The following is a 54,263-nucleotide window of genomic DNA, read 5'->3' as shown; positions in this document are numbered from 1 at the left end:
AGCCGGGCCGAGGCGTCGTTGAGCGGCTTGGGCAGGCGCATGAACTCGCCCGGCGACATACCGAGGAATTCCTGCGCGTCGCGATTGAAGTGCGAGTGGTCGTAATAGCTGCTTTCGATGCGCGAGGCCCAGGTGCTGGCGCTCGCGCCGCGCAGCGCCATCAGCGAGCGCAGGAAGCGGGCCCGACGGACCAGCAGCTTCGGACCGAAGCCGAACGCAGCGCGGGCGACCCGATTCAGGGTGCGGTGCGACAGGCCGAGCCTGGCCGCCATCTCGGCGACGCCGCCCTGGCCGGGGTCCATCAGATAGCGATGGACCTGCGCCACCCGCGCTTCATCCGAGCGGGGCTGGTCCAGCAGCCGCAGGAAGATCGTATCGAAACGCGCCTTGATGTCCTCACGCGGCGCGGCGGCGGCCGTGGCGAGCGGCGCGGCTTCGCTTCCGATCAGCTCCGCCAGCGGCGCGATCCGATCGGCGAAGCCGACCGCATCGCCGCGGTTCAGCCGGTACCAGCCGAGCGGCGTGATGCCCGCGCCGACGACAATGCCGCTCGCGCCTTCGCTGTAGCCGGCTTTGCTGGTCGGACCGAACAGGGCAGTGCGCGGCACGTCGAAGCTGTCGTCGCCGAGCCTGACGCGCCAATGTTCGCCGGCGACGTGGAAGCGCATATTCGCCCAGCCGGGGAAGAACACGTCCCGGTGTCGTTCGCCGGCGGCCGGCTCGATCGCATAGCGGTGATAGCCCGAAACCAGGCCGTCGAGGCGCGGATCGGGCAGCCAGTAATCGACGTCGAACGCGAGTTTCGGCGGCATCACGTCAAGTAAACGGCGCGTGGGCGGACGGGTTGCGCATCATTCGAGGCCAAGGTCCGCCGGGCCGAAGGCATGGGGCAGCAGCTCCGACAGGCGGTAGGTCTCGACCGCCTCGCCCTCGGCCGCCGCGCAGTGGACGACCAGGTCGCGGCCGCTAAGCTGTGCCGATTCGTTCAGCACCTGCCGGCAGCGGCCGCACGGGCTGACCGGCGCGCGTCCGCCCAGCCCACTATCGCCAAGCGTGCCGCCGACCACCGCGACTTCCACCACGTCGCGCAGCCGGCCCTCGCTGTTCGCCTTGGCGAGTGCGACGGTCTCGGCGCAGAGCGAGAGGCCGTAGCTCGCATTCTCGAAATTGCAGCCGGTCACGACGGAACCGTCGTGCATCAGCAAGGCGGCGCCCACGCCACAGCGCGAATAGGGCGCGTGGGCGTTGCGTGCCGCGTCGCGTGCGGCAGCAATCAGTTGGTGTTTCGTCATTTCATCCCTTGATATGCAGCACGCAGATGAGCGTGAACAGGCGGCGCGCGGTGTCGAAATCGACCTCGATCTTGCCGGCCAGCCTTTCCTTCAGCAAGTCGGCGGCGTCGTTGTGGATGCTGCGCCTGGCCATGTCGATCGTCTCGATTTGTTGCGGGGAGGCATGGCGGATCGCCTGATAGTAGCTGTCGCAGATCGCGAAATAATCCTTGATCGGGCGCCGAAAGCGGCCGAGCCCGAGCACCAGCGTCTCGAGATGCGACCCGTCCTCGCGGAACATGTCGATCGCGAGCCGCCCTTCCTCGACGCGCAGCTTGATCCGGTAAGGGCCGGCATAGCCGTCCGGATGCTCGCGCTGCGGCGCGAACTGGTTGCCTTCGAGCAAATCGAAGATCGCGATCCGCCGCTCCTGCTCGACATCCGCCGACCGCCACAGGATCGTGTGCTCGTCCAGGTCGATGGCAATGATCCGCGGATCGGACATGTGGTTCGTCTAGCCGTGTCGATGCCCTTCGTCATCCCGCGCTTGACCCGGGGCCCACCTGTCCTTGCAAGAAGGCGGGTCCGGCTCGGGCTGGCATGACGGGGAATTTTCGTCCTCGTTATCCACAGTTTGAACAGCTTGAGCCGGACTCCGAAACAGCGGACAATGGGCGCATCATGGCCGACCCCATCCGACTCGTCCCGCCCGTGGAGGGCGCTGCTCAGACTCTGCCCTGCAACATCGAGGCGGAGGCGGCGCTGCTGGGCGCGCTAATGATCGACAACCGGCTGGTCGAGGATGTCCAGCTGAAGCTGAAGCCTGAGCATTTCTTCGAGAGCATCCACGGCCGCATCTACGACGCGATCCTGAAGCTCGCCGACCGCAACATGGTCGCGAACCCGGTGACGCTGAAGCCGATGTTCGAGGCCGACGAGGCGATGAAGGAGCTGGGTGGCCCGGCCTATCTGGCCCAGCTGACGGGAAGCGGCGCGGCGCTGATCGGCGCGCGTGACTTTGCCGAGCAGGTCTATGACCTGGCGCTGTTGCGCGAGTTGGTCGGTGTCGGCCGCGACATGGTCGAAAAGGCGCTCGACACGTCGGAGGAGATCAACCCCAAAGGGCTGGTCGAGGAAGCCGAGGTAGCGCTCTACCGCGTCGCCGAGCAGGGCGGCGAGACCGGCGGCACCAAGACCTTCCGCCAGGCGACGCTGCTGGCCGTGCAGCAGGCGGAAAAGGCGCAGAATTCGGGCGGCCACATCTCCGGCGTCACGACGGGCCTGACCGATGTGAACCACCGCACCGGCGGCCTGCAGCGGTCCGACCTGCTGATCCTCGCCGGGCGGCCGGGCATGGGTAAGACGTCGCTGGCCACCAACATCGCGTTCAACGCGGCGCAGCGTTACCAGCGCGATATGGACGACGGCATCGATCCGGCCAAGACGCTGGGGGCGCCGGTTGCTTTTTTCAGCCTCGAAATGTCCTCCGACCAGCTGGCGACGCGCATCCTGGCCGAGCAATCCGGCGTGGTCGGGTCGAAAATCCGCTCCGGCTCGCTGAGCCGGGAGGAGTTCAACCATTTCGCGCGCGCCGCGGCCGAGCTTGAGAATCTGCCGCTCTACATCGACGACACGCCTGGGCTGACGATCGCGGCGCTGCGCACCCGCGCGCGGCGGATGAAGCGCAAGCACGGCATCGGCTTGATCATCGTCGATTATCTGCAGCTGCTGACCGGTGGGGGCAAGAACAGCGGCGATAACCGCGTGCAGGAAATCTCCGAGATCAGCCGCGGCCTGAAGACGCTTGCCAAGGAGCTGAACGTGCCGGTGATGGCGCTGTCGCAGCTCAGCCGCGCGGTCGAGCAGCGCGAGGATAAGAAGCCCCAGCTGTCGGACCTGCGCGAATCTGGCTCGATCGAGCAGGACGCGGACATCGTCCTGTTCGTCTATCGCGAGGAATATTACGTCGCCGCCAAGGAGCCGAAGGGCGACAGCGCCGACCCCAAGGCGGATGAAGCCTATCGTCAGTGGCAGCTGGAAATGCAGGAGGCGTTCCAGAAGGCCGAATTGATCATCGCCAAGCAGCGCCACGGCGCCACCGGCAAGGTGCGGCTGAAGTTCGAGAGCAACATCACCAAGTTCAGCGACTTCGTCGACGACGCCTATCTGCCCCAGCGGATGAGCTGAGGCCGCCGCTCGCTCGCGAAGGCGAGGAGCGCGCCGAGGATCAGCGCGGCGAACAGCCAGGCCGCGTGGGAGAGGCCGCTGTCGATCAGCCGGCCCACCGGATTGTCCACGCCCAGGCTTCGTTCCAGGATCCAGGCTGTCGCGGCGATCCCAGCGAAAGCGGCGCCGCCGGTGCGGACGGCGGGATACCAGCGGGTTCGCGCCAGCATGACCAGCGGCGGCATCACCGCGGCGACGACCATCAGCTGCACCAGCTCGATGCCCAGGTTGAAGCCGAGGATCGACTTCGCCTTCTGCATCGGGTCGAGGCCGAAACGCCCGATCAACGTCGCGAAGGCAAGGCCGTGGATCAGCCCGAAGCCGGCGGCGACGAAGGCCTCGCGCCCGGGGAAGAGCGGGCGCCAGCCATGAATGGCGGAGACCAGGATCGAGACCGCAATGCCGACCTCGACCGGCTGCACCGGCAGCTGCCAGCCGAAGAAGGCGCCGCCGATCAGCGTCACCGAATGGCCGACGGTGAAGGCGCTGACCACGGCCACCAGCGTGCGCATCGTATGGCGCCAGCCGCCATAGCCGTTCCAGAACCGCCCCGCCGCGAGCACCGGCGCCGGCAGCAGCAGCGCGATCAGGAACAGCAAATGGTCGTGCCCTTCCGCGATATGATGCATGCCGAGCCGGATCGCGGAGACGAAGCCGCGCCAGTCGCTGCCCGCCCCGCGGTCGACGCGCAGCACCGTCGCGCCGGGCTGGAGGCCGCCCAGCATCTGCGCCCGTTCCGACAAGTGGCCGCCGGCGAAATCATTGCGCGCGACGACCAGCACGATGTGATTGGGTACGCGGTCGATCACCGCGCTGTAGTGGAGGTCGAAGCGGCGCGGGGTCGTTCCCGATGGCGGGATCAGCATGTAGCGCGCGCGCAGATCGGGCGGACCGGCTTCGTGCACGACCTCGAAAGCGAGCGGCCGCACCTGCCAGCCGGGAACGCCGAGGCGAGTCGCCAGATAGCGGCGCGCCTCCGCATCGCGAACCGGACCGACGACATCCGGGATTTGGCGATGCAGCGCGAAGCTGAGCTCGGAAAGAGGGACGATTGCCTCGGCCTCGACCCGGCGCTCCCCGAAGTCGAGCCGGATTTCGGAGTTGGGCGTCAGGTGCGCGGTCACGGGCGCTGCCGCCAGCAACAGCGCCAGCCAGGCGAGCAGCCGGATCAATGGCCGTACCACAGGAGCGTCGCGTTCGGATCGAGCGCGTGCGGATTGAGACCAAGCGCCCTGTCCTGCTCGGCGTCGGCGGCCTCGCTTTGGCCGAGCAACCCATGCGCCCGCGCCGCGACCAGATGCTGTTCGGCCGATTGCCAGCTGGAGCGGTTGACCGCGTCGATCACCCGCAGCGCCTCTGCCGGCCGATTGTTCGCGATCAGCGCCCAGCCGAGCGCGATCGCGGTCGCCCCGTGCGGACGATTGGCGAAATCCTGCCGCGCCAGGGCCAGCGCGCGCGCAGGCGTGCCGAATGCCAGCTCGTGCTCCACAGCGTGACCCAGCGCCGCTTCGGGCAGCAGGCGCAGCCGTTCGTCCCAGCCGCGCGCAGCACGCTCGGCCCAGAGCTCGGTGCGGGCATAGTCCCCGCGCGCCCTGTAGATGCCGGCAATGGCGTCACGAAGCGCCGGATCGTCGTTGCGCTGGGCCAGCGCCTCGAATGCGCGTGTCGCTTCGGGCAAGCGGCCGCGCAAGGCGAGCATCTGCGCCTGGTAGGCGGCGGTGAGCCACCAGCCGGGGAAGCGGCGCGCTGCGTCGGCAAAGGCGGCGTCGGCCGCATCCCAATCGCCGCGCCGCAGCTCGATGGTGCCACGCAACAGCGCGAGCTGCGCCAGTGCCTGGCCTGGCGTCAGGCCGGCCCGCTCGACGCGCCGGAGCGCTGCCAATGCGTCGTCAGGGCGCCCTGTGACCGACCAGAAGATCGCCAGCCGCTGGTCGGGCCGATCGCCGATCTTCGACAGAGCCAGATAGGCCTGCTCTGCCGCCGCGTAGCGGCCCCGATAAAGCGCGATGTCGCCGCGCATCGCATCGGCGCCCGCGCGCACTTCCGCCTCCGCCGGCACGGCATAATGGTCGACGGCATCAAGCATCCGCTCGGCGAGGGCGAGCCGATGCAGACTGAGCGCGAGCGCGGCCTGGGTGAGGTGGGGGCCGGCGCCTGGTGTGGCCATGGCGAAGCCCCGGTCCAGCGTCGCCTGCGCATCGGCATAGTCGCGGAACGAGCCGGTCAGCCGCGCGCGCTGCATCAGCTGGTGCGCGATCCGCTCCTGCATCAGCCAGTCATCAGTCCGTGCATCGGCGAGCGGCCTCAAGCCGGTCAGCTTGCGGTCAATGTCACGGACCGCGGCGGCGTAGCTCGGCGGCCCTGCGCTGCTCTGCCGGATCGGCCGTTCCGGAATCGCGCGCGGCTCCAGCCACCGCGCGAGCGCGAACACCGCCAGCGCCGCGACCAGCAGCCCGGCGAGCGCCCGCACCGGCAGCGGGCGCGCGGCGAGGGTCAAATGGGCGTCGCGCACATGTTGAGGCTCAGCCGCTGGAAATCGTCGGCCAGTTGTTCGGTGAGGTGGGTCAGTGTCGTGCCGAGCTCGACCACGAATTTGCCGGAGGCGTCGTCCGTCGGGTTCGCATCATTATAGGCGTTCTTCATCGAGCTGGACACGAGCGCCGTCGCCACGGCCGGCATGCCCATGCGGTCGACCCGCACATACGCGGAGGGTGGATCGGTCCTGAAGTTGAAGTTGGTGCCGCCGGCCGGAGGCAGCGGCGGGTTGCCGTTGGCCGGCGCGAGATACGGGAAATCGGGCAAGGTCTTCACTTCGTTCCCCGGCGGATCGAGCGGCAGACTCGCCAGCAGATTGGCCGGATGTTTCGTCAGGTCGAGGAAGATAACGGCCAGAGTCAGGTCAACGACGGGATCGTTCAGCCCGCGCCCGTTCGGGAAACCGTTCGGCTTCGTCACGTCGAGCTTGACCGTGTCCGGTATCACCAGATTTGCCACGCTGACGCCGGGCGCGACCTGCTGGTTCAGGCATCGCGTCACGTCGAATGCGGTCCCGGTCGCGGTCGGCGACGGCGTGGGCGTCGGCGTGGGTGTCGAGCCGATCGGGCCGGGCCGCGGAGCCGCGGTGCTGCTGTCGCTGCTGCAGGCATTGAGCGCGGGCAATGTCAGGGCGAGGGCGAGGAGCGGAAGCGCGCGCATCACAGATTCCCTCCGAAACGGGCGGTATCCGCCCAGACGTCCAATGGATTGGTGCCGTTCAGCACCGCAGAGCGCGGAATCTCGATCACGACCGATGTGTCGTTCTGCCCGTCGAAGAAATCGCGCGTGTTGCGGATCGCGAGCGTGCCCGTCGAGCGCGTCTCCCTGAAGCCGAGCAGGTCGAAGAAGAAGGGATCGTCGAACACGCCGGCGATGGCCTTCACGCCGCCCTGTTGCAGAACCGTCTGCACCGGGCCCTGAAGCGGTCCGGTCGTGCCGGGTATGCCGGTGAACTGGACGCCCGGCGACTGGCCGTCGAAGCCGAAGCGGAAGCGGATCTGGATTTCCGGATCGGTGCGTGCGCCTGCGTTCGAGATGTTGATCGTGTAGAGCACGTCACGGTCGTAGAACGGCGGCATGTTGCCCGGCTGCGGACCGGCAAAGGTCAGGGCAACGACGATGGAGGTGGGCGTGTACCAGGCGAACACATCGGCGATATCGGCCGGCACGTCAGGCGTCGGATCGAAATCCTTGTCGGTTCGGGCCGGTGGATCGAGGTGGTCGGCGGCTCTGGTCGCGTAATCGGCCGATACGAGTGCCAGAGGCAAGGCAAGCGCCGTCGCCCCCAGCGTCATCCACGTGCGTGAGATGCGCATGTCACCCTCCCTGTTCTGCGGCCAAGCCTCTGCCTCTCCGGGCAGATCGTAAAGCCACTCGTCGACGAAAATGACGCCCCGATTGACCAAGATACGGCCTGTGATCATAGCGGATGCATGACGGACATCGCGCCAACACATGTTACCGATTTGTCGTTCGAGGACGCGCTGAAGCGACTGGAGGCGATCGTGTCGCGACTGGAAAGCGGCGAGGCTTCGCTGGACGAGTCGATCTTGCTCTACGCCGAGGGTGACAAGCTGCGCGGCCAGTGCGAAGCGCGGCTGGCCGACGCCCAGGCGCGGATCGAGAAGATCACTCTGGGCCAGGACGGTCGGCCGACGGGCGTGCAGCCGTTCGACGGCGGCTGATCCGATGACCAGGGGGGGCACGGGGCTGGGGCATGCGATGGCGCAGGTTGCGCGCGACATCGATCACGCCTTCGACCTGCTGCTCGCGATTCCCGACGATCCGCGCCGCCGGTTGTACGAGGCGATGCGCTATGCCGCGATTGGCGGGGGCAAGCGGCTGCGGCCGCTGCTGGTCTGCGCATCATGCGAGCTTTATGCCGTCGATCGCGCCGCCGCCCTGCGCGTCGCCACAGCGATCGAATGCATCCATGTCTATTCGCTGGTCCATGACGACCTGCCGGCAATGGACGACGACGACGTCCGGCGCGGCAAGCCGACCGTCCACCGCGCGTTCGACGAAGCGGCCGCGGTGCTGGCGGGCGACGCGCTCCACGCGCTCGCCTTCGAAGTGCTCGCCGATCCCGCCACTCATGCCGATCCGTTCGTCCGCGCCGAGCTGTGCCTTGAGCTCGCGCGCGCCGCCGGGCCGAGCGGCATGGCGGGCGGGCAGATGATGGACCTGGCGGCAAGTGCCGTGGTGATGGATCTTGCGACCGTCACCCGGCTCCAGCAGCTGAAGACGGGCGCGCTGTTCGGCTTTTGCCTCGAGGCCGGCGCCATCATGGGGCGCATCCCGCCCGAGGGCCGAACGCACCTACGCGGCTATGCCCGCAACGTCGGCCTCGCCTTCCAGATCGTCGACGACCTGATCGACGTCGAAGGAAGCGCGGAAACCGCGGGCAAGGCGGTCGGCAAGGACGCGGCGGCGGGCAAGGCGACGTTCGTGTCGCACCTGGGTGTCGACCGCGCGCGTGAGCAGGCGCGGCTGCTGGTCGCGCAGGCGATCGAGCATTTGAGCGACCATGGCAGCGAGGCCGACCTGCTGCGCGCGATCGCAAGCTACATCATCGATCGGGACAGGTAAGATGAGGACAGGCGTTTATCCGGGCACGTTTGACCCGATCACCCTGGGGCATATGGACATCATCCGGCGCGGCGCCAAGCTGGTCGACAGGCTGGTGATCGGCGTCACCACCAATCCGTCCAAATCTCCGATGTTCTCGGTCGAGGAGCGGATCGAGATGGTCCGCCGCGAGGTCGACGGCGAAGCCGGCCATATCGACGTGGTGCCGTTCGATTCGCTGCTGATGACCTTCGCCGAGCGGCAGGGCGCGTCGGTGATCGTGCGCGGGCTGCGCGCCGTCGCCGACTTCGAATACGAATATCAGATGGCCGGCATGAACCAGCAGCTCAACGACCGGATCGAGACCGTCTTCCTGATGGCCGATGTGTCGCTGCAGCCGATCGCGTCGCGGCTGGTCAAGGAAATCGCGATCTATGGCGGCGATATCGGCAAGTTCGTCACGCCCGCCGTCGCCCAGGATGTCGTCGCCCGCGTCGAAAGGCTTGGCCGGAAGGGCGATTAGCCCTATTCAGCCGCCGCTAAGCCGCGTTCGACTAGCGGCCCGAGTTTCCCGGAGACGGAGTTTCGAATGCGCCTGATTGCCGCCATCCTTGCCTTGTTCGGCGCGATCTTTGCGACGGCGGCGATCGCGAAGAAGGCGCCGAAGCCGGAACCGACGCCGACCCCTGCGGCCGCGCCGGTCACGCCGCCGGTGACGCCCGCCGACACCTGGGTGCTGCAGCTGTCGACCGGCGGTCCGGTCCTGATCCAGCTTCGCCCCGACAAGGCGCCGAACACGGTCGAGCGGATCAAGACGCTGACGCGCGCCGGCTTCTACAACGGCCTCACCTTTCACCGCGTGATCGACGGCTTCATGGCGCAGGGCGGCGATCCCAAAGGCACCGGAGAGGGCGGCTCGCCCCTTCCCGACCTGAAAGCCGAGTTCAACGACCTGCCGCACGTGCGCGGCGCCGTTTCGATGGCCCGCGCGGAGGCGGCCGATTCCGCCAACAGCCAATTCTTCATCATGCTGATGCCGACGCTGCGCCTCGACAATCACTACACCGTCTTCGGCCGCGTCATTTCCGGCATGCAGTTCGTCGACGCGATCGAGAAGGGCGAGCCGCCGGCCAATCCCACGCACATCGTCAAGGCCTGGATCCAGGCGGACGGGGAGAACGCGGCGCCGGTGCCGCTGCCGGCCGTGGCGCCGACGCCTGTTCCCACGCCGACCGCGGCACCAGAGGCGGCAGCGCCGGCTCCTTCGCCCACGCCTGCCCCAGCGCCGACGCCGACCCCCGAACCGATGCCTCAGCCCGTCAACTAAGCGGCATCGGACCGCATTATGAAGGTCGATCTATTCGATTTCGACCTGCCGCAGGACCGCATCGCGCTCCGTCCCGCCGAGCCGCGGGACAGCGCGAGGCTGCTGGTGCTCGACGGCGATCGCCGCGCCGACCACATCGTTAGCGAGCTGCCGGCACTGCTGCGCGCGGGGGACTGCCTCGTGTTCAACGACACCCGCGTGATCCCGGCCCAGCTCGAGGGGCGGCGCGGGGAAGCGCGAATCGGGGCCACGCTGCACAAGCGGCAGGACCTCAGGCGCTGGCACGCTTTCATCCGCAACGCCAAGCGGCTGCGGATCGGTGACGAGATCGAGTTCCCCGCCGACGTCCGCGCGATTGCGGAGGCGCGCAATGCCGACGGCAGCTTCCTGCTTCGTTTCCTTGGCGACGACCCGGTCGAAGTGCTGCTCGACCGTGCCGGCCGGATGCCGCTGCCGCCCTATATCGCGAGCAAGCGCGAGGCGGACGAGCGGGATCGCGCCGATTACCAGACGATGTTCGCGCGAGAGAAGGGCGCCGTTGCCGCACCGACGGCCGCGCTGCACTTCACACCCGCGCTGATGACGGCGCTGGCCCAGGCCGGGATCGGGCACGAAACCCTGACGCTTCACGTCGGCGCCGGCACGTTCCTGCCGGTCAAGGCGGAGGACACGGCCGACCACCGGATGCATGCCGAATGGGGCCGCATCGACACCGCCACCGCCGAGCGGCTGAACGCGGTGCGCGGGAAAGGCGGCCGGGTGATCGCCGTCGGCACCACCAGCCTCCGCCTGCTCGAAAGCGCGGCCTCGGAAGACGGCCGCATCCAAGCGTTCGAGGGTGACACGGAGATCTTCATCACCCCCGGCTACGGCTTCCGCGCGATCGATGGCCTGATGACCAATTTCCACCTGCCGAAATCCACGCTGTTCATGCTGGTCTCGGCGCTGATGGGCCGCGAACGCATGCTGGCTGCCTATGCGCACGCAATCGCGAGCGGCTATCGCTTCTACAGCTACGGCGACGCCTCGCTGCTGCTCCCCTAGCCGCGCGCGATCTGGCCGAGGGCGGCGGGCGACAAAAGCCTGACCGCGCCATAGGCCCGTTCGATCAGGCCGGCCTGCTCCAGCGCGGCGAGATGGTCGTTCACCGCCTTGCGGGTGATGCCGCACATTTCCGCCAGGTCCGACTGGCGTGCCTGCACCTGGCCCTCGCCACCGAGCTGCAGCAGGCGGGCCGCGACGCGGGCGCGCGGCTTCAGCACCAGCAATTGCGCGGCCAGGTGGACGATCGCGTCGAGTTGCTCGTAGACAAGCTCGCTTACGTCCTTCCACACGTCGGGATGCGCCGCGGCGATGCGGTCGAGCGCCGCGTCCGAGATCGCCAGGATCGTCGCCGGCCCTTGCGCGCGCGTGGTGACGATGCGCGGACCGCCGCCGCGCCGGCGGCTCTGGCCGAGGATGCTGACGGGCTGCGCCAATCCGATCAACACGTCGCGCTCGGCATCGACGGCGACTTCCAGCCTCAACGCGCCTTCCAGCACCGCGCACAGGCCCGTGTCCGGATCGCCTTCGCTATAGACCCATTGACCGGGTGCGAGGCGGATGACCTGCCCTTCCGCGCACAGCCGCTCCTGCAAGGCCGGGGTGCGGCGCGCGAACCAGCGGTTGCGGCGGAGCGTTGCGGGCAGGTCGAATGTCACCCGAGTGATATTTGTGCAAAGCCGTTGCCGCTACAACCGCGGAAACGTCAGGAGAGGCGCGATGGCATTGGAGCTGCGGCCGCTGGGCAAGCATGTCGGCGTGGAAGCGATCGGCGTCGATCTCAACCGCCTGGACGACACGGATTTCGGCCGGATGACGGCCGCGCTGGCCGAGCATGGCGTCGTGTTCGTCCGCGACCAGCAGCTGACGCCCGAGCAGCATATCGCCTTCGCCCGGCGCTGGGGTGCGATCGACATCAACAATTACTTCCCGGCGAATGGCGGCCATCCCGAGATCGCCGAGGTGCGCAAGTCCGAGACGCAGACGACCAATATCGGCGGCGGCTGGCATACCGACCACAGCTACGACCAGGTGCCCGCGATGGGCTCCGTGCTGCTGGCGCGCGAGACGCCGCCGCAGGGTGGGGATACGCTGTTCGCCGGGATGAGCGCCGCGTTCGATGCGCTGAGTCCGGGCCTTCAGGACACGCTGCGCGGTCTGCGCGCGGTCCATTCGGCCGACCACATCTACAGCCATGACGGCATCTATGCCCAGACCGACCAGGCCGCGGACCTGAAAGGACACGACATCAGAACGCGCGCCGTGCATCCGGCGGTGATCCGTCATCCGGTGACGGGCCGCGAAATCCTGTATGTGAACCCGGCTTTCACGCTGCACTTTGAGGGCTGGGCGCGTGAGGAAAGCATGCCTCTGCTCGCCTATCTCTACGGCGTCGGCATGCGCGAGGAATTCCACTGCCGGCTGCAATGGTCGCCGGGATCGCTCGCGATCTGGGACAACCGGTCGACGTGGCACTGCGCGATGAACGATTATCAGGGCCACCGCCGCCTGATGCACCGGATCACCATCTCCGGCCAGCCGCTGCACTGAACGGTCAGTTGATCCGTAACCCGACCCGGATCGCGCGGCCGGGGAGGGGAAGGCCGAGCTGGGGCGTGATCACGTCGTCGGTGAGGTTGTCGACGCTGGCGGTGAGCGACATCGGTGTGCCGCTGCCGAGCATCGCCACTTGCCAGCGGGCGCGCAGGTTGATCTCGTTTCCGCCCGGCAGCCGCGCCTTGTTTCCGGCCGGGTCCTGATCGTCGGCGCCGCCGACCCGGCGATACTCGCCGCGAAGGGACAGCACCTCGGTCGGCCGCCAGTCGAGCGCGCTGTACAGCTCGAAACCGGGGTGTTGCGTCAGCCGCCGGAACGGCGCGGCGCCGCGGTCCGCCCGCGCGCTGAGGATGCTTGCGTTCAGCTCCCAATCCAGCCGGGGCCCGAGCCGCGCCGTCGCACCGGCATCGATGCCCAGGCTTTCCGAGCCCGAGAGGTTGTAGCGCTGGCGCAGGTTGCGGCCATCGACGCGGACGGCGCGCTGCGCGATTGTGTCCTCGCTTCGCACATAGAAGGGGTTGAGCCGCAGGCTGAAGTCGGGGCGCTCGAACGTCACCTCGACATCGGCGAGCCAGGCCCGTTCCGGAGCCAGCGCGGGGTTGGGCAGGAAACGGCCGAGCGCCTCGCCGAACAGCTCGCGCGCCGTGGGAAAGCGGCTGCGGCGTCCGCCGGACACCGCGACCGAGAGTCCGTCTGCCACGGACAGCCGATAGGCAGCCGAGAAGGCGAGCGAGTCCTTGGCGGGCTGGGCCGGCTTGTCGCCGGTCCGGGGATTGATGGAGCGGTCATAGGCAAGGCCGATCGTCAGCTTGCCGCCGAGCAGCGGCGCGTCGGCCTCGGTGCCCAGCGTGTAGAGGTTCTGGCGGAAGAGACGCTCCGGCCCGCCCGAATCCTGCTGGATATGCCGGCTCGTCTGGGCCGTGCCGACGACGCGGAGCGTCAGTTGGTCTAGGGGCGCCGAGAGCACGAGCCGCGCGCCCTGGGTGCTGTCGTCATTCTTTTCCTGCCCGCGGACGGCGGAATAGGTCCCGTCGCGATACTGGACGATGCGCTGGTCGAACCATTGCTGCCAGGCGACCAGGCGCGCGCTGCCGCGCCCCATCTTCAGCTCCGAGGAGAGCGCGACTTGGGTCAGGTCCTTGTCCGGATAGCGCCAGTAGCGCGGCGCATCGATGGCCGGGTCGCGATCGGATTCGGGCGCGATGCCGAAGCGGCTTTCGATATGCAGGGCATAGGCGCGGAGCGTGAGCGGGCCCGCGGCATAGCTCGCCGCCGCGAACAGAGTGCCGCTGTCGAGGTCGCTATTGGTGCGGCGATTGCTGTGCGCCTGGCTGAACGGCAGGGCGGCGAGGTTCGCCACGGGCTCTGCGTCCCGGGTCAGGCCCGACCCGGCGAAAGTCCAGTCGACCGCGCCGGTCCGCACCGTCCCCACCGCTGAAGCCTGCGCGAAGCCGAGCGATCCCGTTTCCGCCATCGCCCGGAAATTGGTCTCGCCGCCCGATCGGGTCTCCAGATCGACCGCGCCTGCGACCGCGTTCGTGCCATATTCGATCGGCACCGCGCCCTTGGTCACGCGCACCGCGCCGATCAGCCCCGCCGGGATCACGCCCAGATCGACGCGCCCGTCCCACGGCACTGCCAGCGGCGCCCCGTCGAGGAAGACCTGCGTCTGCCGTTCCTCGGCGCCGCGCACGCGCGCGACCGACTCGCCGCGCGAGTTGGGCCGGATCGAGACGCCGTCGATGCCCTTTAGGGCCTCGGCCGCGCTTCGTGGCTGGCGTTCCAGTAGTCGCTCCTCGCCGATCTCGACCGAAGGCGGCAGCACGCGGGTGGCTTGCGGCTCCGCCGTGACGGTTATCGTCTGCCACTGCTCCTGTTCCGGCGGCAGCAGGGCGACCAAGAGAACGCGTACGAACATGACCGATCCCGGCGAAGGCCGAGGATCGGCCTGATTGAACTGATGTCGATCTAAAGCCGAAGCACGCGGCCAGGGCAATGCCGCTAACCGACCTGCACGCCTTTCCAGAAAGCGACGCGGTCCTTGATTTCGGCGGCAGCCGGCTTGGGGTCGGGGTAATACCAAGCGGCGTCCCTGTTCTCCGCGCCCCCCACCGCCAGCGTGTAGTAGCTGGCAACGCCCTTCCACGGGCAGGTCGTATGCGTGTCGCTGGGGCGGAGTACCGACGCGTCGACCGCCTCGCGCCGGAAGTAGTGGTTGCCCTCGACGAGTACGGTGTCGTCGCTGTCAGCGATCGTGGCGCCGTTCCAGACTGCTTTGGGCATGTTCGTTCTATATCGTCATTCCCGCGAAAGCGGGAACCCACCCGTTTCTCTGATCGCAAGCCGACAAAAGGGAGGTGGGTCCCCGCTTTCGCGGGGATGACGGCGAACTGTTACGCCGCCCTGCGGCTGAGTGCGTGGGTGGCTTCGTCCATCAGCTCGGCGATGATCGCGGCGACCGGTTCCTCGTTGCGGACCATGCCGACCGACTGGCCGGCCATCAGCGAGCCGTGCTCGACATCGCCGTCGATCACTGCACGGCGGAGTGCGCCGGCCCAATAATGTTCGATCTGCAGCTGCGCCTCGGCCATCGCGACCTTGCCTTCATCGAGTGCCTGCGCGACTTCGCGCTGCTTGGCGGTGAACAGCTCGGTACCGGCGTTCTTCAGCGCGCGGACCGGGATCACCGGCAGGCGGGGATCGACCTGCACGCTCGCGATCGCGTCGCGGGCGGAGGCGCGGATGAACGCCTTCTTGAAGTTGGGATGCGCGATGCTCTCGGTCGCGCAGACGAAGCGGGTGCCGAGCTGCACGCCGGACGCGCCCATTTCGAGATAGCCGGCGATCAGCTCGCCGCGGCCGATCCCGCCCGCGATGAAGACCGGCATCTGATCGGCGACTTCGGGGAGGATCTCCTGCGCCAGCACGGATGTCGAGACCGGGCCGATATGGCCGCCGGCTTCCATCCCCTCGATCACCAGCGCGTCCACGCCGGAGCGTATCAGCTTCTTCGCCAGCGAGAGCGCCGGGGCGAAGCAGATCAGCTTCGCGCCGCGGCCTTTGATCGCGTCCAGGCTTCCCGCCGGCGGCAGGCCACCCGCGAGCACGATGTGGCCGACCTCATGCTTCGCGCAGACCTCAATCAGGTCGAAAAGCTGCGGATGCATGGTGATCAGGTTGACGCCGAAGGGCTTCGAGGTGAGCGCCTTGGTGCCCGCAATCTCCGCGTCCAGCAGCTCGGGCGTCATCGCGCCGCACGCGATCACGCCGAACCCGCCCGCGTTCGAGATCGCCGCGACCAGGTTGCGCTCGCTGACCCAGGACATGGCGCCCCCCAGGATCGCCACGTCGCAGCCCAGGAACGCCGCGCCGCGGTGCATCAGCCTTTTAAGCCGTTGACTTGAAACCATTTTACTTCCTCGACAGCATCAGCGCGATGTCAAAAACAGCCACGCTTGCGCGATAACCACGACGATCGCGCGCACTAACTGAAAAACCGAATAGAACCAAAACGCGCATAGGATGATTAGCGGCAATGCGATCAGCTTGCCTTTCACCAGAGCGAACGCAGCGCTCGCGATGAAAAAGGGCATGAAGAACAGCCAAGTGAGCGGGAGCGTCAGAATGAAACTAAACGGGCCATCCGCGCCGGTTCCACGACAGGCAATGTAGGGCAGCATTGCGTCGGTCCAAAAACAGCCCGGCTCAGTTCGACCATAGAAATCGGGCACGATCAGTTGGAACAGAACCAGCGTCAACGTGAAGAACGGCCATGTCGCGAGTGCGAGTTTAGCGTGCCAGCGCTGCTTGGCCCACCATACCCTCAAGCCGCGACCTGCTCCGCGTCGAGGCCGTAAGCGGTGTGCAGCACGCGTACGGCCAGTTCGGTGTAATCTTCTTCGATCAGCACCGAGACCTTGATCTCCGAGGTGGTGATCGCCTGGATGTTGATGCCGCGGTCGCCCAGCGTCTTGAACATCTTCGCGGCGACGCCCGCATGGCTGCGCATGCCGACGCCGACGATCGTGATCTTCGACACGTTCGTGTCGTGCACCAGCCGCGTGTAGCCGATCGCGTCCTTCGCCTTTTCCAGCACGTCGAGCGAGCGGGCCAACTCCGCGCTCGGCACGGTGAACGTCACGTCGGTCGATCCCGTCGAATGCGCGATGTTCTGTACGATCATGTCGACGTTGATGCTCGCCTCGGCCAGTGGCGCGAAGATCGCCGCGACCGCGCCGGGCCGATCGGGCACGTCGGTCAGCGTGATCTTCGCTTCGTTCTTGTCGTGGGCGATGCCGGTGATGAACTGTCGTTCCATAGCTTCCTCGATCTCGTCGTCGCCGACGATCATGGTGCCGGGCCGGTCGTCGAACGAGGACAGCACCTGCAACCGCACATTTTCCTTCATCGCGAGCCCGACGGAGCGGGTCTGCAGCACCTTGGCGCCGACGCTTGCGAGCTCCAGCATTTCCTCGAAGGTGATCTTCTGGAGCTTGCGCGCCCGGGGCACGATGCGCGGATCGGTCGTGTAGACGCCGTCGACATCGGTGTAGATGTCGCAGCGGTCCGCCTTCATCGCCGCGGCGACCGCGACCGCCGACGTGTCGGAGCCGCCGCGGCCGAGCGTCGTCACGCGCTCTCCTGCCGCCACGCCCTGGAACCCCGGAATAACCGCGACCTGCCCCTGTTCGAGCGCGGCGTTCAGCGTCGCCGTGTCGATTTCGGCGATCCTGGCGGACCCGTGTCCGTCGGAGGTGCGGATCGGCAGCTGCCAGCCCATCCAGCTGCGCGCCGGGACGCCGATCGCCTGCAGCGAGATCGCCAGCAGCCCGCTCGTCACCTGCTCGCCCGATGCGACGACGACGTCATACTCGCGCGGATCGTAGAGCGGGGAGACCTCGCGGCAGAAAGCGACCAGCCGGTCGGTCTCACCTGCCATAGCCGAGACGACGACGGCGACCTGGTTGCCGGCGTCGACTTCGCGCTTCACCCGCTCCGCGACCGCGCGAATTCGCTCGACCCCCGCCATCGAGGTGCCGCCGAACTTCATCACGATCCGGGCCATTCGAGTGTTGCGACCGCCTTGGAGGTTTTGGTGGGTCCTGTTACGGACGGCATGGCATGAACGCAACCGCTCCGACGACCGTCCGCGCGCAAGAAGCGGCGCATTTCGGCAAGCTCGCAGCCGACTGGTGGGACCCGAAGGGCTCGTCGGCGATGCTGCACCGGCTGAACCCGGTGCGGCTGCGCTACATCCGCGAGCAGCTCGATCATCATTGGGAACTGGACGAGCATGACCGCCGCCCCCTTGCCGGCAAGCGCGCGGCGGACGTCGGCTGCGGCGCCGGCCTCTTGTGCGAACCGCTCGCGCGCCTGGGCGCGGAGGTGATCGGCATCGACGCGGCGCCCGAGAACATCGCCGCCGCGCGCATCCACGCCGAAGGGCAGGGCCTGGCGATCGACTATCGCGCCGGCAGCATCGACATGCTGGGAGCACAGCCGTTCGACCTGGTCACGTCGCTGGAAGTGATCGAGCATGTCGAGGACCCGGCCGCGTTCGTGCGCGGTCTTGCCGGCGCGCTGAAGGCAGGCGGCCTGCTGATCCTGTCGACGCCTAACCGCACGCCCGTCTCGCGCCTGGCGATGATCACGCTCGGCGAAGGCCTGGGCGCCATCCCGCGCGGGACACACGATTGGGATCGCTTCCTGACGCCCGACGAGTTGCGCACGCACCTGGAAGCGGCCGGCCTCGAGGTTCTCGACACCGAAGGCCTGAGCTTCAGCCCCACCCGCGGCTTCGTGCTGGGCGACAACCTGGCGCTGAACTACTTCGTCACCGCACGCCGCCGCTGATCAGTCGCTCGTAGAAGCCGATGGCGCGCACGAAGTCTTCGATCGCGATGCGTTCGTCATTGCCGTGGAAGCGGGCGAGGTCGGCGGGGCGCATCGTCATCGGCGTGAAGCGCAGGCTCGCGGCGGCGACGGGCTCGTAATAGCGGCCGTCTGTGGCGCCGAGCACCAGGCCCGGCGCGATCGGCACGCTGGGGTAGGTCGCGCGGATCGCCGCCGCCAGCTCCCGGAAGCCGGCGCTGCGGGTCGACGCGGGATGGCTCGGGTTGTGGCCGCCGGCGATCGCGCGCACCGTGACCTTCGGATCGTCGACCACCTCGCGGTCGCGGGCGACGACGCTGTCGATCGTGTCGCCGGGCAGGATGCGGTGATTGACGACGGCGCGCGCGGATTGCGGCAGCACATTGTCCTTGGTGCCGGCCTGGACGATCGTCGGCGCTGTGGTCGTGCGTAGCGCCGCCGCGGTGCGGGGATTGGCGACCAGCTGGCGGCGGATCAGCGGCTCGGTCAGCCAGCGGTTGGCGATCACCGTCTTCAGCGGCTGGTCCATATAGGGCGCGAGCGCCGTCAGCATGTCGCCGGTCAGGCCCTGCACACGCGCCGGGAAGGGATCGTCCGCCAGCCGCTCGACCGCGCGGGCGATGTGGACGGCCGCGTTGTCGGGCGTCGGCATCGACGAGTGGCCGCCGGCGCCGCTCGCGGTCAGCTCGACCGAGACATAGCCCTTCTCCGCCATGCCGACGACCGCGACCGGGCGGGAGACGCCCGCCAGCACGCCGTCCAGCACCGCATAGCCTTCGTCAAGCGCAAGGCCGATCCTGGCGCCGCGCGCCTTCAGCAGCGCCGCCATCGTCCTGGCGCCGGAGCCGCCGCGCTCCTCGTCATGGCCGAAGGCGAGGTAGATGGTCTGGCGCGGGCGATAGCCGCGCGCGAGCAGCCGCTCGGCCGCTTCCAGGATCGCGATCAGGGACATCTTGTCGTCGATCGTGCCGCGGCCCCAGATGAAGCCGTCGGCCACCGTTCCGTCGAAGCGAGGGTGCGTCCATTTGGCTCCGCTCGAGCCTTCGATCGGCACCACGTCCTGGTGCGCGGCGAGCAGCAGGGCGGGCGCACCCGGATCGGTGCCGGGCCAGGTGAAGAGCAGGCTGTGGCCGGCGACGACTTCCTTCGCAAGCGTCGCATGGACACGCGGATAGCTGGCGGCGAGGTGCGCGGCGAAGGCGTCGAGCACCGCATCGGGGGCGGGGCCGGCCTCGGTCGAGATGGTCGGGATGCGGATCGCCTGCGCGAGGTGCTGCACCGCGGCCCCGTCGACCGGCGGCGGGGGCAGGGGGCGGCCGAGCTTTTCGGGGCGAAGGCGGAGGGTGTTGATCGCAAGGACGGCGATCAGCAGCGCCAGGGCTGCGAGCATGACCAGACCGATACGCTTCAGCATTCCTGCCCCCCTTATTCGTCATCCCGGCCTTGAGCCGGGATCCCGCTTCTTGTCAGCTAACGAAGAAGAAGCGGGACCCCGGGTCAAGCCCGGGGTGACGGCTCTGGCGAGCCGTCAGAAATCGACCTTGTCGTAGTGCTGGGGCGGGCTGATCACTTCCATCCGTTCGCTCAGCAGCGGGCGGAAGCTGGGGCGGCTCTTCAGGCCCGAATACCAGCGTTTGGTCTGCTCGTGCCCGCGCCAGTCGATGCCGCCCAGATAGTCGGCGACCGAGATGTGCGCGGCGGCGCTCAGGTCGGCGAGGCTCATCGTCGCGCCGCCGAGCCAATTGCGGTGGTCGAGCAGATAGTCGGTATAGTCGAGATGGTTGAGCGCGAGCTTCATCGCCTCGCGCAGCACCCGCGCGTCGGGGCTTGCGCGCTCGATCAGCCGCTTCTTCATCCGCTCGTGCATCAGCGGCGCGACCACGTCGGCGAAGAACTGCTCGTCGAACCAAGCGACCAGGCGGCGGATCTCGGCGCGGTTGATCGCGGTGCCGTTGATCATCGGCGCCTTGTTGACCGTCTCCTCGAAGAACTCGCAGATCGCCCAGCTGTCGATCAGCACATTGCCCTTGTCCGCCTCCACCATCATCGGCGTGCGGCCGGCCGGGTTCAGGTCGAGGAACTCGTCGCGCCGCTCCCAGGGAGACTCGCGGACCAGCTCATAGCCGACGCCCTTCTCGCCGAGCAGCAGCCGGACCTTGCGCGAGAAGGGGCAGAGCGGGAATTGGAAGAGTTGCCACATCGGCATTTCTGTTAGGGGCGAAGCGGCGAGGGGGGAAGATGCTGACGATGGTGTTTCTGCTCGGCGCCGCCATCGGCCTGAGCCTGGCGAGCGAACGCTGGCCGTGGAGCATCCCGGCAACGGTCCTGCTCGCCGCTTGGGCGATGACGCGGCTGCCGGACATCGACCTGGTGCTGGGCCTCGGCCACCGTAGCGGTTTGACGCACAGCCTGCTGCCGGCCGGGCTCGCGTGCGGGAGGCGACGCTGGTGGCCGCTCGCGGCAGGCGTGGCGCTCGGGCTCGGCTTCCACCTGTCGGCCGACATGTTTCCGAACGCGATGCGCGGCTATGCGACCGTGAAGCTGCCGGGGCTCGGCTCGATCGGCAGCGGCGCATCCTATCTCTGGCTTGCCGCCAATGCGGTCGCGGCGCTGATCCTGGGCGCATGGCTGCTCGGGCGGGTACTCGCCCCGAGGGCCGCGCTGGCGGTGCTCGGCGCGATCGCGCTGCTGGGCATTGCCTATCTGTTCGCGACCGACGGCGGCTGGTGGGCGCTGGCGATGTTCGGCGGCACCGGCTGGCTGGCGCTGCGCGGCCGGCGGGCCGCTCAGCCGGGATAGCGCTCGAACTTGGGAAGCTGGTCCAGCCGCTCGGTCCAGCGCAGATGCTCGGCATATTGGATGTGCGCGGCCGGCGGCACCGCCTCGGGATCGTCGAGCGTCGCGCTCTGGATGTCGGTGAGCCCGGCGAGCGCAGTGTCGTTGGTGTAGAACAGGCCGGTGCCGCAGTCCGGGCAGAAATGGCGGCGGCCATGTTCGGACGACGCATGCACCCTGGGCTCGCCTTTGGTGACGCTGACGTCGTCGGACTTGAACGCGATCCAGCCGACCATCGGCGCGCCGGCCGAACGCCGGCAGTCATAACAATGGCAGATCGCGTGGTGCAGCGGTTCCCCCTCCGCCACGTAGCGCACGTTCCCGCACTGGCAGCCACCGGTCGACATGAGTCTCTCCTATTGGTGCGAAAGGTTAGGAAGGTTCGGCGTGTGGAAAAAATCCCTTCGATCAATTCCGGGGCAGTGATCAGGTTTCTCGATCAAGGAAGGGCGGGGTCGGAACATAGTGGGAACGTGTAGCACCCTCGAGAACGTGTAGGAAAGAATTATCTCGCACGAAGAGCACGAAGGCCACGAAGAAGAAGCGGAATTCGTGGGGATGCATCCTTCGTGCTCTTGGTGTGCTTCGTGCGAGATGAATTTACTCGGCTGCGGCGAGCTCCTGCTCATCCGACAGAGGCATTTCCAGCCGCGAGAGCATTTCCTTCGGCACCACCTGCCAGAAGCGGCCACGCCAGCGGTCCCATTCGTCGAGAATGGCATGGGCCCATTTGCTGTCGGTCGCCTCCGCGTGCTCGGCTACAGCCGCGCGGAGCTGCGTCTCCCAATGGCGGGATGCGAGGCGCTGCCAGACGATGTTTTCCGGGTTGGGGCGGGTGGGGAAGCCGTCGTCGGCGTCCAGCACGAAGGCCATGCCGCCGGTCATGCCGGCGCCGAAATTCATGCCGACGCCGCCCAGGATCACTGCCGTGCCGCCGGTCATATATTCGCAGCCATTGGCGCCGCAGCCTTCGACGACGACTGTCGCGCCGGAATTGCGGACCGCGAACCGCTCGCCCGCCTGGCCGGCGGCGAAGAGCTTCCCGGCCGTCGCGCCGTACAGGACGGTATTGCCGACGATGGTGTTCTCCTGGCTGGCCAGGGGCGAGCTGACCATCGGGCGGACGACGATCGTGCCGCCGCTGAGGCCCTTGCCGACATAGTCGTTGGCGTCGCCGAACACCTCCAGCGTGATGCCCTTGCAGAGAAAGGCCCCGAGCGACTGGCCGGCCGAGCCCCGCAGCCGCACCTGGACGTGGCCGTCGGCGAGCGCCGACATGCCGAAGCGCTGCACGATCTCCGCCGAAAGCCGCGTGCCGACCGCGCGATGGGTGTTGCGGACATTGTAGGTCAGCTGCATCCGCTCGCCGCGATCGAACACCGCGCGCGCGTCGGCGATCATCTGCGCGTCGAGGCTGTCCGGCACTTCGTTGCGGAAGGTCGAGAGGCTGAAGCGCCGCTCGAAATCCTCGGCGTCCACCTTGGCGAGGATCGGATTCAGGTCGAGATCGTCGAGATGCTCGGCGCCGCGGCTGACCTGGCGCAGCAGCTCGGTGCGGCCGATCACCTCGTCCAGCGAGCGGAAGCCCAGCTTCGCCAGAATCTCGCGCACTTCCTCAGCGATGAAGCTCATCAGGTTGATGACCTTCTCCGGGCTGCCGGTGAATTTGGCGCGCAGCCTTTCGTCCTGCGTGCAGACGCCGACCGGGCAGGTGTTCGAGTGGCACTGGCGGACCATGATGCAGCCCATAGCGACGAGGCTGAGGGTGCCGATGCCGAATTCCTCCGCGCCCAGGATCGCGGCGATGACGATGTCGCGCCCAGTCTTGAGGCCGCCGTCGGTGCGCAGCTTGATGCGACCGCGCAGGCCGTTCAGCGTCAACGTCTGGTTGACTTCGGAAAGGCCCATTTCCCAGGGCGTGCCGGCATATTTGATGCTGGTCTGCGGGCTCGCGCCGGTGCCGCCGACATGGCCGGAGACCAGGATCACGTCGGCATGCGCCTTGGCGACGCCGGCCGCGACCGTGCCGATCCCGGCCGAGCTGACCAATTTGACGCAGACTCGCGCGCGCGGATTGATCATCTTCAGGTCGTAGATGAGCTGGGCGAGGTCCTCGATCGAATAGATGTCGTGGTGCGGCGGCGGGCTGATCAGGGTCACGCCGGGCGTCGAGTGGCGCAGGCGCGCGATCATGTCGGTGACCTTGAAGCCGGGGAGCTGCCCGCCCTCGCCGGGCTTGGCGCCCTGGGCGACCTTGATTTCGATCTCCTCGCACGCGCCCAGATATTCGGCGGTCACGCCGAACCGGCCGGAGGCGATCTGCTTGATCACCGAGTTCGCATTGTCGCCGTTCGCGCGGGGGCGGTAGCGCGACGGGTCCTCGCCGCCTTCGCCCGAGACGGCCTTCGCGCCGATCCGGTTCATTGCGATCGCCAGCGTCTCGTGCGCTTCGGGCGAGAGTGCGCCGAGGCTCATGCCCGGCGTGACGAAGCGCTTCCTGATCTCGGTGATCGCCTCGACCTGGTCGAGCGGGACGGGGGCGGGCGCGTAATTGAACTCCAGCAGGTCGCGCAGATAGACCGGCGGCAGGTCGTTCACGCCGCGCGCGAATTGCAGGTAGGTCGAATAGCTGTCGGTCGCGACCGCCGTCTGCAGCAGGTGCATCAGCTGCGCGGAATAGGCATGCGTCTCGCCGCCGTGGCGCTGGCGGTAGAAGCCGCCGATCGGCAGCGCCGCCACGTCGGGATCGAACGCGGCCCGGTGACGGACCTGCGTGTTCAGATGGAGCGATGCATAGCCCTCGCCTGAAATCTTCGCCGGCATGCCGGGGAACAGGTCGTTGACCAGCGCGCGGGAAAGGCCGACCGCCTCGAAATTATAGCCGCCGCGATAGCTGGAGATCACCGCGATCCCCATCTTCGACATGATCTTGAGCAGGCCGTCGCCGATCGCCTTTTTGTAGCGGGCGACGCCGTCGTTGAGGCTGAGGCTGCCGAACAGCCCGCGGGCGTGGCGGTCGGCGATCGACGCCTCGGCCAGCCAGGCGTTCACGGTGGTCGCGCCGACGCCGATCAGCACCGCGAAATAATGGGTGTCGAGGCATTCGGCCGAGCGGACGTTGACCGAGGCGTAGGAGCGCAGGCCCTTGCGCACCAGGTGCGTGTGCACCGCGGCGGCGGCGAGGATCATCTGGATCGCCATCCGGTCCGAGCCGAGCGCTTCGTCGGTCAGGAACAGCTCGGTCCGGCCTTCGCGCACTGCGCGTTCGGCCTCGGCGCGGATGCCGGCGATCGCGGCGCGCAGCTGCTCGGGCCCGCCCTCTGCCGGATAGGTGCAGTCGATCACGGCGGCCTGCGCGCCGAACGAGGCCTTCAGCCGATCCCAGTCGGCGCAGCTCAGCACCGGCGTGTCGAGCACCAGCACGCTGGAGCTCTGCCCCTCGATGTCGAGGATGTTGGCGAGGTTTCCGAACCGCGTGTTCAGCGACATCACCTGCTTTTCGCGCAAGCTGTCGACCGGGGGGTTGGTCACCTGGCTGAAATTCTGCCGGAAGAATTGCGCGATGTTGCGGGGCTTGTCCGAAATGACGGCCAGCGGCGTGTCGTCGCCCATCGACCCGACCGCTTCCTTCGCGTCCTCGACCATCGGGGCGAGGATCAGCTCCATGTCCTCCAGCGTCTGCCCGGCCGCGACCTGGAGGCGAGTAAGTTGTGCCCGGTCTACACCACCGCTGTGCTCCGGCGGAGGCCGGAGCCCTGCGGGGTGTGCCTCCAAGGCTCCGGCCTTCGCCGGAGCACGGGGGAGGGGCAGGTCCTCGAACGTGCGGAAACCCGCGACCATGCGTTCGTACGGCTGCTCGGCGGCGATCCGGGCCTTGATCGCGCGGTCCTCGAGCACGCCGCCGGCGTCCAGGTCGACCGCGATCATCTCGCCGGGGCCGAGCCGGCCCTTGCGGACGACGGTCGCCTCGGGGACCACGACCATGCCGGATTCGGAGCCGACGATCAGCAGCCCGTCGGCGGTCTGGGTGAAACGCAGTGGCCGGAGCGCGCTGCGGTCCGTGCCGGCGACCGCCCAGCGGCCGTCGGTCATCGCCAGCGCCGCCGGCCCGTCCCATGGCTCCATCACCGAGGCGAGATAGGCGTACATGGCTTTTTGGGGCCCGGGCAGGTCGGCCGCGTTCCACGCCTCGGGCACCAGCATGATCTTGGCGGTCGGCGCGTCGCGGCCGGAGCGGCAGATCGCCTCGAACACCGCGTCCAGCGCCGCGGTGTCGGACGCGCCCGCCGGGATCACCGGCTTGATGTCCTCCGACGCCTCGCCGAACGCCAGCGACGCCATCTTGATCTCGTGGCTTTTCATCCAGTTGCGGTTGCCGCGGATCGTGTTGATCTCGCCATTATGGGCGAGGCAGCGGAACGGCTGGGCGAGCCACCATTGCGGGAAGGTGTTGGTCGAATAACGCTGGTGGAAAATCGCGACGCGGCTTTCGAACCGGTCGTCGGTCAGGTCCGGGTAGAAGAGGCTGAGGCTCTCGGCCAGGAACAGCCCCTTGTAGACGATCGAGCGGCAGGAGAGGGAGCAGATGTAGAAGCCCGCGATCTGCGCGGCGATCACTTGTCTCTCGATCCGGCGGCGGACCAGGTACAGCTTCTTCTCGAACTCCGCCGCGCCTTCGGCATCGGGCAGGGGCCCCGCGATCATGATCTGCTCGATCTCGGGCCGCGTCGCCTGCGCTTTCTGGCCGATCACGGAGATGTCGACCGGCACCTGCCGCCAGCCATAGATGGTGTAGCCGGCGTCGATGACTTCGGATTCGACGATCGTGCGGCAGGTCTCCTGCGCGGCAAGGTCGGTGCGGGGCAGGAAGATCATGCCGACCGCCAGCCGGTTGGGCCGCACCTTGTGCCCGGACGCCTCGATCGCCTCGTCGAAGAAGCGGGTGGGCAGGTCGAGCAGCAGGCCGGCGCCATCGCCGGTCTTGCCGTCCGCATCAACGGCGCCCCGGTGCCACACCGCCTTCAGCGCATCGATCGCAGCAGCGACGACGCGGCGGGACGCGCGGCCATCGGTGGCGGCGATCAGCCCGACGCCGCAGGCATCGGATTCGAACTCCGGCCGGTACATGCCCTCGCGGGCGAGACGGGCGCGCTGGCCGGTCATTGGCTCGGCTTTTTGGGCGGCGGCGGCAGGTGCTTGGTCGCTTCCGCGACCTTCCGCATGATCGTCGGCATCGCCTTGACCAGCTCGGGCGTCGCGCTCTGCATCGCAGTCATCATGCGCGGGTCCATGAAGCTCAGCATCCATTCGCGGCCGTAAATCTGGCCCGTGGGCGTGTTCAGGAACGCGTTCAGGTCGTTCAGCTGGGCGACGGTGAACTTGTTCGCGTAGATCTGGGCGAGGCTGTCGCGCATCTGCGGCTCAAGCCGGTCGAAGATCGGAATCATTTCCTGGAACATCACGTTCGTGGAAATGCGCATCCGCTCCCTGAAATGGGGATCGGTCTCAGCGGCGATCTCGGCCATGGATTTGTTGCCGACCTTGTCGGCTCCCTTGGTGCCGGGCGGCACCAGATCGGCCGCACGCATCTGGAACATCTGCTCCATCATCGCGTCCATCATCTTGGACATGGTGCCGTCCATCAGGCGCCGGTACGTGCCGATCGGCCACAGCTTGTCGATCACCGGCCGTGCCGCATTCAGCGCCGCTGCATCGACGGCCGCCGCAGGCGCGGGCGCCGTTTGGGCGACTGCCGGCGCCGCCGCGGCCAGCGCCAGAGTGAACCAGATCGATTTCATGCCGCTTTTCTCCCCTTTGTTGCGGATGCGTTCAAATAGGCCTGCATCTTCTCCGCGACGTCACGCCCGTCCCGGATCGCCCAGACGACCAGGCTGGCGCCGCGGACGATGTCGCCGGCGGCGAAGACGCCGTCCAGTGAGGTCATCATGGTCTGGTGGTCGATGCGCAGCGTGCCCCAGCGGGTGACGCCGAGCTCGGGCGTGGCGAACATCGCCGGCAGGTCCTCGGGGTCGAAGCCCAGCGCCTTGATGACGAGGTCGGCATCCAGCTGGAAGCCGCTGTCGGGCTCCGGCTCCGGCGTTCGCCGGCCGCTGGCGTCGGCGGCGCCCAGGCGCATGCGGGTCGCGCGGACGCCCGACACCCAGCCATTCTCCGCCGCCTCGAAAGTCTCGGGCGCGGAGAGCCAGAGGAATTCGACGCCTTCCTCCTCCGCGTGCGCGACTTCGCGCTGCGAGCCGGGCATGTTGGCGCGGTCGCGGCGGTAGAGGCATTTCACCGACGCCGCGCCCTGGCGGATCGCGGTGCGCACGCAGTCCATCGCCGTGTCGCCGCCGCCGATCACGACGACGTGCCTGCCCGCGGCGTCCAGCGCGCCGTTGTCGAACGCCGGCACCCGGTCGCCAAAGCCCTTGCGATTGGAGGCGACCAGATAGTCGAGCGCCTCGACGATGCCGTTCGCGCCCGCGCCCGGCGCGGTGATGTCGCGCGGCTTGTACACGCCGGTCGCGACCAGCAGCGCGTCGTGGCGGGCGCGGAGCTCGGCGAAGGGGAGGGCTTGGCCCACATGCGCGCCCAGGTGAAAGGCGATGCCGCCTTCCTCCAGCCGGGCGACGCGGCGCGCGACGACTTCCTTCTCCAGCTTGAAGCCGGGAATGCCGTAGGTCAGCAGGCCGCCGGCGCGGTCGTGGCGGTCATAGACATGGACCGCGTGCCCGGCCGCGCGCAGATATTCGGCCGCGGTGAGCCCGGCCGGCCCGGCGCCGATCACGCCGACCGACTGGCCGGTCGGCCGGCCCGGGCGCAGCGGCTCGACCCAGCCTTCGTCCCAGGCCGTGTCGGTGATGAATTTCTCGACCGAGCCGATCGTCACCGCGCCATGGCCGGAGAATTCGATCACGCAATTGCCTTCGCACAGCCGGTCCTGCGGGCAGATGCGGCCGCAGATCTCCGGCATCGTCGAGGTCGCGTTCGACAGCTCGTACGCCTCGCGCAGCCGCCCTTCGGCGGTCAGCCGCAGCCAATCGGGAATATAGTTGTGCAGCGGGCAATGCACCGCGCAATAAGGCACCCCGCATTGCGAGCAGCGCGCCGACTGCGCCGCGGCGTCGGGCGCGGCATAGCGATCGGCGATCTCGCGGAAATCCTCGGCGCGCAAGCCGGCCGGCCGCTTGGCCGGATAGGCCTGGGCCCGATCGACGAACTTCAGCATCGGCTGCTCGGCCACCGTATGCCCTCCTTCGCCGCCGTTATCGCCACGGCGATCGAGGGAAGTCACGCGCAAATTCGAACGTAGGTCAGTGCTATTGACGCTGTTATGGCGAGCCGGCCGCTAAGTTGCTGTTGCCGGCCATCATAGATGATGAAGATAGGTGCCGTAGCGGACCTATCTTGCCAGCAGCCAGACCAGCGCGACGCTGCCGGCGACGATCCGGTACCAGGCGAAAGGCGCGAATCCCCGGCGCGAGATCAGCCCGACGAACCAGCGGATCACGACGATCGCGACCAGGAAAGAGACGACGAAGCCCACCCCGACCAGTCCCCAGTCGACATGGCCGGAGGTCAGCTCGTCATGGTTCTTGACCACCTCCAGCGTGGTCGCGCCGAGCATCGTCGGGACCGCCAGGAAGAAGCTGAACTCGGCCGCGGTGCGCCGCTCGACCCCCAGCGCCAGCGCCCCCATGATCGTCGCGCCGGAGCGGCTGACGCCCGGGATCATCGCCAGGCATTGCAGCAGGCCGATGCCGAGCGCCTTGCGCCACGGGACGGCGGCGACGCCGGGCGCCTCCTCCGGCGCTTTCACCAGCGCCTCGATCACCAGGATCGCGACGCCGCCCAGCACCAGCGCGACCGCGACCACCACGGCATTGCCCAGCAGCGCTTCGATCCGGTCGATGAAGATCAGCCCCAGCACGACCGACGGCACGAAGGCGAGCAGCAGGTTGGCGATGAAGCGGAACGACGTCGCCTCGCCCTTGAACACGCCGGTCGCGACTGCCCAGAAGGTCCGCCAGTAGAGCACGATCACGGCCAGGATCGCGCCCAGCTGGATGATCACGTTGAACGTCGCCCAGGTCTCCGCCTTGTAGCCGAGCAATTCGGACGCGAGGATCAGGTGGCCGGTGGAGGAGACCGGCAGGAACTCGGTCAGCCCCTCCACGATGCCGAGCAGGATGGCGGTCAACAGGAGCGGCATTCAGATTCCGTTCGTTTCGAGCGAAGTCGAGAAACGCCCGGTCAAACGTGTCTCGACTTCGCTCGACACGAACGGGACTGACGAACTCAGCTCTCGACCGCCCGCACCACGCCGAAGCGGCCCTGCTTGCGGTACTGGACGAGCCAGCCCGGCGCCACCGCGGCGAGCGGAGTCGGGGTGATGCCGAACGCCTCCAGCCCGGTGCTACCGGGCGCCGGCACATTGTCGCGCTGGAGCATCAGCCACTGGTCCCAGGTGATCGGCGCGCCCGGCGCCCAGCCGCCGAACCGCGCCATCGCGGCCACGACCGAATCGGGCAGCGAAAGGAAATGCGGCGAGCGGCCGGTCCATTCGGCCAGCCGGCGGAGCAGCGCGTCCATCGTCATCGGCTCCGGCCCGGCGATGTCGCAGGTCATGCCGCCATGGGCCTGCGGATCGGCGACGGCCCTGGCGATCGCCTGCGCCAGGTCGGCGACGAACACCGGCTGGAACCGCGTCTCCCCGCGCACCACTGGCACCAGCGGGTATTTCAGCATCCGGGCGAAACGGTTGGTGAAGCTGTCCTCGCGGCCGAACACGATCGATGGGCGCAGGATCGTCGCTTCGGGGAAGGCGGCGCGGACGGCGGCTTCGCCCTCGCCCTTGCTGCGGCCGTAGCGCGAGGGCGATTCGGGCGCGGCGCCGATCGCCGACAGATGGACCAGCGCGCGGACACCGGCGGCCTTCGCGGCTTCGGCGACGTTGCGCGCGCCGTCGACATGGATGCCGCGGAAATCGCCGCCCAGCACGCCGACCAGGTTCACCACCGCGTCGGAGCCGGCGACGGCGCGCTCGACCGAGGCGCGGTTGCGCACGTCGGCGGCGAGGAACTGGATGCGGCCGATCCGGCCCAGGCGGAGGAAGAAGGCGGCCTTGGGATCGCGCTGGGCGATCCGCACCCGCGCGCCCGCGTTGAACAGCTCCTGCACCAGATAGCGGCCGATAAATCCGCCGCCGCCGAGCACCGTGACGATCGCGTCTTGCATGCGCGGGCCTTTGCCCCGGACAAGTCCGGTTGACAAGCGCGCAGAGCCGCCGCTAAGCGCGCCGCCTACCCCGTGCCCAGGTGGCGGAATTGGTAGACGCACCAGCTTCAGGTGCTGGCGCTCGCAAGGGCGTGGAGGTTCGAGTCCTCTCCTGGGCACCAGGGTTTCCAAGGCGCTGAAATGCCTGGGGAAACTCTACGATAATCCGTTTGTCGAGTGGTGGTCGGGTCCGTTGCGGGACCGGGGCCGTGCCTGGTGCCCGCGTGGGCCAGGCTATCGTGGCGAGCGCCGCCGGGCGCGCGATCCGATCCGGCGCGGCAACGGTAGATCGGATCGCCTCTGGATCGCACGACGAGTGTCCGCGCGACTGTCTCGACACGATCTGTGGCGATTCGCCGCCGTGGCGGCGCCGGAAGGGCCGGGGGTCTTCGGAACCGTTCGCGCCGGGCGGTCGTTGCGGGGCCATCATCTCCAGCAAGGAGTGAGAGAGATGGCTGAAGAACGGGTCGTGGAGCGGACGGTGGAGCGTGAGCCGCACACCACGGTTATCGAGCGGCGCGGCAGCGGTGCGGGCGTGGTGATCGGCATCCTGGTGCTGGTCGCGATCGCACTGCTTGCCTGGTTCCTGTTCGCGCAGAACCGCAACGACGCGGTGCGCACCGACGCGGTGACCGGCGCCGCGCAGAGCGTCGGCCACGCGGCCGACAAGGTCGGCGACGCCGCCGACAAGGCGGCGGATGGGAAATAGGGACTCTCCCTCCTTACAAGGGAGGCGAATTCATCGCACGCACGCGTCCATCCGCTCGCGCTTCACCACGGCCGCTCGGCGAACGATCAGATTGCCGTAGCGGCGCGTGTAGCCGGTGGGGGCCACGCCGGGCCGCTTCTTGGGAAGCGGCAGCACGGCAGCGATGCGCGCCGCCTCGACCGGGCTCATCCGGGAGGCGTCGTGCCTGAAATAGCGCTGCGATCCGGCATTGACGCCATAGGTGCCGATACCGGTCTCCGCGATGTTCAGATAGACTTCCATGATCCGCTGCTTGCCCCAGATTGCCTCGATCAGGACGGTGAACCAGGCTTCCAGCCCTTTGCGGAAATAGCCGCCGCCCTGCCACAGGAACGCGTTCTTTGCGGCCTGCTGGCTGATCGTCGAGCCGCCGCGGATGATGTGGCCGCCGGCTGCGTTACGCATCATCGCCGCGCCGATCGCGTCGACGTCGAAACCGTGATGCGCGCAGAATTTCGAATCCTCGGCCGCGATTGCCGCGCGCGCCATGTCCGGATCGATGCGCGACAAGGGCAGCCAGTCCTTGTTGACGCTGCGGCCGGACAGCACGTCGCCCAGCATCGTGAAGGTGAAGGGTGGCGGCACGAAGCGGTACAGCGCGACCCATGCGACCGAGAAGATCACCAACCCGAACACCGCCTTGATCAGGAAGCGGATCGGACGGAAGGAGCGGGCGCGGGGCTTGGAACGGGGGCGAGCGCGAGTGGCCATGATCGTTGCTAGCGCGGGCCGGCGCGTCCGTCACCTGATCCTCGCTGCCGCCCTGCTTTCGGGTCCGGCCCTTGCCGAGGAGCGCGCGCTCTGTCCCGATCGTCCCGGCCTCAACGCGCCGCCCTGCATCGTCGACGCCGGCCACGTGCTGGTCGAACTGGGCGCGGCGGACTGGACGCTCGAGCGTCATGGCCGTGAGCGGGTCGACACGCTGGTCTCGGGCGACCTGGCGGTGCGGGTGGGGCTTGCCGAGCGCATGGAAGTCCAGCTCGGCTGGACCGCCTATGGGCATGTCCGCAACCGCGACGCGTCGGGGCGCGTGACGCGGCGATCGGGAACCGGCGACGTGGCGCTAGGCTTCAAATATGGCCTGGTGCGGCCCGACGGCGAGGGGATATCGATCGCGCTGCAGCCCTATGTGACGTTGCCGACCGGCGGCGAGGCGATCGGCGCCGGCACATGGGGCGCCGGCGTGCTGGTGCCGCTGAGCTTCGACCTGGGACACGACGTCGCGCTGGTCGCGACGCCGGAAGCCAGTGCGGCGCCCGATGCCGACGGGTCGGGCCGGCATCTCGCCTGGGGCAGCGCAATCGGCATCGAGATGCCGGTGGCGACGGCCTGGGCGATCAGTGCCGAGCTGCAGGCGATCCGCGACGACGATCCCGCGGGGCCCCGCACGCTGGCGCTGGGCGCGGTTTCGCTGGCCTGGCAGCCGGGCGCCAATACGCAGCTCGATATCGGCGTGGTCACGGGCCTGAACCGCGCCAGCCCGGACCTAGAGCTGATGGCCGGCATCGCGCGACGCTTCTGACTGGTTGACTTTTTCGTGCCGTTCCGCTTTAGGGCCGCGCTTCTGGCGGACGTCATTCGGGCGCCGCCTGGCTTGGGGTGCCTGACACGGCCCCTTGACGAACGAAAGGACTATTCATGCGTCACCGCGTCGGCGGCCGTAAGCTTCAGCGCACCGCCTCTCACCGCGCCGCCCTGTTCCGCAACCAGGCCGCCGCCCTGATCAAACACGAGCAGATCACGACCACGCTCGCCAAGGCGAAGGAGCTTCGCCCCTATGTCGAGAAGCTGGTGACGCTGGCGAAGAAGGGCGGACTTTCGAACCGTCGCCTCGCCCACAGCCGGCTGATGGACGATACGCAGCTGAAGAAGCTGTTCGACGTGATCGGCCCGCGCTACGCCGAGCGCGCGGGCGGCTACACCCGCATCATCAAGGCGGGCATCCGCGCCTCCGATGCCGCGCCGATGGCGATCATCGAGTTCGTCGACCGCGATGTCGCCGCCAAGGGCCAGGATTCGGGCCCGGTGCAGAGCGACGACGAGTACGCCGAAGCCGCCTGAGCGGCGCGTAAGTTCCGGGAACGGAACGTCTTCGCAACCATGAAATGACGCGCTACACCCCCCTGCTGAACGGCAGGGGGGAGGATCTATGCGTGTGCTGATTGCGGCGGTGTTGCTTGCGGGCTCCGGCCCGGCCTGGGCACAAAACTGCCCGAAGCCGCAGGACTGGGCGAAGCCGGAACGGCATCTCGCCGCCCGCGCGCCGGAGATGAAGTTCGCGCTGAAACCCGGCGGCGCGGTGCAGATCGGGCTGCTGCCGCAGGCAGCCGTCCGGTTCGCGGCCGGCAAACCGTCGCGCAAAGGCTATGCGGGCATGGCCGCGATCGACGTGCCCAGGGCCGGCACGCTGCAGCTTTCAGTCGGAAACAAGACGTTCGTGGACCTGGTCCGCGACGGCAAGCCGCTCGCGCTCGCGGCCGAGCCGAAAACGAAAGCATGCCCCGGCGTCCAGAAGACCCTCGACTTCAAGGTCGCGTCCGGCCGCTACCTGGTCCAGCTTTCGGGCTCGCCGGATCGATCGGTGAAGCTCGCGACCAGCTTGCGCTAACTTGTCCAGGCGGCGTGTACACATTATGTGTGCACAAGAGGTGTGCCATGGCGCAAGTCGAACAAGTCGGCGTCCGCGATCTGCGGGCGAAACTCAGCCACTATCTGCGCGTCGTCGCCGAAGGCGGACGCGTGGTGGTGATGCAGCGCGGGAAGCCGATCGCACAGCTCGGCGCACCGACGCTGGATGATGGTGTTCGCCGGACGCCCGGCACGATGAAAGGCGAGATCTGGATGGCCGAGGACTTCGACGAATGGCCTGAGGATATCCTGGCCAGCTTCGAAGAGCCGCTGCGTTGAACCTGATGCTCGATACCAATGCCGTGCTGTGGTGGTTCGAGGATAACCCGCGGCTCGGAAAGGCGCGAGAGCTGATCAAGTCGAACACTGGCGGCGTCGCTGTCAGCGTGGTTTCCCTCTGGGAATGCGTGATCAAGTCGAAGACGGGCAAGCTGCAGGTCGCCATCGAGCGGCTGGAACGCGAGTTGGCGGACCAAGGCTTCGAACGGCTGTCGATCACGCGCCAGCATCTCGCCCGGCTCGAAGCGCTGGTGCCGATGCACCGCGATCCGTTCGACCTGATGATCATCGCGCAGGCGCAGGTCGAGGGATACACGATCGTCACGTCCGACGCGCGCTTCGGCGACTATCCGGTTCCCGTGATCCGCTGCGGCTGATCAGGCACGGTTTGCCGCGCTGAGCACGGCCCGGACGCTTGCCGTCGCCACGTCGGCGTCGATGCCGATACCGAAGATGGTGCGACCGTCCGGGGTGCGGCATTCGAGATAGGCCGCGGCCTGCGCGTCGGCGCCATGGCCGATCGCGTGCTCGTTATAGTCGGCCACGTCGAGCGCGACGCCGTAGCTTTCGCGGAGCGCGGCGAGGACGGACGAGATCAGGCCGTTGCCGCGGCCGCTGACGCTGCGCTGTTCGCCATCGCAGGCGATGCGGCCCGCGAAGATGCGGGTGCTTGCCTCCTGCTGCTCGTGATAGTCGACCAGCGCGAAGCGACCGGGGGCGAGATAGCTCGTCTCGAACACCGACCAGATGTCCTCGGCATTCAGCTCGCGGCTGGTGGCGTCGGCCAGCGCCTGGACGTGGCGGCTGAAATCGGCCTGCAGGCGCTTGGGCAGCTTGAGGCCGCGATCCTGCTCCAGCACCCAGGCGACGCCGCCCTTGCCCGATTGCGAGTTGACGCGGATCACTGCCTCGTAGCTGCGGCCGAGATCGGCGGGGTCGATCGGCAGGTAGGGCACGTCCCAGATCTCGTCGTTGCGCCGCGCCTGGGCGGCGAAGCCCTTCCTGATCGCGTCCTGGTGGGAGCCGGAAAAGGCCGTGAACACCAGGTCGCCGGCATAGGGCTGGCGCGGGTGCGTCTTGATCGCCGTGCAATATTCGACCGTGTTCACGACCTCATCGATGTTCGAGAAATCGAGCCCCGGATCGACGCCCTGCGAGTACATGTTGAGCGCGACCGTCACCAGGTCGACATTGCCGGTGCGCTCGCCATTGCCGAGCAGGCAGCCCTCGACCCGGTCGGCGCCGGCGAGCAGGCCGAGCTCCGTCGCGGCGACGCCGGTGCCGCGATCGTTATGCGCGTGGAGCGAGATGATGACCGCTTCGCGATTGGGGATGTTGCGGCAGAAATATTCGATCTGGTCGGCATAGACGTTCGGCGTCGCCGCCTCGACGGTCGCCGGCAGGTTGAGGATAATCGGCCGCTCGCTTGTGGGACGGAGCACGTCCATCACCGCCGAGCAGACCTCCAGCGACACGTCGAGCTCGGCGGTCGAGAAGGTCTCGGGGCTGTATTCGAAGCGCCAGTCGGTGCCGGGCCGTTTCGCCGCCTCGTCGCGCAGGATCGCCGCGCCTTCGACCGCGATCGCCTTCACGCCGGCGACATCGAGGCCGAACACGATCCGGCGCCATGACGGCGAGACCGCATTGTAGAGGTGCACGATCGCGGTCTTCGCGCCTTCCAGGCTTTCGAAGCTGCGCTCGATCAGGTCGCGGCGGGCTTGAGTGAGGACCTGGACGGTCACGTCTTCGGGCACGCGGCCGGATCGGACCAGGCCGGAGATGAAGTCGAACTCCGTCTGGCCGGCGGAAGGAAATCCGACCTCGATCTCCTTGATGCCGATCCTGACCAGCAGGTCGAAGAAGCGCTGCTTCTTCTCCCCGTCCATCGGGTCGATCAGCGCCTGGTTGCCGTCACGCATGTCGGTCGACAGCCAGCGCGGCGCCTTGGCGATCGTGCGGCCGGGCCATTGCCGGTCGGGCAGCGGAACCTGGGGGAACGGGCGGTATTTGACGGACGGGTCGCGCAACATGAGTGTCTTCCTCAAGCGGGGAGCAGCGGGGTCTGGAATGCCCTTAGGCGCTTACCCGCGGGGAAAACCCGCGCACGGACGCACGCGCCTAAGGGCGCGTAAGTCGAAAAAGAAGGGCGCGAGGCGCGGTCATCTGCGGCGTGGTTAGCCGCTCCCGGTCAGCGATGTCTAGGCCGAAGCGTCGAACAGCCGATCGATCGGGCCGGTCGGCAGGATCCACATCATCGCGACGCCGGCCGCGCAGGCGATGCCCAGCCACGGCGTCACCAGCGCCAGCGGTATGCCGAGCAGGTAGACGCCGGTGCTGAGCAGGCCCTTGCGCAGCGACTGGCGGTGATAGGCGCGCGCAGCCTCGCTTTGCCGGCCGCTGCAGCGGACGATCCGCTGCACCCAGGCATAGCTGACCGAGGGCAGCAGCAGGGTTAGAAGGTACAGGATCGTCGCGCCGCGCGCGAAATGATGCTCGCCCAGATAGGAGGTCGAGAAGGGGATCAGCGACAGGGTGAACAGCAGCAGCATATTCGACCAGAGCAGGCCGTTCGAGACGCGCGTCGCGTGCGCGAACAGGCGATGATGGTTCACCCAGTAGATCGCGACATAGGCGTAGCTCAGCACATAGGCGACGAAGACCGGCCACAGGCCCCAGAGCTGCTCCATCCGCTCGGAAATCGGCGCGTGCAGCTCCAGCACCATGATCGTGATGATGATCGCGATCACGCCATCTGAGAAGGCTTCGATCCGGCCGACGCCGGCGCGGCCTTCCCCTTCCTCCGCGGTCATTTCTGGAAGGCGGCGGCGATCTCGAGCGCGACTTCGTCGGACACGAGCGGGATGCCCATCGTCACGCCGAAATCGCTGCGCTTAATCTTGCCGGTCGCGCGGAAGCCGACATTTTCCTGCCCGCCCATCTCCGCCGGCATCTTGCCCGCGCCGTAGAAGCTGGCGTCGAGCGTGACCGGGCGGGTGACGCCGTTCAGCGTCAGGTTGCCGGTGATCTTCGCCTTCTGGCCGCTCGCGACGACGCTGGTGGAGACGAAGCGCGCATCGGCGGGGTTGGGGCCGAAGAAGTCAGGCTTGCTGCCGTCCTTGCCGGCGCGGAGCAGATGGTCGGTCAGGCCGGCGCTCGCGGTCGTCACTTTCGAGACGGGGATGGTGACGTCGACCTTGGCTGCGTTCGGGTTCTTCGGATCGAGCACCAGCGTGCCCGTCACGCTGCCGAAAATGCCGGTATAGGGCGTGAACCCCAGGTGATCGACGGTCCACATGACGAGCGTGTGGTCGGGATCGGCCTTGTAGGTGCCGCCCGTCACCGCTGCGGGATTGGCCGAGCCCGGTTTCGACATGGGCCCTTGGGCGACGGCAATGGTCGATGCGAGCGCCAGAGCGGCGACATAGGCAAGGCGCATGGGTTCTCTCCTCGTCACCCCGGCCCCTTCGACAGGCTCAGGACAGGCTTGAGCCGGGGTCCACCTCACTTCTTGAAGAAGGTGGATGCCGGATCAAGTCCGGCATGACGAGAGGAATCAATTCTTCTCCTTGTCGACCAATTTGTTGGCGCCGATCCAGGGCATCATCGCGCGGAGCTCGGCGCCGACCTTCTCGATCGGGTGGGCGGCGGCGCGCTTGCGGGCGGCTTTCAGCTCGGGTTGGCCGGCGCGGTTCTCGGTCACGAAGCGGCTGACGAAACGGCCGGCCTGGATATCGTCCAACACGCGCTTCATCTCGCGCTTGGTCTCGTCGGTGATGATGCGCGGACCCGACGTGATGTCGCCATATTCGGCGGTGTTCGAGATCGAGTAGCGCATGTTCGCGATGCCGCCTTCGTACATCAGGTCGACGATCAATTTCACTTCGTGCAGGCACTCGAAATAGGCCATTTCGGGCGCGTAGCCGGCCTCCACCAGCGTTTCGAAGCCGGCGGTGATCAGGTGGGTCAGGCCGCCGCACAGCACGGCCTGCTCGCCGAACAGGTCGGTCTCGCATTCCTCCCGGAAATTGGTCTCGATCACGCCGGAGCGGCCGCCGCCGATTGCCGAGGCATAAGCGAGGCAGAGGTCGTGCGCGTTGCCGGACGCGTCCTGGTGCACCGCCATCAGGCACGGTACGCCGCCACCACGCAGATATTCGGAGCGGACGGTATGGCCTGGGCCCTTGGGCGCGATCATGATCACGTCGAGGTCCGCGCGCGGCTCGATCAGGCCGAAATGGATGTTGAGCCCGTGGGCGAAGGCGAGGGCGGCGCCTTGCTTCATGTTCGGCGCGAGGTCTTCCGCGTAGATCGCGGCCTGGTGCTCGTCGGGCGCGAGCATCATGATCAGGTCTGCCCATTTCGCGGCCTCGGCGTTGCCGAGGACCTTGAAGCCGGCGGCTTCGGCCTTCCTGGCGGTCGCCGAGCCGGGGCGGAGCGCAACCGCAACGTCGGTGACGCCCGAATCCCTGAGGTTCAGCGCATGGGCGTGGCCCTGGCTGCCATAGCCCAGCACCGCGACCTTGCGGCTCTTGATCAGGCCGAGATCGGCGTCCCGGTCGTAATAAACGCGCATTCTTCATTTCCTCCCTGTGCTCCGGCGAAGGCCGGAGCCATGCGTTACTGGGCTTCGGCCCTCGCCGGAGCACGATCAGTCTTCGTTACACCGCCTCCCGCCCGCGGGCGATGGCGGCGACGCCGGTGCGGGCGACCTCGACCAGCCCGACTTCGCGCATCAGGCCGACGAAGGTGTCGACCTTCTCCGACGCGCCGGTGACTTCGAACACGAAGCTGCCGGTCGTCGCGTCGACCACGCGGGCGCGGTACACGTCGGCGAGGCGAAGCGCCTCGATTCGGTGGTCGCCGACGCCTGCCACCTTCACCAGCGCCAACTCGCGTTCCACGTGCGGGCCAAGCGCGGTCAGGTCGGCGACCTTGTGCACCGGCACCAGCCGGTCGAGCTGGGCGATGATCTGATCGATGTTCGCCTGCGCGCCCGAAGTGACGATGGTGATGCGGCTGATGCTCTCGTCCGCCGTCACGTCGGCGACGGTCAGGCTTTCGATATTGTAGCCGCGCGCGGAGAACATGCCTGCGATCCGGGCGAGGATGCCGGCTTCGTTGTCGACGGTGACGGAGAGCGTGTGCCGCTCGGCGGGAGCAGGGTGGATGTGCATGGCCTAAGCTCCTCCCCGCGGCGGTCTGCGCCCGCCGCGCCCCTCCACCGCCTTCGGCAGTCCCCCTCCCCAAGCGAGCTTGGGGAGGACTTTCGAATGTTCCCCCATCACACCAGCGCCTTTGCTTCGTCGGCCATGGTGCCGGAGACCTGGTCGGCCTGGAGGATCATCTCCGTGTGCGCGGCGCCGGACGGGATCATCGGGAGGCAATTGGCAAGTTTGGCAACCCGGCAGTCGACCAGCACCGGGCCGGGCGTGTCGAGCATCGTCGCGATGCCGCCGTCGAGCTCGTCGGGGCGCTCGATGCGCAGGCCGGTCCAGCCATAGGCCTCGGCGAGCCGCACGAAATCGGGCAGCGCCGCCGAATAGCTTTCCGCATGACGGCCGTCATAGGTCAGGTCCTGCCACTGGCGGACCATGCCCATATATTCGTTGTTCAGGATGAAGACCTTGACCGGCAGCCGGTACTGGGTCGCGGTCGCCAGCTCCTGGATGTTCATCTGGATCGAGGCTTCGCCGGCAATGTCGATCACCAGCGCGCGGGGATTGCCGATCTGCGCGCCGATGGCGGCGGGCAGGCCATAACCCATCGTGCCGAGCCCGCCCGAGGTCAGCCAGCGATTCGGCCGCTCGAAGCCGAAATGCTGCGCCGCCCACATCTGGTGCTGGCCGACCTCCGTGGTGACGATCGGCTTGCGGGCCTTGCTGGCTTCGTAGAGGGCGCGGATGGCGCGCTGGGGCATGATTTCGCCTCCGTCCTCGGGGAAGTCGAGACAGTCCTTCGCGCGCCATTCGGCGATCCGCCGCCACCAGGCGGAGAGGTCGTTCTTCTGGTGGCCGCGGGCCTTCCAGATGCGGACCATGTCCTCCAGCGTGCGGCCGACATCGCCGACGATGCCGAGGTCGACGCGCACCGTCTTGTTGATCGACGAGCGGTCGATATCGACGTGGATCTTCTTCGATCGCGGGCTGAACGCGTCGAGCCGGCCGGTGACGCGGTCGTCGAACCGGGCGCCGAGGCAGACCATCAGGTCCGCGTCGTGCATCGCCATGTTCGCTTCGTAGGTGCCGTGCATGCCGAGCATGCCGAGCCATTGGCCGGACGAGGCGGGAAAGGCGCCGAGGCCCATCAGCGTTGAGGTGACCGGCGCGCCGGTGGCGCGCGCGAGCTCGTGCAGCAGCATGCTCGCGCACGGGCCCGAGTTGATGACGCCGCCTCCGGTGTAGAGGATCGGCCGTTCCGCGGCCGCGAGCATCTCGACCGCGGCTTCGACCAGACCCTGCTCCGGCTTCACCTGGGGCCGGTAGGTCTTGTGCCGGATCGTGCCGGGCGCGCGGTAGGCCGCGGTCGCGACCTGCACGTCCTTGGGGATATCGATAACGACCGGGCCGGGACGGCCGGACGTGGCGATGTGGAAGGCCTCATGCACGACCGCGCCAAGCTGGGCCGGGTCCTTCACCAGGTAATTATGCTTGGTGCAGTGGCGGGTGATGCCGATCGTGTCCGCCTCCTGGAACGCGTCGGTGCCGATCAGGTGCGTGGCGACCTGGCCGGTGATCACGACCATCGGGATCGAATCGAGCAGCGCGTCGGTGATGCCGGTCACGGCGTTGGTCGCGCCGGGGCCCGAGGTGACCAGCACGACCCCCGGCTTGCCGGTCGAGCGGGCATAGCCTTCGGCCGCGTGAGTGGCCGCCTGCTCGTGGCGGACAAGGATGTGCTTGATGCGGTTCTGCCGGAACAGCGCGTCGTAGATCGGCAGCACCGCGCCGCCCGGATAGCCGAAGACGTGATCGACGCCGAGGTCGCACAGCGCCTGGACCAGGATATCGGCTCCGCTCAATTCTTGGGGCATTGACATCAACCTTGCTGGGCGGAGGTCTCCGGAGACACGAACACGCGATTTCCGGAGCTCCCGCGTAATTTTCTAACCTGCTCGGGCAATGAAAAAGGCCGCCCGGAGAACCGAGCGGCCTGCATGTGGCCATAGGCTCCGGACGGCGGATCAGGGAATAATAATAAGGCTCCGTACGGAGAGAATGCGCGCGCGCACGACCGCGGCGCCAGCGGCGCTGCGAAGGTCGCGAAGGAGGACGGCGCGAGTCATTGTGCCTTGCGTAGCAGCAACTTTGTTAAAGGCAAACCAGCTTTTCGGATATTTTTCCACCTCAGCCGATCAGCTGCTTGCCCAGCCGCTCCATCAGGTACGGCGTCAGCGGGTCTTCGATGCGAGGCCATTCTTCCGGCGCCTGGTGGCGGAACCAGGTATATTGGCGCTTGGCGTATTGGCGGGTCGCGAGGCGGCCGGCGTCTACCATTTCGCCGCGGGTCATCTCGCCGTGCAGCCAGGCCGAGATTTCGCGCACGCCGATCGCGCGCATCACCGGCAGCTCCGGGTCGAGGCGGCGCATCAGCAGCCGCTCGACCTCGTCGATCGCGCCGCTTTCGACCATGCCCAGGAAGCGCGCGTCGCTGCGGCGAACGAGCCAGTCGCGCGGCGGCACCAGGATCACCGCCCGCAGCGCCATCAGCGAGGCAATGCCGCCGGTGCGGCGCTGATGCCAATAGCCGAGCGGATGGCCGGTCGAGCGGACCACTTCGAGCGCGCGCTGCACGCGCGTCGTATCGGCAGGGGCGAGGCGGGCGGCACTCTCGGGGTCTTCCTGGCGAAGCGCGATATGGGCGGCGTCGACCGCCATGCCGCGCACCGCGGCGCGGACGGCGGGCTCGATCTCCGGGATCGGGGCGATGCCGTTCAGCAGCGTGCGGATATAAAGGCCGGTGCCGCCGACCAGCACCGGCAGGCGGCCGGCCTCATGCGCCCTGGCGATCTCGGCGCGGGCGTCGGCGGCCCAGCGCGCGGCGGAGCAGGCCTCGGCGCCGTCGATATAGCCGAACAGCCGGTGCGGCGCCTCCGCCATGTCGAGCTCGTCGGGGCGCGCCGAGAGGATGCGCAGGTCGCGATAGACCTGGGCGGAATCGGCATTGATGATCGTCACGTCCGCATGGCCGGCGAGGTCGAGGGCAAGGCCGCTCTTGCCGCTCGCAGTCGGCCCTGCGATGAGCGCCAGCGGCGGGAGGTCGGGCGTGTTCATCGCAACAATCGTAGCAGCGGAAGAGTTAACGGAGCAGTCACTTCCGACGCTGCCCGGCACGCGCAAGGTAGAAGCGGTCGAGCCGGGCGTGTGGCGGGTCTGGTTCGAGGGAGACCCGGTGGCGGCGCGGCGCACGCTGGAGGCGCTGCCGGCCGACATCTTCGTGCGCGATGCCGCCGCGCCGGCGCCGCGGCTGCTGGTCGCCGACATGGATTCGACGATGATCACCGTCGAGTGCATCGACGAACTGGCCGACTATGCCGGCGTGAAGCCGCAGGTCGCCGAGGTCACCGAGCGGGCGATGCGCGGCGAGCTGGATTTCGCCGGATCGCTGCGCGCGCGGGTCAAGCTGCTGGCCGGACTGGAGGCGAGCGTGCTGGCGCGCTGCCATGACGAGCGCGTCCGGATCACCCCGGGTGCGCCCACGCTGGTGCAGACGCTGCGGGCGCGTGGCGTGCGGACAATGCTGGTGTCGGGCGGCTTCACATTCTTTGCCGAGCGCGTTGCGGCGGATATCGGTTTCGACGCCTGTCGCGCCAACCTTCTCGGGATCGGCGGGGGGCGGCTGGACGGCACGGTCGCCGAGCCGGTCCTCGGCGCCGATGCCAAGCGCGCCGCGCTGCTGGGGGAAGGCATCGATCCGGCGGCGGCGATCGCGATCGGCGACGGTGCCAACGACGTGCCGATGCTGGAGGCGGCGGGCTTCGCGGTCGCCTATCACGCAAAGCCGGCGGCGGTAGCGGCAGCGGATGCGGCGGTGCGCTATGGCGACCTGACCGCCATCTTACACGGATTGGGCGTGCCGCGAGGCGAGTGGGTTGGCTCCCCTCGCTGAAAGGGCGGGAGACTAGGAGCTCATGTCCAGCGGCTCACCCCTGAACGCGTCGATCGCTTCGAACAGGGCGGTCAAAGCGGCGCGCTCCTCGGGGTCGATTTCCGGGCGCCAGATTTCGAACAGCAGCACCACGCGCCGGGACGTGCCGTCGTTCCAGGCCTCGTGTTCGACTGAATCGTCGAAAATGAGGAGCTTGCCTTCCTCCCACTGCCGGACTTCGTTGCCGACGCGGAAGCGGCAGCCGTCCGGCACGATCAGCGGCAGGTGGCAGATCAGCCGCGTGTTGATCAGGCCGTTGTGGGCGAAGATGTGAGTGCCGGGCTTCAGCAGCGAGAACAGCGCCATCGGGGAGCGGCCGCGGATCACCGGCTGTGGGGCGTGCTTCAATGCAGCGATGGTGTTCGGGCACATTGACGCGTTCGGCTCGACCGGGGCGCCGTTCAGCAGGTGGAACGCGCCCCAATCGCGGTTGGCGACCAGGTAATGCGCCTTGTTCGGCCGCGACGGGTCATCCTCGACATAAGGCGGGAAATCGTGGGTCTGCGCCAGCACGGCGTCGAGCTCCGCGCGGATCGCCGCTGTCTCTGCCTCGATCGCCGGTACCCAGTCGAAGCCCTCGCGCTCGTAGAACTGAATCTGTGGCAAGCCTGGGAAATAGAAGCTGGTCGGCTGCTGGAGATAGAGCGTCTTTTCGCCGCTCGCGATCGCCAGCGCGTCGCGGACGCGCGGACGCAGGCTCGTGAACCCGGCTTTCTCCAGCGCCTGGTCCAGATGCGCGCGATAATCGCCCTGGCCGCGCTGGAGCTCGGCGGCGGCGCGCTGCACCTCGGCGGCGAGATTGGGTGGCAGGTTGGGCGTGTTCTGGGCAGCGCCGACAGCCACCCGGTAGAAGCTGTGCGCCGCGCGCAGGTCGCCGCGCCGGCCCATCACATCGCCCTTCATGATCAGCCCGCGCAGGTGGCGCGGCTGCTCGGCCAGCAGCCGGTCGAGCGCGGCCAGCTCGGCATCCTCGTCGCGCTCCAGCCGGCAGGCCTGGGCGATCAGCAGCCAGGGCGGGGCCACGCCGTTTCCGGCCGCCGCGACCTGCTCGAACAGGCGCCGCGCCGTCGCTCCGTCGCCGCGCTGCATCGCGGCGACGCCTTCCCGCACCAATCGATCCGCATCCTGGGCATTCAGCATGGCGCGATGGTTAGCCCGGCTGCGGCGCCGGCGCCACCGCGCTTAACCACATCTTAGAGTCTGGCGTGCCACTTCGTGCCCCGAACACCACACCCCGAAGGGATCCTATGCGCGTACTCGCAATGGCATCGCAGAAGGGCGGATCGGGCAAGACGACCCTTTCCGGCCATCTCGCCGTGCAGGCCCAGCTGGCGGGCGCAGGCCCGGTCGTGCTGATCGATATCGACCCGCAGGGCTCGCTCGCCGATTGGTGGAACGAGCGCGAGGCGGAATTGCCGGCGTTCGCGCAGACCACGGTCGCGCGCCTCGCCAGCGACCTCGACATCCTCAGGCAGCAAGGCTTCAAGCTCGCCGTCATCGACACGCCGCCGGCGATCACCATGGCAATCCAGAGCGTGATCGCGGTGGCCGAGCTGATCGTGATCCCGACACGGCCGAGCCCGCACGACCTGCGCGCGGTCGGCGCCACCGTCGATCTGTGCGACCGCGCCGGCAAGTCGCTGATGTTCGTCGTCAACGCCGCCACGCCCAAGGCCAAGATCACGGCCGAAGCCGCGGTCGCGCTGTCGCAGCATGGCACCGTCGCCCCCGTCACGATCCACCAGCGCACCGATTTCGCGGCCTCGATGATCGACGGCCGCACGGTCATGGAAGTCGATCCCAAGGGTAAGTCCGCCCAGGAGGTCGCCGGGCTGTGGAGCTACATCTCCGACCGGCTCGAGAAGAATTTCCGCCGCACCGTGTTCAGCGTCCCCGGCGCCGGCGCCGCCGGCGCACAGCGCCAGGCGGGCGGCTTCGGCCGCCGCGTCGTCGGCCAGTAAGGGGGGCGGAGATGGAAGCAAAGCCGTTCGCTTCGCTCAGCTCGTCGCTGCTCGCGCGCAAGGGGCAGGCCAAGCCCGCGATGCGCCCGCAAGGGTTCAACGGGTTCGGGACGCCTCAGGAAGACCTGGGCTGGAACGACATGGGCTTCGATGCCCCGCGGCCGGCGCCCGCGGATGCACCCCCGGTCGTCCGCCAGCAGGAAGAACTGGCGACGCACTTCGCAGCGCCGGCACCGGCAAAGCCCGCCGCCAAGGCGCGCACGCCGCGCGTCGCCAGCGTCCGCAACGGCCACAAGGCGGCGTTCACGCTGCGGCTGGACGAGGAGCGGCACCTGCGCCTGCGCCTCGCCTCGGCGCTGCAGCGGCGGTCGTCGCAGCGGCTGGTGACCGAAGCGCTCGATGCGCTGCTGAACGCGATGCCGGGGCTCGACGAGATGGTCGCCAAGGCCGGGCGCAACCTGGGGAAAGGCAATGCGTAAACTGTCGGCGCTGCGGCTTGCCGCCGCTTCGGTGATCGTGCTGTCGGCCGCCGCGCACGCGGCCGAGATCAGCGACGCGGCCAAGGCCGCACTGCGTTCCGAAAAGGCACTCGACAAGAACAAGCCGCAGACCGCCGTGTCCGAAGCCGAGGACGCAGTCGCGGCGGCACCGCGCGACCCTTCGTACCGGATGCTGCTCGGCCGCGCCTATCTGCAGAGCGGCCGGTTCCATTCGGCCGCCGCGAGCTTCGCGGAGGCGCTGGAGCTGGATCCGTCGAACGGCAGCGCAGCGCTGAACCTGGCTCTGGCGCGGATCGGCGCTGGCGACCGTGATGGCGCCCGGTCTGTGCTGGGCGAGCATGGCCGCACGATCGGGGCCGGCGACCGCGGGCTCGCGCTCGCGCTCGCGGGCGATCCGCCCGCTGGCGTCGCGCTGCTCGAATCGGCAGTGCGGAGCGGCCAGGCCGATGCCAAGACCCGCCAGAACCTGGCGCTCGCCTACGCGCTTTCCGGGCGCTGGGCCGAGGCCAAGGTCATGGCGTCGTACGACCTTTCGCCGCAGCTGGTCACGCAGCGGATGCTGCAATGGTCCCAGTTCGCGCTGGACCTGAACCCGACCGCCCAGGTGGCATCGCTGCTGGGCGTGCAGCCGCACGACGATGCCGGCCGGCCGGAGCGGCTCGCGCTGCACGCGGCCCCGCAAGCACCGGTGCAGATGGCAGAAGCGGCTCCGCCGCCGCCGCTGCCGCTTGCCGTCGCCGACCTGCCGGCGGTCGAGACCTCTGCCGTTGCCGTTCCCTCGGCGAACGTGCCGCAGGTCGAGACCGTCGCCGCGGAAGCGAAATCATTGTTCACGCCGCCGGTTCAAGTCGTGCATTTCGCGCCCCGCTCCGAAATCGTGCAGGCGATCGCCGGGCCGAGGCCCGCCATGGCTGCGCCCAAGCCTGCGCCGCGCGTCCAGCGCGCCGTGTTCGTGCAGCCGCAGGGCGGCCGCTACGTCGTCCAGATCGGCGCCTATGACAGCGTCGGCGTGGCCGAGGACGCGTGGGGCCGCTTCGCGCGGCGCCTGCCGGCATTCCGCGACCTCACCCCGTCGACGGCGGTGTTCGTCAAGGATTCGCGGACCTTCTATCGCCTGTCGGTCGGCGGGTTCGCGACGCGGGCGACGGCGGTCAGCTTCTGCGAGACCTTCCGCACCCGCGGCGGCAGCTGCTTCGTCCGCGAACAGGCGGGCGACGCTCCGCTGCAATGGGCGGCGCGCGGCGGCGCGGTGAAGTTCGCGGCGCGGTAACTCCCCTCCTGCTTGCGGGAGGGGAACGCTTAGGCGATCTCCCGTCCGTCCTTGAACAGGCGGAGCACGCGACCCTGGACCGGCAATTTGTCGAACGGCGTGTTGCCGGCGGCGGCGCGCATCCGGCCGGAATCGACTCGCCAGGGCGCATCCTGATCGACCAGGATCAGGTCGGCGGGCGCCCCGGGTTCGAGCCGGCCGCCTTCGAGGCCGAGCAGCCGCGACGGATTTGCGGCAATAAGCTCGAACAGCCGTTCGAGGGCGATCACTCCGTCGCGGACCAGATTGAGCGACAGTGCCAGCAAGGTTTCCGCGCCGGCCGCACCCGCGGCCGAGTCGGCGAAAGGCAGGCGCTTGTCCTCGGGCCCGCGCGGATCGTGGCCGGATGCGATCACGTCGATCGTGCCGTCGCGCACCGCCTCCAGGGCGGCGTGGCGATCTGCCTCGCTCCTCAGCGGGGGCGACAGATGCGCGAACGTGCGGAAGTCCGACACTGCGAGGTCCGACAGCAGCAGGTGAGCGGGCGTGATGCCGCAGGTGACCGGCAGCCCCCGGACCTTGGCAGCGCGGATCAGATCGAATCCGGCCGCGGTCGTGACCTGGCGGACGTGCAGGCGCGCGCCGCTGATCTCAGCCAGCGCCAGATCGCGGGCGATCGCCATCGCCTCGGCTTCGGCGGGCGCGGCGGGCAGGCCGAGCCGGGTCGCCGTCTCCCCGGCCGTCGCGACTGCGCTGCCCGTCAGGCCACTGTCCTCGGCATGTGAAACGACGGTCAGGTCGAAGGCCGCAGCATAGCGCATCACGCGGAGCATCACGCCCGAATCGGCGATCCAGCGGCGGCCGGTCGCGACCGCCTTCGCGCCCGCCGCCTGCATCAAGCCGAACTCGGCCAACTCCTCGCCCTTCAATCCGCGCGTGGCGGCGGCGAGCGGGTGGACCCAGATGTCGGGCTTGCCCGAATAGGCGGCGCGCTGGATCAGGCCGGGATCGTCAAGCGGCGGCGACTGGTCCGGCATCAGCGCGGCGCGGACGATGCCGCCGAAGCGGAACGCCGGCCCGTCGACCCGGAACACGCCCAGATCGACGATGCCGGGGGCGAGCAGCTTGCCCTGGCCGTCGATCGTCTCGGCGCCGGCCGGTATGTCGCCGCCGATCGCGGCGATCCGCTCGCCGCCGATCATGACGTTCGCCGACCCGCCATCGGGCAAATGCACGTTGGTGAAGGCTTTCATGCCCAGCCCTCCACACCGCGGCGCCTGCGGGTCAGAACGTCCAGGCAGGCCATGCGGACCGCGACGCCCATTTCGACCTGCTCGGTGATCGCCGAACGGTCGGGATCGTCGGCGATGGCGGAAGCGATCTCGACGCCGCGGTTCATCGGCCCCGGATGCATCACCAGCGCGTCGGGCGCGGCGCGGGCCAGCCGTTCGGGCGTCAGGCCCCAAAACGCGTGATATTCGCGTAGGCTCGGCACGAAGCCGCCGGTCATCCGCTCCATCTGGAGGCGCAGCATCATCACCACGTCGGCGCCGTCCAGCCCGGCGTCGAAATCGGTGAAGGTCGCGACCCCCAATTGCTCGATCCCGGCCGGGATGAGGGTCGGCGGGCCGACCACGCGGACGTCGGCGCCCAGCGACGTCAGGCACAGGATGTTCGATCGCGCGACGCGGCTGTGCAGCACGTCGCCGCAGATCGCGACGGTCAGGCCATGGACGCGACCCTTGCGCCGGCGGATCGTCAGCGCGTCGAGCAGCGCCTGGGTCGGGTGTTCGTGGCGGCCGTCGCCCGCGTTCAGCACCGGGCAGTCGACCTTGTCGGCGATCAGCCGCACCGCGCCCGAGCTGGCGTGGCGGATCACGAGCATATCGGCGCGCATCGCGTTCAGCGTCATCGCCGTGTCGATCAGCGTCTCGCCCTTCTTCACGCTCGACTGCGCGGCGTGCATGTTGACGACGTCGGCGCCGAGCCGTTTGCCGGCGATCTCGAAGCTCAACAGCGTGCGCGTCGAATTCTCGAAAAAGGCATTGATCAGCGTCAGGCCGCGCAAGCGGTCGTCATGCTTGGAGGTGGCGCGATTCAGCTCCACCCATTGTTCCGCCTCGTCGAGCAGAAAGCCGATCTCGTGCGGCTGAAGCCCCGCAATCCCGAGCAGATGGCGGTGAGGGAACATGCGTGCGTCGGACATTAAAGCGGCTTCCTAATGGCGAATTCGTCCGCCGTCACCCGCGTCAATCATTCCTGCCCTCAAATGAACAAGCCGCTCCGAATCGGTTCAGGCGGGGTCGGGCAAAAGCCGATTCGCGAGATCAAAAAAAGGAGACGATCATGCGCAAGCTGATGATGGCCCTGGCAGTGGCCGGCACCGCGGTTCCCGCGATCGAGGCACCCGCCAACGCCCGCCCGCACTACAGCCACAGTCGCACCTATCATGCGAGCGACCGCTATTATCGCTGCAGCCGCGGCAACGGCACGACCGGCCTGATCCTGGGCGGCGCGATCGGCGCACTGCTGGGCCGCGCGGTCGATGGCGGCCGCGATCATACGCTCGGCACCGTGGTCGGCGCTGCCGGCGGTGCGCTGCTCGGCCGCGAGGTCCAGCGCAACCAGCAGTCGCGCCGCTGCTACCGCTGATCGGTCAAGGGAGGAGAAGAGCCATGCGTAAGTTGATTCTGAGTGCCGCGATGGCGGCAGTTGCGGTCCCGGTGCCGGCCCTGGCGGACCCGCCGCCCTGGGCGCCGGCGCATGGCCGCCGCGCCCATGACCGCGACGCCCGCCAATATTATCACGGGCAATATTATTCGGGGCCGGTGTGGCAGGGCCGCGATGGCCGGGTCTATTGCCGCCGCTCCAACGGCACCACCGGACTGATCATCGGCGCGGCCGGCGGCGCCCTGCTGGGCCGCGCGATCGACACCCATGGCGAGCGGACCACCGGCACGGTGCTCGGCGCCGCCGTGGGCGCCCTGCTGGGCCGTGAGGCGACCCGCAAGGTGCGGTGCCGATAGTCTGGAGCCGATAGCCAGGGCCGTTCGTATCGAGCGAAGTCGAGATACGCTTCTCGACTTCGCTCGAAGCGAACGGTTCTTGTCATCCGCCGGGTTACGCCGCCTCTAATTCCTTCTTCTGGTGAACCACTTCGTCCGCCAGCTTGCCGCTGATTTCCTGCAGGTGGTCGAACTCGGCACTGTAGGTGGCGAGGCCTTGGCTCAGCGAGCGGAGCTCCGCATCGAGCCCCCGCAGCGACGCTTCCGGCATCAGCGCCTCGATCCGGTCCCAGCGATTCCAGCCGACGCGCGGCTCCATCCCCAGCATCTGTCCGCGCCGCGACGAGATCGCCGACGTCACGCGCGAGGTTGCCGCATTGGGTGCGGTGATCGTCACTTTGACGATCGGCTCCAGCAGATAGGGCGCGGCGGCGGCCAGGGCCTCGCTCATCGCGATCCGCCCGGCGGTGCGGAAGGCGAGCTCGGAGCTGTCGACCGAGTGGAAGCTGCCGTCGGTCAGCGTCACCGCCACGTCCACCACCGGGAAGCCAAGCGGTCCTTTCTCCATCGCGTCCCTGATCCCGGCCTCGACTGCCGGGATATATTGGCGCGGAATCGCGCCGCCGGTGATCTTGTCCTCGAACACGAAGCCGGATCCGCGCGGCAGCGGCCTCAGCTCGATCACGCAATCGCCATATTGGCCATGGCCGCCCGACTGCTTCTTGTGCCGCCCGCGCTGGGTCACTGTCTTGCGGATCGATTCCTTGTAGCCGATCGTCGCGGGCCTTGAGGTCACGTCGACGCCGTAGCGGCGCTTCAGCCGGGCGAGCACCACGTTCAGATGCTCGTCGCCCACGCCCTTCAGCAGCGTCTCGTGGTGCACTTCGTCCTGTTCCCAGGTCAGCGAGCCGTCCTCCTCGGTCAGCTTGTGCAGCGCGGTCGAGAGCTTGACGTCGTCATTGCGGTTCCGGGGCGCGATGGCGACGACATGATTGGTCGCGATGCGCTCGATCGCCGGGGCGGGCGGGGCCTCGCCCTTGGCCGTCAGCCATTCGCCGGCCTGGACGCCCTCCAGCTTCGCGATCGCGATCACGTCGCCGGCCTCGGCGCGGGAGACCTTGCTGGTCTTGTCGCCCTGAAGCTTCAGCAGCGTGCCGACGCGCGTGCCATTCAGCTCGGCGCCTTCCTGCAGCGCGCCGCCGAAAACGCGGGCGAGCGCAAGCCGACCGATCTGGTTGCCGTTGGAGACCTTGAACACCAAGGCGCAGGCGCCGTCCGCGCCGAGCCGCTCCGCCGCCCGCTCGGGCGCCGGCGCCTCGTGGCGCAGCGCTTTCAGCAGCCGCCGTACGCCGAAGCCGTTCTGCGCCGATCCGAACATCACCGGCACGCCCAGATTGTCGCCGGTCTCACGGGCGAGATCGGACAGCACTGTCTTCTGGTCAGGAGTCTCGTCCATCAGCAATTGCTCGAGCAGAGCGTCGTCATGATCGGCGAGCTGCTCCAGCAGATGCATCCGGTCGGCGATCTCGCGATCCATCAGCTCGGCCGGAATCTCGGTCCGCTCGGAAGGCTTGCCGGGCACGTAATGGAACGCACGCTCCAGCCCGACATCGACGAAGCCGGTGATCCGGTCGCCTTCCCAGATCGGGATGTGCCGGGCGAGCAGAGGCTTGGCGGAAAGCGGCTGCAGCGCCTCCAGCAGGTCGCGCAGCCGGCCGCGCGCCTGGTCGATCTTATTGACGAAGATGATGTGCGGAATGTCCATCGCTTCGAGCTGGCGCAGCGCCGGCTCGGCGAGCTGGGCGCGGTCCTGCTCCGGATCGATCACGACCACGGCCAGGTCGCAGGCGGCGACGCCGAGCGCCCCGTCGGCGACGAAGCCGACCGATCCGGGCGAATCGACGAGCGCGAACCGGTCGCCCAGATAATCGAAATGCATCAGGTTGAGCTCGGTCGAGCCGCGGCGGGCCCGGGCTTCGGGCGAGGAATCGCCGACGCAGCTGCCAGCATCGACGCTGCCCTGGCGTCCGATCGCCTCGCTGCAAAAAAGAAGGGCCTCGGCAAGGCTGGTCTTGCCAGCTCCGCCGGGCCCGACAAGCGCGATCGCGCGCGTGCCATCCGATCTACCAGGCATGATCGTCTCCTTCGTCTGCCGCGCGGCAGACCCACGAAGGAGACGCGGGCCTGCGCGCGTCTGTGAGTCGAAGCGGGGATGGTCGGCCTGTGGATTGTTCGGGTCAAGGGGCGATCGTCAGCGCGCCTCCAGCCAGTCGATCAGCGCCGCTCGGCTCGCCGCATCGGCCAGTCCCGGAAAGCCCATCTCGGTGCCCGGCACCACTCGCTCCGGCGCGGCGATGAAACGGTCGAGCAGCTCCTGCGTCCAGCGCGGATTGGCGGCCGCGAAGCGGCGCAGCGCGGGCGAGTAATTATAGGCCTTTTCCGCAGCGACCGGGCGCCCGACGACGCGATACAGAGTCGGCGCGGCGGCGGTGTTGGCGCCGGCCTCCAGCGCATGGCAGGCGGTGCATTTGCGGGCCAGCGCCGCGCCGTCGGGCGCCGCCGCCATCGCCGCCAGCAGCAGGATCACCGCGCGCGCATGTCCACGACCATGATCCGGTCGAGGCCGGATTCGGGCAAATAGATCAGGCCGTCCGCGCCCAGTATCTGCCGCACGTTCGCATTCTCGCCGCTGCCGGGAAAGCGGCGCCATTGCTCGATCGCCGGATCGAAGGACAACACAGCGTTGGCGCCGAAATCGCTGATCCAGACCGTGTCGCGCCCGTCGACATAGACGGCATAGACGCGCGGCCGCTCGCCCGCCGGCTTCCAGCTTTTCCACGTGCCCGTCGACGGCGTGTAGCGGGTCAGCTGTCCGCCATTCCATTCCGAAATCCACAGATGGCCCTTGCTGTCGGCCCAGACGCGCCGCGCGCCCTGCTCCGCGGTCGGGGGCTCGACGATCGTCGGCGCGCCGGTGTCGAGGTCGACCTTGGCCACATGGCTGCCGGCCAGCGACACATACCATATCTGCCCGTCCGGGGTGGCGGCAATGCCATAGGGCCCGCGCCCTTCCGGATCGCGCCATACGTCCATCTTGCCCGTCTTCGGGTCGAGCCGGCCATAGACGCCCGCCTGGCCGGTGAACCAGATGCGTCCGCGCCCGTCGAAGGCGGCGGTGTTCAGGTTCGAATCGGGGAAATCGGCGGGTAGCGGCCAGCTCTGCACGGCCTTGGTCTTAGGATCGTAGCGGACAATCGCGTTCAGCCCGCCGTCGGTGATCCAGGCCGCGCCGTCCGGCCCCTGGATCACGCCGTGCGGCGCCGATCCGTCGCCCAGCGGCACTTCCTCGATCCGGCCGGTCTTCGGGTCCAGGGTGCCGAGCTTGCCGGTGCGCTGCGCGGTGTACCAGATGCGGCCATCCGGCGCGGGCGCCACGTCGTGCAGGCGGCTGCCGGCAGGCACGTCGAACACCCGGACATTGCCGGACTGAGCGGTGACGGGCGCCGGCTGCGCACAGGCCGGCACTGCGACACCGGCGACGAGGAGCAGGGCAGGGACGACGAAGCGGGTCATGCGATCCTCCTTTGGCTTCCACCCTAGCCGTTCGGCCCGCGCGAAGGAACATTGGGATTGCCGCGAGCAAGCCGCTGCGCGATGCTCGCGCCATGACCGCGCCGATCGAACTGGACCTGCCCCACAAGCTTGGCCGCGCCGCCGCCCGCGCCCGGATCGAGCACGGCATCGGCCGGCTCGCGAGCTTCATCCCCGGCGGAACCGTCAGCGAGCACCGCTGGGACGGCGACACGCTGAGCTTTTCGGTCGAGGCCATGGGCCAGCGCGTCGCCAGCCGCCTGACCGTGTTCGATGACAAGGTCCACGCGGTGTTCGACCTGCCGCCGATGCTGTCGATGCTCGCCGGCCCGATCCGGGCGATGCTGGCGAAGGAAGGGCCGAAGCTGCTGGAGTAGGGGAGAGGGGCTGATGTCCGAAAGAGGTGGTTTGCGGACCAATCACCTCTCCCCTAGGGAGAGGTCGAGTCAGCGCTTGCGCTGACCGGGTGAGGGGTTGGACCTCTCCACGAAGTCCTGGTCCCCTCACCCCGCTCGCGCTGAAGCGCGAATCGCCCTCTCCCTATGGGAGAGGGGCTGCTAAGGGTCGTTAGAGCGTTTTCAGCTTAGGTAGCGGCATAGCCACAGTTGCGGAGATAGTTTGCGCATTCGGCTGGCGGGAAGCGGTCGAGGA

At 68.3% G+C, this 54,263-nt stretch carries 57 protein-coding genes and 1 tRNA gene (1 of these 58 running past the window's edge); 23 read left to right on the top strand and 35 right to left on the bottom strand.

Annotation, left to right across the window (positions count from 1 at the left end):
• The 3 genes in view from GON01_RS11960 to GON01_RS11950 are tightly spaced (at most 39 nt apart) and all read right to left on the bottom strand, a layout consistent with a single transcriptional unit that may run on beyond the window.
• A protein-coding gene (locus tag GON01_RS11960; protein WP_157027616.1) for an AraC family transcriptional regulator crosses the window boundary here: on the bottom strand, nucleotides 1-812 show its 5' portion. 130 nt of this gene lie to the left of the window's left edge; 812 of the gene's 942 nt are visible here — the first part of the coding sequence; it begins with the start codon at nucleotides 810-812; its stop codon lies beyond the left edge, outside the window.
• 39 nt (nucleotides 813-851) lie between these two features.
• Nucleotides 852-1,292 carry a cytidine deaminase gene (locus GON01_RS11955; protein WP_157027615.1) on the bottom strand — a complete coding sequence of 147 codons (441 nt, stop codon included), beginning with the start codon at nucleotides 1,290-1,292 and terminating at the stop codon, nucleotides 852-854.
• Between the two features lies 1 nt (nucleotide 1,293).
• Nucleotides 1,294-1,776, bottom strand: a complete 483-nt coding sequence (locus tag GON01_RS11950) for a UPF0262 family protein (protein ID WP_157027614.1) — start codon at nucleotides 1,774-1,776, stop codon at nucleotides 1,294-1,296.
• Between the two features lie 176 nt (nucleotides 1,777-1,952).
• Between GON01_RS11950 and GON01_RS11945 the strand changes: the two genes are divergently transcribed.
• Nucleotides 1,953-3,458 carry a replicative DNA helicase gene (locus GON01_RS11945; protein WP_157027613.1) on the top strand — a complete coding sequence of 502 codons (1,506 nt, stop codon included), beginning with the start codon at nucleotides 1,953-1,955 and terminating at the stop codon, nucleotides 3,456-3,458.
• Here the strand turns inward: GON01_RS11945 and GON01_RS17355 are convergent.
• The 4 genes from GON01_RS17355 to GON01_RS11925 are packed head-to-tail and all read right to left on the bottom strand — an operon-like array spanning nucleotide 3,434 to nucleotide 7,348.
• Nucleotides 3,434-4,681: a HupE/UreJ family protein gene (locus GON01_RS17355; RefSeq protein WP_157027612.1), complete on the bottom strand. Its 1,248-nt coding sequence runs from the start codon at nucleotides 4,679-4,681 to the stop codon at nucleotides 3,434-3,436. The two genes, GON01_RS11945 and GON01_RS17355, sit on opposite strands and share 25 nt — an antisense overlap.
• Nucleotides 4,666-6,009: a tetratricopeptide repeat protein gene (locus GON01_RS11935; protein ID WP_157027611.1), complete on the bottom strand. Its 1,344-nt coding sequence runs from the start codon at nucleotides 6,007-6,009 to the stop codon at nucleotides 4,666-4,668. Before GON01_RS11935 ends, GON01_RS17355 begins: the two co-directional genes overlap by 16 nt.
• On the bottom strand, nucleotides 5,991-6,692 hold the full coding sequence (locus tag GON01_RS11930; protein ID WP_157027610.1) for a hypothetical protein: 702 nt from the start codon (nucleotides 6,690-6,692) through the stop codon (nucleotides 5,991-5,993). The genes GON01_RS11935 and GON01_RS11930 overlap by 19 nt, the downstream gene beginning before the upstream one ends.
• Nucleotides 6,692-7,348: a DUF4331 family protein gene (locus tag GON01_RS11925; RefSeq protein WP_181599946.1), complete on the bottom strand. Its 657-nt coding sequence runs from the start codon at nucleotides 7,346-7,348 to the stop codon at nucleotides 6,692-6,694. Before GON01_RS11925 ends, GON01_RS11930 begins: the two co-directional genes overlap by 1 nt.
• A gap of 117 nt (nucleotides 7,349-7,465) precedes the next feature.
• Between GON01_RS11925 and GON01_RS11920 the strand changes: the two genes are divergently transcribed.
• The 5 genes from GON01_RS11920 (at nucleotide 7,466) to queA (ending at nucleotide 10,971) form a co-directional block, all read left to right on the top strand.
• A complete protein-coding gene (locus tag GON01_RS11920; protein ID WP_157027608.1) occupies nucleotides 7,466-7,717 on the top strand; it encodes an exodeoxyribonuclease VII small subunit in 252 nt (83 codons plus the stop codon).
• 4 nt (nucleotides 7,718-7,721) lie between these two features.
• Nucleotides 7,722-8,621 carry a polyprenyl synthetase family protein gene (locus tag GON01_RS11915; protein ID WP_157027607.1) on the top strand — a complete coding sequence of 300 codons (900 nt, stop codon included), beginning with the start codon at nucleotides 7,722-7,724 and terminating at the stop codon, nucleotides 8,619-8,621.
• A 1-nt stretch (nucleotide 8,622) separates the two neighbouring features.
• The gene (gene coaD, locus GON01_RS11910) at nucleotides 8,623-9,123 is read left to right on the top strand and encodes a pantetheine-phosphate adenylyltransferase (RefSeq protein WP_157027606.1); all 501 of its coding nucleotides are present in this window, start codon (nucleotides 8,623-8,625) and stop codon (nucleotides 9,121-9,123) included.
• 66 nt (nucleotides 9,124-9,189) lie between these two features.
• Nucleotides 9,190-9,927 carry a peptidylprolyl isomerase gene (locus GON01_RS11905; protein WP_157027605.1) on the top strand — a complete coding sequence of 246 codons (738 nt, stop codon included), beginning with the start codon at nucleotides 9,190-9,192 and terminating at the stop codon, nucleotides 9,925-9,927.
• Between the two features lie 18 nt (nucleotides 9,928-9,945).
• On the top strand, nucleotides 9,946-10,971 hold the full coding sequence (gene queA / locus GON01_RS11900) for a tRNA preQ1(34) S-adenosylmethionine ribosyltransferase-isomerase QueA (RefSeq protein WP_157027604.1): 1,026 nt from the start codon (nucleotides 9,946-9,948) through the stop codon (nucleotides 10,969-10,971).
• Here queA and GON01_RS11895 read toward each other — a convergent pair.
• Entirely contained in the window at nucleotides 10,968-11,627 is a 660-nt protein-coding gene (locus tag GON01_RS11895) for a Crp/Fnr family transcriptional regulator (protein WP_157027603.1), read from the bottom strand. The genes queA and GON01_RS11895 overlap by 4 nt on opposite strands.
• A 61-nt stretch (nucleotides 11,628-11,688) precedes the next feature.
• Between GON01_RS11895 and GON01_RS11890 the strand changes: the two genes are divergently transcribed.
• Nucleotides 11,689-12,519 (top strand): TauD/TfdA dioxygenase family protein, encoded by an 831-nt coding sequence (locus GON01_RS11890; protein WP_157027602.1) that lies wholly within the window; start codon nucleotides 11,689-11,691, stop codon nucleotides 12,517-12,519.
• 4 nt (nucleotides 12,520-12,523) lie between these two features.
• Here the strand turns inward: GON01_RS11890 and GON01_RS11885 are convergent, their stop codons facing one another.
• From GON01_RS11885 to GON01_RS11865, 5 genes are all read right to left on the bottom strand, one after another.
• A complete protein-coding gene (locus tag GON01_RS11885; RefSeq protein WP_157027601.1) occupies nucleotides 12,524-14,443 on the bottom strand; it encodes a TonB-dependent receptor plug domain-containing protein in 1,920 nt (639 codons plus the stop codon).
• A gap of 83 nt (nucleotides 14,444-14,526) precedes the next feature.
• Nucleotides 14,527-14,808 carry a DUF427 domain-containing protein gene (locus GON01_RS11880; RefSeq protein WP_157027600.1) on the bottom strand — a complete coding sequence of 94 codons (282 nt, stop codon included), beginning with the start codon at nucleotides 14,806-14,808 and terminating at the stop codon, nucleotides 14,527-14,529.
• Nucleotides 14,809-14,918: 110 nt separating this feature from the next.
• Complete coding sequence (locus tag GON01_RS11875; protein WP_181599957.1) at nucleotides 14,919-15,905, bottom strand: NAD(P)H-dependent flavin oxidoreductase; 987 nt, start codon at nucleotides 15,903-15,905, stop codon at nucleotides 14,919-14,921.
• Between the two features lie 48 nt (nucleotides 15,906-15,953).
• Complete coding sequence (locus GON01_RS11870; protein ID WP_157027598.1) at nucleotides 15,954-16,352, bottom strand: hypothetical protein; 399 nt, start codon at nucleotides 16,350-16,352, stop codon at nucleotides 15,954-15,956.
• Nucleotides 16,349-17,590, bottom strand: a complete 1,242-nt coding sequence (locus GON01_RS11865) for an aspartate kinase (protein WP_157027597.1) — start codon at nucleotides 17,588-17,590, stop codon at nucleotides 16,349-16,351. Before GON01_RS11865 ends, GON01_RS11870 begins: the two co-directional genes overlap by 4 nt.
• A 56-nt stretch (nucleotides 17,591-17,646) precedes the next feature.
• Between GON01_RS11865 and ubiG the strand changes: the two genes are divergently transcribed.
• Nucleotides 17,647-18,378, top strand: a complete 732-nt coding sequence (ubiG, locus tag GON01_RS11860; RefSeq protein WP_157027596.1) for a bifunctional 2-polyprenyl-6-hydroxyphenol methylase/3-demethylubiquinol 3-O-methyltransferase UbiG — start codon at nucleotides 17,647-17,649, stop codon at nucleotides 18,376-18,378.
• Here ubiG and GON01_RS11855 read toward each other — a convergent pair.
• Nucleotides 18,359-19,810, bottom strand: coding sequence for a M20 family peptidase (locus GON01_RS11855; RefSeq protein WP_157027595.1), 1,452 nt, complete (start codon nucleotides 19,808-19,810; stop codon nucleotides 18,359-18,361). The two genes, ubiG and GON01_RS11855, sit on opposite strands and share 20 nt — an antisense overlap.
• Before the next feature lie 114 nt (nucleotides 19,811-19,924).
• Nucleotides 19,925-20,596: a glutathione S-transferase family protein gene (locus GON01_RS11850; RefSeq protein WP_157027594.1), complete on the bottom strand. Its 672-nt coding sequence runs from the start codon at nucleotides 20,594-20,596 to the stop codon at nucleotides 19,925-19,927.
• Nucleotides 20,597-20,634: 38 nt separating this feature from the next.
• Between GON01_RS11850 and GON01_RS11845 the strand changes: the two genes are divergently transcribed.
• The gene (locus GON01_RS11845; protein WP_157027593.1) at nucleotides 20,635-21,195 is read left to right on the top strand and encodes a metal-dependent hydrolase; all 561 of its coding nucleotides are present in this window, start codon (nucleotides 20,635-20,637) and stop codon (nucleotides 21,193-21,195) included.
• On the opposite strand, the gene GON01_RS11840 is transcribed toward GON01_RS11845, so the two are convergent.
• The 6 genes from GON01_RS11840 to GON01_RS11815 form a co-directional block, all read right to left on the bottom strand.
• Nucleotides 21,183-21,578, bottom strand: a complete 396-nt coding sequence (locus tag GON01_RS11840) for a GFA family protein (RefSeq protein WP_157027592.1) — start codon at nucleotides 21,576-21,578, stop codon at nucleotides 21,183-21,185. The two genes, GON01_RS11845 and GON01_RS11840, sit on opposite strands and share 13 nt — an antisense overlap.
• Nucleotides 21,579-21,831: 253 nt before the next feature.
• Nucleotides 21,832-26,394 carry a glutamate synthase large subunit gene (gltB, locus tag GON01_RS11835; protein WP_157027591.1) on the bottom strand — a complete coding sequence of 1,521 codons (4,563 nt, stop codon included), beginning with the start codon at nucleotides 26,392-26,394 and terminating at the stop codon, nucleotides 21,832-21,834.
• Complete coding sequence (locus tag GON01_RS11830; RefSeq protein ID WP_157027590.1) at nucleotides 26,391-27,029, bottom strand: DUF2059 domain-containing protein; 639 nt, start codon at nucleotides 27,027-27,029, stop codon at nucleotides 26,391-26,393. Before GON01_RS11830 ends, gltB begins: the two co-directional genes overlap by 4 nt.
• Complete coding sequence (locus GON01_RS11825) at nucleotides 27,026-28,474, bottom strand: NAD(P)-dependent oxidoreductase (RefSeq protein ID WP_181599945.1); 1,449 nt, start codon at nucleotides 28,472-28,474, stop codon at nucleotides 27,026-27,028. The genes GON01_RS11830 and GON01_RS11825 overlap by 4 nt, the downstream gene beginning before the upstream one ends.
• A 159-nt stretch (nucleotides 28,475-28,633) precedes the next feature.
• Nucleotides 28,634-29,443, bottom strand: coding sequence for an undecaprenyl-diphosphate phosphatase (locus GON01_RS11820; protein ID WP_157027589.1), 810 nt, complete (start codon nucleotides 29,441-29,443; stop codon nucleotides 28,634-28,636).
• A gap of 86 nt (nucleotides 29,444-29,529) precedes the next feature.
• Complete coding sequence (locus GON01_RS11815; protein ID WP_157027588.1) at nucleotides 29,530-30,468, bottom strand: complex I NDUFA9 subunit family protein; 939 nt, start codon at nucleotides 30,466-30,468, stop codon at nucleotides 29,530-29,532.
• A gap of 74 nt (nucleotides 30,469-30,542) precedes the next feature.
• Between GON01_RS11815 and GON01_RS11810 the strand changes: the two genes are divergently transcribed.
• Both GON01_RS11810 and GON01_RS11805 read left to right on the top strand, forming a co-directional pair.
• Nucleotides 30,543-30,629, top strand: a tRNA-Leu gene (locus GON01_RS11810).
• A 329-nt stretch (nucleotides 30,630-30,958) separates the two neighbouring features.
• A complete protein-coding gene (locus GON01_RS11805; RefSeq protein WP_157027587.1) occupies nucleotides 30,959-31,216 on the top strand; it encodes a hypothetical protein in 258 nt (85 codons plus the stop codon).
• A gap of 30 nt (nucleotides 31,217-31,246) precedes the next feature.
• On the opposite strand, the gene mtgA is transcribed toward GON01_RS11805, so the two are convergent.
• Nucleotides 31,247-31,966: a monofunctional biosynthetic peptidoglycan transglycosylase gene (gene mtgA / locus GON01_RS11800; protein WP_157027586.1), complete on the bottom strand. Its 720-nt coding sequence runs from the start codon at nucleotides 31,964-31,966 to the stop codon at nucleotides 31,247-31,249.
• Between mtgA and GON01_RS11795 the strand changes: the two genes are divergently transcribed.
• The 5 genes from GON01_RS11795 (at nucleotide 31,965) to GON01_RS11775 (ending at nucleotide 34,539) form a co-directional block, all read left to right on the top strand.
• Nucleotides 31,965-32,777 (top strand): transporter, encoded by an 813-nt coding sequence (locus tag GON01_RS11795; RefSeq protein ID WP_157027585.1) that lies wholly within the window; start codon nucleotides 31,965-31,967, stop codon nucleotides 32,775-32,777. The two genes, mtgA and GON01_RS11795, sit on opposite strands and share 2 nt — an antisense overlap.
• A gap of 116 nt (nucleotides 32,778-32,893) precedes the next feature.
• Nucleotides 32,894-33,316 carry a 50S ribosomal protein L17 gene (gene rplQ / locus GON01_RS11790; protein ID WP_157027584.1) on the top strand — a complete coding sequence of 141 codons (423 nt, stop codon included), beginning with the start codon at nucleotides 32,894-32,896 and terminating at the stop codon, nucleotides 33,314-33,316.
• 88 nt (nucleotides 33,317-33,404) lie between these two features.
• The gene (locus tag GON01_RS11785) at nucleotides 33,405-33,863 is read left to right on the top strand and encodes a hypothetical protein (RefSeq protein ID WP_157027583.1); all 459 of its coding nucleotides are present in this window, start codon (nucleotides 33,405-33,407) and stop codon (nucleotides 33,861-33,863) included.
• A gap of 47 nt (nucleotides 33,864-33,910) precedes the next feature.
• Entirely contained in the window at nucleotides 33,911-34,162 is a 252-nt protein-coding gene (locus GON01_RS16690; protein ID WP_181599944.1) for a type II toxin-antitoxin system Phd/YefM family antitoxin, read from the top strand.
• 5 nt (nucleotides 34,163-34,167) lie between these two features.
• Nucleotides 34,168-34,539, top strand: a complete 372-nt coding sequence (locus tag GON01_RS11775) for a type II toxin-antitoxin system VapC family toxin (protein ID WP_232328829.1) — start codon at nucleotides 34,168-34,170, stop codon at nucleotides 34,537-34,539.
• Here the strand turns inward: GON01_RS11775 and leuA are convergent, their stop codons facing one another.
• The 7 genes from leuA to miaA form a co-directional block, all read right to left on the bottom strand.
• Complete coding sequence (leuA, locus tag GON01_RS11770) at nucleotides 34,540-36,192, bottom strand: 2-isopropylmalate synthase (protein WP_157027580.1); 1,653 nt, start codon at nucleotides 36,190-36,192, stop codon at nucleotides 34,540-34,542. It abuts the gene before it with no gap.
• Nucleotides 36,193-36,360: 168 nt separating this feature from the next.
• Nucleotides 36,361-36,972: a TMEM175 family protein gene (locus GON01_RS11765; RefSeq protein ID WP_157027579.1), complete on the bottom strand. Its 612-nt coding sequence runs from the start codon at nucleotides 36,970-36,972 to the stop codon at nucleotides 36,361-36,363.
• Nucleotides 36,969-37,598 carry a YceI family protein gene (locus tag GON01_RS11760; RefSeq protein ID WP_157027578.1) on the bottom strand — a complete coding sequence of 210 codons (630 nt, stop codon included), beginning with the start codon at nucleotides 37,596-37,598 and terminating at the stop codon, nucleotides 36,969-36,971. Before GON01_RS11760 ends, GON01_RS11765 begins: the two co-directional genes overlap by 4 nt.
• A gap of 117 nt (nucleotides 37,599-37,715) precedes the next feature.
• On the bottom strand, nucleotides 37,716-38,735 hold the full coding sequence (gene ilvC / locus GON01_RS11755) for a ketol-acid reductoisomerase (RefSeq protein ID WP_157027577.1): 1,020 nt from the start codon (nucleotides 38,733-38,735) through the stop codon (nucleotides 37,716-37,718).
• A gap of 85 nt (nucleotides 38,736-38,820) precedes the next feature.
• On the bottom strand, nucleotides 38,821-39,336 hold the full coding sequence (gene ilvN, locus GON01_RS11750; RefSeq protein WP_157027576.1) for an acetolactate synthase small subunit: 516 nt from the start codon (nucleotides 39,334-39,336) through the stop codon (nucleotides 38,821-38,823).
• Nucleotides 39,337-39,443: 107 nt separating this feature from the next.
• Nucleotides 39,444-41,192, bottom strand: a complete 1,749-nt coding sequence (locus tag GON01_RS11745) for an acetolactate synthase 3 large subunit (protein ID WP_157027575.1) — start codon at nucleotides 41,190-41,192, stop codon at nucleotides 39,444-39,446.
• A gap of 313 nt (nucleotides 41,193-41,505) precedes the next feature.
• A complete protein-coding gene (gene miaA, locus GON01_RS11740) occupies nucleotides 41,506-42,432 on the bottom strand; it encodes a tRNA (adenosine(37)-N6)-dimethylallyltransferase MiaA (protein WP_157027574.1) in 927 nt (308 codons plus the stop codon).
• On the opposite strand from miaA, the gene serB reads away from it, so the two are divergent.
• On the top strand, nucleotides 42,425-43,267 hold the full coding sequence (serB, locus tag GON01_RS11735; RefSeq protein WP_309503186.1) for a phosphoserine phosphatase SerB: 843 nt from the start codon (nucleotides 42,425-42,427) through the stop codon (nucleotides 43,265-43,267). The genes miaA and serB overlap by 8 nt on opposite strands.
• 12 nt (nucleotides 43,268-43,279) lie before the next feature.
• Here the strand turns inward: serB and GON01_RS11730 are convergent, their stop codons facing one another.
• Nucleotides 43,280-44,446, bottom strand: coding sequence for an aspartyl/asparaginyl beta-hydroxylase domain-containing protein (locus tag GON01_RS11730; protein ID WP_157027572.1), 1,167 nt, complete (start codon nucleotides 44,444-44,446; stop codon nucleotides 43,280-43,282).
• 107 nt (nucleotides 44,447-44,553) lie between these two features.
• On the opposite strand from GON01_RS11730, the gene GON01_RS11725 reads away from it, so the two are divergent.
• Genes GON01_RS11725 through GON01_RS11715 form a run of 3 tightly spaced genes read left to right on the top strand, consistent with a single transcriptional unit; the run spans nucleotide 44,554 to nucleotide 47,037 of the window.
• Nucleotides 44,554-45,267: a ParA family protein gene (locus tag GON01_RS11725; protein ID WP_157027571.1), complete on the top strand. Its 714-nt coding sequence runs from the start codon at nucleotides 44,554-44,556 to the stop codon at nucleotides 45,265-45,267.
• Between the two features lie 11 nt (nucleotides 45,268-45,278).
• Entirely contained in the window at nucleotides 45,279-45,746 is a 468-nt protein-coding gene (locus GON01_RS11720) for a hypothetical protein (RefSeq protein WP_157027570.1), read from the top strand.
• Nucleotides 45,739-47,037, top strand: coding sequence for an SPOR domain-containing protein (locus tag GON01_RS11715; protein ID WP_157027569.1), 1,299 nt, complete (start codon nucleotides 45,739-45,741; stop codon nucleotides 47,035-47,037). Before GON01_RS11720 ends, GON01_RS11715 begins: the two co-directional genes overlap by 8 nt.
• 29 nt (nucleotides 47,038-47,066) lie before the next feature.
• On the opposite strand, the gene GON01_RS11710 is transcribed toward GON01_RS11715, so the two are convergent.
• Nucleotides 47,067-48,269, bottom strand: coding sequence for a dihydroorotase (locus GON01_RS11710; protein WP_157027568.1), 1,203 nt, complete (start codon nucleotides 48,267-48,269; stop codon nucleotides 47,067-47,069).
• Entirely contained in the window at nucleotides 48,266-49,222 is a 957-nt protein-coding gene (locus GON01_RS11705) for an aspartate carbamoyltransferase catalytic subunit (RefSeq protein WP_157027567.1), read from the bottom strand. The genes GON01_RS11710 and GON01_RS11705 overlap by 4 nt, the downstream gene beginning before the upstream one ends.
• A 140-nt stretch (nucleotides 49,223-49,362) precedes the next feature.
• Here GON01_RS11705 and GON01_RS11700 point away from each other — a divergent pair, with 140 nt between their 5' ends.
• Both GON01_RS11700 and GON01_RS11695 read left to right on the top strand, forming a co-directional pair.
• Nucleotides 49,363-49,668, top strand: a complete 306-nt coding sequence (locus tag GON01_RS11700; protein WP_157027566.1) for a glycine zipper 2TM domain-containing protein — start codon at nucleotides 49,363-49,365, stop codon at nucleotides 49,666-49,668.
• 23 nt (nucleotides 49,669-49,691) lie between these two features.
• Entirely contained in the window at nucleotides 49,692-50,042 is a 351-nt protein-coding gene (locus GON01_RS11695) for a glycine zipper 2TM domain-containing protein (RefSeq protein ID WP_157027565.1), read from the top strand.
• 94 nt (nucleotides 50,043-50,136) lie between these two features.
• Here the strand turns inward: GON01_RS11695 and GON01_RS11690 are convergent, their stop codons facing one another.
• From GON01_RS11690 to GON01_RS11680, 3 genes are all read right to left on the bottom strand, one after another.
• Complete coding sequence (locus GON01_RS11690; protein ID WP_157027564.1) at nucleotides 50,137-52,155, bottom strand: elongation factor G; 2,019 nt, start codon at nucleotides 52,153-52,155, stop codon at nucleotides 50,137-50,139.
• 117 nt (nucleotides 52,156-52,272) lie between these two features.
• On the bottom strand, nucleotides 52,273-52,608 hold the full coding sequence (locus GON01_RS11685) for a c-type cytochrome (RefSeq protein WP_157027563.1): 336 nt from the start codon (nucleotides 52,606-52,608) through the stop codon (nucleotides 52,273-52,275).
• Complete coding sequence (locus GON01_RS11680) at nucleotides 52,605-53,594, bottom strand: Vgb family protein (RefSeq protein ID WP_157027562.1); 990 nt, start codon at nucleotides 53,592-53,594, stop codon at nucleotides 52,605-52,607. The genes GON01_RS11685 and GON01_RS11680 overlap by 4 nt, the downstream gene beginning before the upstream one ends.
• Nucleotides 53,595-53,686: 92 nt before the next feature.
• Between GON01_RS11680 and GON01_RS11675 the strand changes: the two genes are divergently transcribed.
• Nucleotides 53,687-53,989, top strand: coding sequence for a polyhydroxyalkanoic acid system family protein (locus GON01_RS11675; RefSeq protein WP_157027561.1), 303 nt, complete (start codon nucleotides 53,687-53,689; stop codon nucleotides 53,987-53,989).
• Nucleotides 53,990-54,263: the final 274 nt, after the last annotated feature.

It is taken from the genome of Sphingomonas horti (genome assembly GCF_009753715.1).
In the GTDB taxonomy this organism is placed as follows: Bacteria; Pseudomonadota; Alphaproteobacteria; order Sphingomonadales; family Sphingomonadaceae; genus Sphingomonas_B; species Sphingomonas_B horti.
Note: the sequence above shows the minus strand (reverse complement) of the source record. Positions and strands in the feature narration are given on the sequence as shown.

Coding starts and splice junctions, on each gene's coding strand:
- GON01_RS11705 (WP_157027567.1), bottom strand. CDS start 49,222: ATGTCCGACGCACGCATGTTCCCTCACCGCCATCTGCTCGGGATTGCG.
- GON01_RS11850 (WP_157027594.1), bottom strand. CDS start 20,596: ATGTGGCAACTCTTCCAATTCCCGCTCTGCCCCTTCTCGCGCAAGGTC.
- GON01_RS11840 (WP_157027592.1), bottom strand. CDS start 21,578: ATGTCGACCGGTGGCTGCCAGTGCGGGAACGTGCGCTACGTGGCGGAG.
- GON01_RS11915 (WP_157027607.1), top strand. CDS start 7,722: ATGACCAGGGGGGGCACGGGGCTGGGGCATGCGATGGCGCAGGTTGCG.
- GON01_RS11955 (WP_157027615.1), bottom strand. CDS start 1,292: ATGACGAAACACCAACTGATTGCTGCCGCACGCGACGCGGCACGCAAC.
- GON01_RS11775 (WP_232328829.1), top strand. CDS start 34,168: ATGCTCGATACCAATGCCGTGCTGTGGTGGTTCGAGGATAACCCGCGG.
- GON01_RS11820 (WP_157027589.1), bottom strand. CDS start 29,443: ATGCCGCTCCTGTTGACCGCCATCCTGCTCGGCATCGTGGAGGGGCTG.
- gltB (WP_157027591.1), bottom strand. CDS start 26,394: ATGACCGGCCAGCGCGCCCGTCTCGCCCGCGAGGGCATGTACCGGCCG.
- miaA (WP_157027574.1), bottom strand. CDS start 42,432: ATGAACACGCCCGACCTCCCGCCGCTGGCGCTCATCGCAGGGCCGACT.
- GON01_RS11880 (WP_157027600.1), bottom strand. CDS start 14,808: ATGCCCAAAGCAGTCTGGAACGGCGCCACGATCGCTGACAGCGACGAC.
- GON01_RS11890 (WP_157027602.1), top strand. CDS start 11,689: ATGGCATTGGAGCTGCGGCCGCTGGGCAAGCATGTCGGCGTGGAAGCG.
- GON01_RS11920 (WP_157027608.1), top strand. CDS start 7,466: ATGACGGACATCGCGCCAACACATGTTACCGATTTGTCGTTCGAGGAC.
- GON01_RS11845 (WP_157027593.1), top strand. CDS start 20,635: ATGCTGACGATGGTGTTTCTGCTCGGCGCCGCCATCGGCCTGAGCCTG.
- GON01_RS11885 (WP_157027601.1), bottom strand. CDS start 14,443: ATGTTCGTACGCGTTCTCTTGGTCGCCCTGCTGCCGCCGGAACAGGAG.
- GON01_RS11925 (WP_181599946.1), bottom strand. CDS start 7,348: ATGCGCATCTCACGCACGTGGATGACGCTGGGGGCGACGGCGCTTGCC.
- GON01_RS11715 (WP_157027569.1), top strand. CDS start 45,739: ATGCGTAAACTGTCGGCGCTGCGGCTTGCCGCCGCTTCGGTGATCGTG.
- GON01_RS11760 (WP_157027578.1), bottom strand. CDS start 37,598: ATGCGCCTTGCCTATGTCGCCGCTCTGGCGCTCGCATCGACCATTGCC.
- coaD (WP_157027606.1), top strand. CDS start 8,623: ATGAGGACAGGCGTTTATCCGGGCACGTTTGACCCGATCACCCTGGGG.
- GON01_RS11720 (WP_157027570.1), top strand. CDS start 45,279: ATGGAAGCAAAGCCGTTCGCTTCGCTCAGCTCGTCGCTGCTCGCGCGC.
- GON01_RS11930 (WP_157027610.1), bottom strand. CDS start 6,692: ATGCGCGCGCTTCCGCTCCTCGCCCTCGCCCTGACATTGCCCGCGCTC.
- GON01_RS11795 (WP_157027585.1), top strand. CDS start 31,965: ATGATCGTTGCTAGCGCGGGCCGGCGCGTCCGTCACCTGATCCTCGCT.
- ubiG (WP_157027596.1), top strand. CDS start 17,647: ATGAACGCAACCGCTCCGACGACCGTCCGCGCGCAAGAAGCGGCGCAT.
- GON01_RS11785 (WP_157027583.1), top strand. CDS start 33,405: ATGCGTGTGCTGATTGCGGCGGTGTTGCTTGCGGGCTCCGGCCCGGCC.
- GON01_RS11710 (WP_157027568.1), bottom strand. CDS start 48,269: ATGAAAGCCTTCACCAACGTGCATTTGCCCGATGGCGGGTCGGCGAAC.
- ilvN (WP_157027576.1), bottom strand. CDS start 39,336: ATGCACATCCACCCTGCTCCCGCCGAGCGGCACACGCTCTCCGTCACC.
- GON01_RS11765 (WP_157027579.1), bottom strand. CDS start 36,972: ATGACCGCGGAGGAAGGGGAAGGCCGCGCCGGCGTCGGCCGGATCGAA.
- GON01_RS11945 (WP_157027613.1), top strand. CDS start 1,953: ATGGCCGACCCCATCCGACTCGTCCCGCCCGTGGAGGGCGCTGCTCAG.
- ilvC (WP_157027577.1), bottom strand. CDS start 38,735: ATGCGCGTTTATTACGACCGGGACGCCGATCTCGGCCTGATCAAGAGC.
- GON01_RS11950 (WP_157027614.1), bottom strand. CDS start 1,776: ATGTCCGATCCGCGGATCATTGCCATCGACCTGGACGAGCACACGATC.
- GON01_RS11725 (WP_157027571.1), top strand. CDS start 44,554: ATGCGCGTACTCGCAATGGCATCGCAGAAGGGCGGATCGGGCAAGACG.
- GON01_RS11875 (WP_181599957.1), bottom strand. CDS start 15,905: ATGCACCGCGGCGCGGCGTTCCTGGGCTGCGACGTGGCGATCCTGGGG.
- GON01_RS11745 (WP_157027575.1), bottom strand. CDS start 41,192: ATGCCCCAAGAATTGAGCGGAGCCGATATCCTGGTCCAGGCGCTGTGC.
- GON01_RS11695 (WP_157027565.1), top strand. CDS start 49,692: ATGCGTAAGTTGATTCTGAGTGCCGCGATGGCGGCAGTTGCGGTCCCG.
- mtgA (WP_157027586.1), bottom strand. CDS start 31,966: ATGGCCACTCGCGCTCGCCCCCGTTCCAAGCCCCGCGCCCGCTCCTTC.
- GON01_RS11690 (WP_157027564.1), bottom strand. CDS start 52,155: ATGCCTGGTAGATCGGATGGCACGCGCGCGATCGCGCTTGTCGGGCCC.
- GON01_RS16690 (WP_181599944.1), top strand. CDS start 33,911: ATGGCGCAAGTCGAACAAGTCGGCGTCCGCGATCTGCGGGCGAAACTC.
- leuA (WP_157027580.1), bottom strand. CDS start 36,192: ATGTTGCGCGACCCGTCCGTCAAATACCGCCCGTTCCCCCAGGTTCCG.
- GON01_RS11675 (WP_157027561.1), top strand. CDS start 53,687: ATGACCGCGCCGATCGAACTGGACCTGCCCCACAAGCTTGGCCGCGCC.
- GON01_RS11865 (WP_157027597.1), bottom strand. CDS start 17,590: ATGGCCCGGATCGTGATGAAGTTCGGCGGCACCTCGATGGCGGGGGTC.
- GON01_RS11805 (WP_157027587.1), top strand. CDS start 30,959: ATGGCTGAAGAACGGGTCGTGGAGCGGACGGTGGAGCGTGAGCCGCAC.
- rplQ (WP_157027584.1), top strand. CDS start 32,894: ATGCGTCACCGCGTCGGCGGCCGTAAGCTTCAGCGCACCGCCTCTCAC.
- GON01_RS11905 (WP_157027605.1), top strand. CDS start 9,190: ATGCGCCTGATTGCCGCCATCCTTGCCTTGTTCGGCGCGATCTTTGCG.
- GON01_RS11700 (WP_157027566.1), top strand. CDS start 49,363: ATGCGCAAGCTGATGATGGCCCTGGCAGTGGCCGGCACCGCGGTTCCC.
- GON01_RS11855 (WP_157027595.1), bottom strand. CDS start 19,810: ATGCTGAAGCGTATCGGTCTGGTCATGCTCGCAGCCCTGGCGCTGCTG.
- GON01_RS11815 (WP_157027588.1), bottom strand. CDS start 30,468: ATGCAAGACGCGATCGTCACGGTGCTCGGCGGCGGCGGATTTATCGGC.
- GON01_RS11680 (WP_157027562.1), bottom strand. CDS start 53,594: ATGACCCGCTTCGTCGTCCCTGCCCTGCTCCTCGTCGCCGGTGTCGCA.
- queA (WP_157027604.1), top strand. CDS start 9,946: ATGAAGGTCGATCTATTCGATTTCGACCTGCCGCAGGACCGCATCGCG.
- GON01_RS11830 (WP_157027590.1), bottom strand. CDS start 27,029: ATGAAATCGATCTGGTTCACTCTGGCGCTGGCCGCGGCGGCGCCGGCA.
- GON01_RS11730 (WP_157027572.1), bottom strand. CDS start 44,446: ATGCTGAATGCCCAGGATGCGGATCGATTGGTGCGGGAAGGCGTCGCC.